The sequence below is a fragment of the Leucobacter sp. BZR 635 genome, assembly GCF_048061935.2.
Taxonomy (GTDB): Bacteria; Actinomycetota; Actinomycetes; order Actinomycetales; family Microbacteriaceae; genus Leucobacter.
The window spans coordinates 1-57,671 of the sequence record NZ_JBLUNZ020000004.1 but is presented as its reverse complement, the minus strand read 5'-3'; the positions used below and the strand labels follow the sequence as shown (position 1 = coordinate 57,671).

At 65.9% G+C, this 57,671-nt stretch carries 49 protein-coding genes, 1 tRNA gene, 1 other RNA gene and 1 riboswitch (1 of these 52 running past the window's edge); of the genes, 14 read left to right on the top strand and 37 right to left on the bottom strand.

The window, feature by feature from the left end; genetic code table 11:
• From ACI1US_RS00470 to ACI1US_RS00455, 4 genes are all read right to left on the bottom strand, one after another.
• On the bottom strand, positions 1–1,106 hold the 5' portion of the coding sequence (locus tag ACI1US_RS00470; protein WP_416549763.1) for a polyribonucleotide nucleotidyltransferase. It extends 1,156 nt beyond the left edge of the window; 1,106 of the gene's 2,262 nt are visible here — the first part of the coding sequence; the start codon lies at positions 1,104–1,106; the stop codon falls past the left edge of the window.
• Positions 1,107–1,392: 286 nt separating this feature from the next.
• Complete coding sequence (gene serA / locus ACI1US_RS00465; protein WP_416549764.1) at positions 1,393–2,982, bottom strand: phosphoglycerate dehydrogenase; 1,590 nt, start codon at positions 2,980–2,982, stop codon at positions 1,393–1,395.
• A 125-nt stretch (positions 2,983–3,107) separates the two neighbouring features.
• Positions 3,108–3,404 carry a hypothetical protein gene (locus ACI1US_RS00460; protein WP_416549765.1) on the bottom strand — a complete coding sequence of 99 codons (297 nt, stop codon included), beginning with the start codon at positions 3,402–3,404 and terminating at the stop codon, positions 3,108–3,110.
• Positions 3,401–3,901 carry a hypothetical protein gene (locus tag ACI1US_RS00455; RefSeq protein WP_461637258.1) on the bottom strand — a complete coding sequence of 167 codons (501 nt, stop codon included), beginning with the start codon at positions 3,899–3,901 and terminating at the stop codon, positions 3,401–3,403. The genes ACI1US_RS00460 and ACI1US_RS00455 overlap by 4 nt, the downstream gene beginning before the upstream one ends.
• Positions 3,902–3,983: 82 nt before the next feature.
• On the opposite strand from ACI1US_RS00455, the gene ACI1US_RS00450 reads away from it, so the two are divergent.
• The 3 genes from ACI1US_RS00450 (at position 3,984) to ACI1US_RS00440 (ending at position 10,172) form a co-directional block, all read left to right on the top strand.
• On the top strand, positions 3,984–4,922 hold the full coding sequence (locus ACI1US_RS00450; protein ID WP_461637256.1) for a hypothetical protein: 939 nt from the start codon (positions 3,984–3,986) through the stop codon (positions 4,920–4,922).
• An 85-nt stretch (positions 4,923–5,007) separates the two neighbouring features.
• The gene (hrpB, locus tag ACI1US_RS00445) at positions 5,008–7,608 is read left to right on the top strand and encodes an ATP-dependent helicase HrpB (protein WP_461637254.1); all 2,601 of its coding nucleotides are present in this window, start codon (positions 5,008–5,010) and stop codon (positions 7,606–7,608) included.
• Positions 7,609–8,012: 404 nt separating this feature from the next.
• A complete protein-coding gene (locus ACI1US_RS00440) occupies positions 8,013–10,172 on the top strand; it encodes a hypothetical protein (protein WP_461637252.1) in 2,160 nt (719 codons plus the stop codon).
• Positions 10,173–11,148: 976 nt separating this feature from the next.
• On the opposite strand, the gene ilvC is transcribed toward ACI1US_RS00440, so the two are convergent.
• From ilvC to ACI1US_RS00415, 5 genes are all read right to left on the bottom strand, one after another.
• The gene (gene ilvC / locus ACI1US_RS00435; protein ID WP_416549767.1) at positions 11,149–12,165 is read right to left on the bottom strand and encodes a ketol-acid reductoisomerase; all 1,017 of its coding nucleotides are present in this window, start codon (positions 12,163–12,165) and stop codon (positions 11,149–11,151) included.
• A gap of 87 nt (positions 12,166–12,252) precedes the next feature.
• The gene (ilvN, locus tag ACI1US_RS00430) at positions 12,253–12,762 is read right to left on the bottom strand and encodes an acetolactate synthase small subunit (protein ID WP_343958334.1); all 510 of its coding nucleotides are present in this window, start codon (positions 12,760–12,762) and stop codon (positions 12,253–12,255) included.
• Between the two features lie 2 nt (positions 12,763–12,764).
• Positions 12,765–14,504: an acetolactate synthase large subunit gene (locus ACI1US_RS00425; RefSeq protein ID WP_416549768.1), complete on the bottom strand. Its 1,740-nt coding sequence runs from the start codon at positions 14,502–14,504 to the stop codon at positions 12,765–12,767.
• Between the two features lie 134 nt (positions 14,505–14,638).
• A complete protein-coding gene (gene ilvD / locus ACI1US_RS00420; RefSeq protein WP_416549769.1) occupies positions 14,639–16,333 on the bottom strand; it encodes a dihydroxy-acid dehydratase in 1,695 nt (564 codons plus the stop codon).
• A gap of 131 nt (positions 16,334–16,464) precedes the next feature.
• Positions 16,465–16,704 carry a hypothetical protein gene (locus tag ACI1US_RS00415; RefSeq protein WP_416549766.1) on the bottom strand — a complete coding sequence of 80 codons (240 nt, stop codon included), beginning with the start codon at positions 16,702–16,704 and terminating at the stop codon, positions 16,465–16,467.
• 171 nt (positions 16,705–16,875) lie between these two features.
• On the opposite strand from ACI1US_RS00415, the gene ACI1US_RS00410 reads away from it, so the two are divergent.
• From ACI1US_RS00410 to ACI1US_RS00390, 5 genes are all read left to right on the top strand, one after another.
• The gene (locus tag ACI1US_RS00410) at positions 16,876–17,088 is read left to right on the top strand and encodes a hypothetical protein (protein WP_461637249.1); all 213 of its coding nucleotides are present in this window, start codon (positions 16,876–16,878) and stop codon (positions 17,086–17,088) included.
• Positions 17,089–17,202: 114 nt separating this feature from the next.
• The gene (nhaA, locus tag ACI1US_RS00405; protein WP_461637248.1) at positions 17,203–18,513 is read left to right on the top strand and encodes a Na+/H+ antiporter NhaA; all 1,311 of its coding nucleotides are present in this window, start codon (positions 17,203–17,205) and stop codon (positions 18,511–18,513) included.
• Between the two features lie 64 nt (positions 18,514–18,577).
• Positions 18,578–18,650 (top strand) — tRNA-Lys (locus ACI1US_RS00400).
• Between the two features lie 233 nt (positions 18,651–18,883).
• Positions 18,884–19,696 carry an inositol monophosphatase family protein gene (locus tag ACI1US_RS00395; RefSeq protein WP_461637246.1) on the top strand — a complete coding sequence of 271 codons (813 nt, stop codon included), beginning with the start codon at positions 18,884–18,886 and terminating at the stop codon, positions 19,694–19,696.
• 35 nt (positions 19,697–19,731) lie between these two features.
• Complete coding sequence (locus tag ACI1US_RS00390) at positions 19,732–20,151, top strand: DUF3054 domain-containing protein (protein ID WP_461637244.1); 420 nt, start codon at positions 19,732–19,734, stop codon at positions 20,149–20,151.
• A gap of 211 nt (positions 20,152–20,362) precedes the next feature.
• Here ACI1US_RS00390 and ACI1US_RS00385 read toward each other — a convergent pair whose 3' ends face one another.
• The 13 genes from ACI1US_RS00385 to yczR form a co-directional block, all read right to left on the bottom strand.
• Positions 20,363–21,073, bottom strand: a complete 711-nt coding sequence (locus ACI1US_RS00385; RefSeq protein WP_461637242.1) for an MgtC/SapB family protein — start codon at positions 21,071–21,073, stop codon at positions 20,363–20,365.
• A 95-nt stretch (positions 21,074–21,168) separates the two neighbouring features.
• A complete protein-coding gene (mgtA, locus tag ACI1US_RS00380; RefSeq protein WP_461637240.1) occupies positions 21,169–23,859 on the bottom strand; it encodes a magnesium-translocating P-type ATPase in 2,691 nt (896 codons plus the stop codon).
• A gap of 283 nt (positions 23,860–24,142) precedes the next feature.
• Positions 24,143–24,311, bottom strand: a riboswitch (M-box (ykoK) riboswitch).
• A gap of 140 nt (positions 24,312–24,451) precedes the next feature.
• On the bottom strand, positions 24,452–25,162 hold the full coding sequence (locus ACI1US_RS00375; protein WP_461637425.1) for a choice-of-anchor Q domain-containing protein: 711 nt from the start codon (positions 25,160–25,162) through the stop codon (positions 24,452–24,454).
• 156 nt (positions 25,163–25,318) lie between these two features.
• Positions 25,319–26,350 carry an SRPBCC family protein gene (locus ACI1US_RS00370; protein ID WP_461637238.1) on the bottom strand — a complete coding sequence of 344 codons (1,032 nt, stop codon included), beginning with the start codon at positions 26,348–26,350 and terminating at the stop codon, positions 25,319–25,321.
• Positions 26,347–26,592: a hypothetical protein gene (locus tag ACI1US_RS00365; protein WP_461637236.1), complete on the bottom strand. Its 246-nt coding sequence runs from the start codon at positions 26,590–26,592 to the stop codon at positions 26,347–26,349. The genes ACI1US_RS00370 and ACI1US_RS00365 overlap by 4 nt, the downstream gene beginning before the upstream one ends.
• Before the next feature lie 331 nt (positions 26,593–26,923).
• Positions 26,924–27,295, bottom strand: a transfer-messenger RNA (tmRNA) gene (ssrA, locus tag ACI1US_RS00360).
• A 208-nt stretch (positions 27,296–27,503) separates the two neighbouring features.
• Entirely contained in the window at positions 27,504–28,502 is a 999-nt protein-coding gene (gap, locus tag ACI1US_RS00355) for a type I glyceraldehyde-3-phosphate dehydrogenase (protein ID WP_416549770.1), read from the bottom strand.
• Between the two features lie 333 nt (positions 28,503–28,835).
• Complete coding sequence (locus ACI1US_RS00350) at positions 28,836–29,789, bottom strand: GlxA family transcriptional regulator (RefSeq protein ID WP_461637233.1); 954 nt, start codon at positions 29,787–29,789, stop codon at positions 28,836–28,838.
• Between the two features lie 8 nt (positions 29,790–29,797).
• Positions 29,798–30,274, bottom strand: a complete 477-nt coding sequence (gene smpB, locus ACI1US_RS00345; RefSeq protein WP_461637232.1) for an SsrA-binding protein SmpB — start codon at positions 30,272–30,274, stop codon at positions 29,798–29,800.
• 147 nt (positions 30,275–30,421) lie between these two features.
• Positions 30,422–31,336 (bottom strand): permease-like cell division protein FtsX, encoded by a 915-nt coding sequence (gene ftsX, locus ACI1US_RS00340; protein WP_461637230.1) that lies wholly within the window; start codon positions 31,334–31,336, stop codon positions 30,422–30,424.
• Positions 31,333–32,436 carry a cell division ATP-binding protein FtsE gene (gene ftsE, locus ACI1US_RS00335; RefSeq protein WP_461637228.1) on the bottom strand — a complete coding sequence of 368 codons (1,104 nt, stop codon included), beginning with the start codon at positions 32,434–32,436 and terminating at the stop codon, positions 31,333–31,335. Before ftsE ends, ftsX begins: the two co-directional genes overlap by 4 nt.
• 118 nt (positions 32,437–32,554) lie before the next feature.
• Positions 32,555–33,658: a peptide chain release factor 2 gene (prfB, locus tag ACI1US_RS00330; protein WP_461637226.1), complete on the bottom strand. Its 1,104-nt coding sequence runs from the start codon at positions 33,656–33,658 to the stop codon at positions 32,555–32,557.
• A gap of 58 nt (positions 33,659–33,716) precedes the next feature.
• Positions 33,717–35,150, bottom strand: coding sequence for a MocR-like transcription factor YczR (yczR, locus tag ACI1US_RS00325; RefSeq protein ID WP_461637224.1), 1,434 nt, complete (start codon positions 35,148–35,150; stop codon positions 33,717–33,719).
• Positions 35,151–35,211: 61 nt separating this feature from the next.
• On the opposite strand from yczR, the gene yczE reads away from it, so the two are divergent.
• A complete protein-coding gene (gene yczE, locus ACI1US_RS00320; RefSeq protein WP_416549772.1) occupies positions 35,212–35,844 on the top strand; it encodes a membrane protein YczE in 633 nt (210 codons plus the stop codon).
• A gap of 25 nt (positions 35,845–35,869) precedes the next feature.
• Here the strand turns inward: yczE and ACI1US_RS00315 are convergent, their stop codons facing one another.
• On the bottom strand, positions 35,870–37,294 hold the full coding sequence (locus ACI1US_RS00315) for an APC family permease (RefSeq protein WP_416549773.1): 1,425 nt from the start codon (positions 37,292–37,294) through the stop codon (positions 35,870–35,872).
• A 407-nt stretch (positions 37,295–37,701) separates the two neighbouring features.
• On the opposite strand from ACI1US_RS00315, the gene ACI1US_RS00310 reads away from it, so the two are divergent.
• Both ACI1US_RS00310 and ACI1US_RS00305 read left to right on the top strand, forming a co-directional pair.
• Entirely contained in the window at positions 37,702–38,169 is a 468-nt protein-coding gene (locus ACI1US_RS00310) for an Lrp/AsnC family transcriptional regulator (protein ID WP_416549774.1), read from the top strand.
• Between the two features lie 2 nt (positions 38,170–38,171).
• Positions 38,172–39,566 carry an aspartate aminotransferase family protein gene (locus ACI1US_RS00305; RefSeq protein WP_416549775.1) on the top strand — a complete coding sequence of 465 codons (1,395 nt, stop codon included), beginning with the start codon at positions 38,172–38,174 and terminating at the stop codon, positions 39,564–39,566.
• Positions 39,567–39,840: 274 nt separating this feature from the next.
• Here ACI1US_RS00305 and ACI1US_RS00300 read toward each other — a convergent pair whose 3' ends face one another.
• The 5 genes from ACI1US_RS00300 to rpsO form a co-directional block, all read right to left on the bottom strand.
• The gene (locus ACI1US_RS00300) at positions 39,841–40,848 is read right to left on the bottom strand and encodes a hypothetical protein (RefSeq protein WP_461637221.1); all 1,008 of its coding nucleotides are present in this window, start codon (positions 40,846–40,848) and stop codon (positions 39,841–39,843) included.
• 320 nt (positions 40,849–41,168) lie between these two features.
• A complete protein-coding gene (locus ACI1US_RS00295; RefSeq protein WP_461637219.1) occupies positions 41,169–41,843 on the bottom strand; it encodes a DUF4166 domain-containing protein in 675 nt (224 codons plus the stop codon).
• Entirely contained in the window at positions 41,840–42,550 is a 711-nt protein-coding gene (locus ACI1US_RS00290) for a DUF4166 domain-containing protein (RefSeq protein WP_461637217.1), read from the bottom strand. The genes ACI1US_RS00295 and ACI1US_RS00290 overlap by 4 nt, the downstream gene beginning before the upstream one ends.
• Complete coding sequence (locus ACI1US_RS00285; protein WP_461637215.1) at positions 42,547–43,284, bottom strand: SRPBCC family protein; 738 nt, start codon at positions 43,282–43,284, stop codon at positions 42,547–42,549. Before ACI1US_RS00285 ends, ACI1US_RS00290 begins: the two co-directional genes overlap by 4 nt.
• Before the next feature lie 313 nt (positions 43,285–43,597).
• A complete protein-coding gene (rpsO, locus tag ACI1US_RS00280) occupies positions 43,598–43,867 on the bottom strand; it encodes a 30S ribosomal protein S15 (protein ID WP_416549776.1) in 270 nt (89 codons plus the stop codon).
• Positions 43,868–44,145: 278 nt separating this feature from the next.
• Between rpsO and ACI1US_RS00275 the strand changes: the two genes are divergently transcribed.
• Complete coding sequence (locus ACI1US_RS00275) at positions 44,146–45,354, top strand: ammonium transporter (protein WP_461637212.1); 1,209 nt, start codon at positions 44,146–44,148, stop codon at positions 45,352–45,354.
• 53 nt (positions 45,355–45,407) lie between these two features.
• A complete protein-coding gene (locus ACI1US_RS00270) occupies positions 45,408–46,241 on the top strand; it encodes an inositol monophosphatase family protein (RefSeq protein WP_461637210.1) in 834 nt (277 codons plus the stop codon).
• A gap of 268 nt (positions 46,242–46,509) precedes the next feature.
• On the opposite strand, the gene ACI1US_RS00265 is transcribed toward ACI1US_RS00270, so the two are convergent.
• Together ACI1US_RS00265 and ACI1US_RS00260 are read right to left on the bottom strand one after the other, a co-directional pair.
• The gene (locus tag ACI1US_RS00265; RefSeq protein WP_416549778.1) at positions 46,510–47,967 is read right to left on the bottom strand and encodes an NCS2 family permease; all 1,458 of its coding nucleotides are present in this window, start codon (positions 47,965–47,967) and stop codon (positions 46,510–46,512) included.
• Between the two features lie 111 nt (positions 47,968–48,078).
• A complete protein-coding gene (locus tag ACI1US_RS00260) occupies positions 48,079–48,450 on the bottom strand; it encodes an FKBP-type peptidyl-prolyl cis-trans isomerase (RefSeq protein WP_416549779.1) in 372 nt (123 codons plus the stop codon).
• Between the two features lie 155 nt (positions 48,451–48,605).
• Between ACI1US_RS00260 and ACI1US_RS00255 the strand changes: the two genes are divergently transcribed.
• Entirely contained in the window at positions 48,606–49,472 is an 867-nt protein-coding gene (locus tag ACI1US_RS00255; protein ID WP_416549780.1) for a fumarylacetoacetate hydrolase family protein, read from the top strand.
• Positions 49,473–49,596: 124 nt separating this feature from the next.
• Here ACI1US_RS00255 and ACI1US_RS00250 read toward each other — a convergent pair whose 3' ends face one another.
• The 7 genes from ACI1US_RS00250 to ACI1US_RS00220 all read right to left on the bottom strand — a co-directional run.
• Positions 49,597–51,069 carry an aspartate ammonia-lyase gene (locus ACI1US_RS00250; protein WP_416549781.1) on the bottom strand — a complete coding sequence of 491 codons (1,473 nt, stop codon included), beginning with the start codon at positions 51,067–51,069 and terminating at the stop codon, positions 49,597–49,599.
• A gap of 71 nt (positions 51,070–51,140) precedes the next feature.
• The gene (locus ACI1US_RS00245) at positions 51,141–52,598 is read right to left on the bottom strand and encodes an MFS transporter (RefSeq protein ID WP_461637206.1); all 1,458 of its coding nucleotides are present in this window, start codon (positions 52,596–52,598) and stop codon (positions 51,141–51,143) included.
• A 224-nt stretch (positions 52,599–52,822) separates the two neighbouring features.
• A complete protein-coding gene (locus tag ACI1US_RS00240; protein ID WP_416549783.1) occupies positions 52,823–53,692 on the bottom strand; it encodes a M48 family metalloprotease in 870 nt (289 codons plus the stop codon).
• Between the two features lie 26 nt (positions 53,693–53,718).
• On the bottom strand, positions 53,719–54,288 hold the full coding sequence (locus ACI1US_RS00235) for a LemA family protein (protein WP_416549784.1): 570 nt from the start codon (positions 54,286–54,288) through the stop codon (positions 53,719–53,721).
• 52 nt (positions 54,289–54,340) lie between these two features.
• Complete coding sequence (locus ACI1US_RS00230) at positions 54,341–55,666, bottom strand: D-arabinono-1,4-lactone oxidase (protein WP_416549785.1); 1,326 nt, start codon at positions 55,664–55,666, stop codon at positions 54,341–54,343.
• Positions 55,663–56,913 (bottom strand): type III PLP-dependent enzyme domain-containing protein, encoded by a 1,251-nt coding sequence (locus ACI1US_RS00225; protein ID WP_461637203.1) that lies wholly within the window; start codon positions 56,911–56,913, stop codon positions 55,663–55,665. Before ACI1US_RS00225 ends, ACI1US_RS00230 begins: the two co-directional genes overlap by 4 nt.
• 49 nt (positions 56,914–56,962) lie before the next feature.
• A partial coding sequence (locus tag ACI1US_RS00220) for a hypothetical protein (RefSeq protein WP_461637201.1) occupies positions 56,963–57,671 on the bottom strand: 709 nt, incomplete at its 5' end.

Below are 57,671 nucleotides of genomic sequence, written 5' to 3'. Positions count from 1 at the left end.
ATGACCTGCACCTCTGCGTCGAGCCCGCGGATGTCGCGCAGGCCACGGCCGTCGATGCGTGCGCCCTCAGTGAGGATGCGGCCGCGAACAACCTTCTTGGTGACTGCCTTGTACGCACCGGAGACCTGGCCGTCGGCCTCAGCGGGCAGCTCGCCTGCGGCGACCTTCGCCGCAATGGCCTCCTTGACGGTTGCCTTGAGGGCGTCGTCAGCGTTCTGGCGCTCGACCTTGTCGGCGATCTGGTAGATCTTTGCGAGCTCGGTCTCGGCGAGTGCCTCGACTGCTGCGTAGACCTCATCGGCGAAGGGCAGGAATACGGGGTACTCCTGCACCTCCTTGGCCGACTGCTTCGCAAGCTCTTCCTGAGCCTTCACGAGCTGCTTGAGGAACGGCTTCGCAGCGTCGAGACCCTGCGCGACGATTGCCTCGTCGGGGCGCGTAGCGCCAGCCTTGATGAGGTTCCACGAATCCTCGGTAGCCTCAGCCTCAACCATCATGATGGCGACGTCTTCGGTTCCGTCAGCCTTCGTGACAACGCGGCCCGCGACCATGAGGTCGAAGACTGCGTCCTTGAGCTGCTCGACGGTCGGGAACGCAACCCACTGGTCGCCGATGAGTGCGAGGCGCACGCCACCGATCGGACCGGAGAAGGGCAGGCCCGAGATCTGCGTCGACATCGATGCCGCGTTGATCGCGAGCGCGTCGTAGAACTCGCCCGGTGCGATCGACAGCACGGTGACGACAATCTGTACCTCGTTGCGGAGGCCGTCAACGAACGACGGGCGCAGCGGGCGGTCGATGAGACGGCAGACGAGGATCGCCTCGGTCGAGGGGCGCCCCTCGCGGCGGAAGAACGAGCCGGGGATCTTGCCGGCTGCGTACGAACGCTCTTCTACGTCAACGGTGAGCGGGAAGAAGTCGAAGTGATCCTTCGGCTGCTTCGATGCGCTCGTGGCCGAGAGGAGCATCGTCTCCTCATCGAGGTACGCAGCGACGGCACCCTGTGCCTGCTGCGCGAGGCGGCCAGCCTCAAAACGAATGGTGCGCTTGCCGAACTTGCCGTTATCGAGCACGGCCTCGGCGAACTTGATTTCAGGACCCTCCACGGGAACTCCTTACATACGTGAGCGCGTGGGGGCAGTCCGGAAGCGCGTGTGCGCTTGCGCGGTGCGTTCCGGAGCTGATGTTCAGTAGACGACCACCCTGGTTCGAGAAGTTCAGAGGGATCCACCACCGAAGACCAGCCCACCCACCGACGGGCTCGGTTCATCTGTGATGCGGGCAAAACGCCCACAGGATCAGGATAGCATCGGCCCCCGAGAAACGCGCGGGAGCCGTCAGAACGACGGAGCGTGTTGCTCAGGGGCCGATGGGCCGCACGAGAGTTGCGGGCTATGCGTCTACGAGGATCGCGTGAATCGACTCAGCGGCGATTGCCTCTGCGAGCGAAGCCTCGAGCTCGTCGGGCAGCGGCGAATCGATCGTGAGCACCGAGAGCGCCTTGCCACGCTTCTCGTCACGGGCGATCTGCATGCTCGCGATGTTGATGCCGGCGTCGCCGAGCAGTCCGCCGAACGCCGCGACAATGCCGGGGCGGTCGGTGTAGTTGAGCACGAGCAGGTGCTTCGTGAGCGGCAGCTCGACGTCGTAGCCGTTGACCTCGATGAGCTTCTCGATCTGCTTCGGCCCCGTGAGGGTGCCGGAGACAGAGAGCTGCGTGCCGTCGGTGAGCGTGCCGCGGATCGTGATGATGTTACGGAAGCTCTCAGCGATCGCGTCTGCCGAGAAGCTCACCTCAACGTCGCGCTGCTCGGCGAGCAGCGGAGCGTTGACGTATGACACGGGATCCGAGACGATCTTCGAGAAGATACCCTTGAGCGCGGCGAGACGAAGCGCCTCTACGCGGTGCTCTGCGAGCTCGCCGTGCACCTCGATGTCGATCGACGCGAGCGGTCCGGCAGCGAGGCCGGCGAAGACCTGGCCGAGCTTCTCGGTGAGCGGCAGGCCCGGGCGAACGTACTCGTCGATGCCGGCACCGGCCACATTCACGGCGTCCGGCACCAGGTCGCCCGCGAGCGCGAGGCGAACCGACTTCGCGACCGCGACCCCGGCCTTTTCCTGCGCCTCGGCGGTCGAAGCACCGAGGTGCGGCGTCACGTTCACGTTCGGCAGGCCCGTGAGCGAGTTGTCTGCCGGGGGCTCCTGCACGAACACGTCGAGCGCGGCACCCGCGATCTCGCCAGCGGTGAGGGCGGCAGCAAGCGCCTCCTCATCGATGAGCCCACCGCGAGCGACGTTCACGACGTACGCGGTCGACTTCATGGCCTTGAGCTGCTCTGCACCGATCATGCCGAGCGTCTCGGGGGTGCGCGGCATGTGGATCGTGAGGAAGTCGGCGCGCTCGACGAGCTCCTCGAGCGTGACAAGCTGCACGCCAAGCTGCAGCGCGCGCGGCGCGGTGACGTAGGGGTCAAAAGCGATGAGCTCAACGCCGAAGGGGCGCAGCCGCTCAGCGACGAGCGCGCCGATTCGGCCGAGACCGATGATGCCGATCGTCTTCTCATAGAGCTCGGTTCCCGTGTAGGAGGAGCGCTTCCACTCCCCCGCCGACAGCGAGCCGTGGGCGCGCGGCAGGTGCCGGGCGAGCCCGAGAATGTGGGCAACGGTCAACTCGGCAGCGCTGATGATGTTCGAGGTCGGAGCGTTCACGACCATCACACCCGCCTGCGTCGCAGCCTTGATATCGACGTTGTCGAGTCCGACGCCGGCGCGCGCGATCACCTTCAGCTTCGGCGACCACGAGAGTGCCTCGCTGTCGAGCTGGGTGGCCGAGCGCACGAGCACGGCGTCGGCGGTTTCAAGCGCCGATCGGAGTGCTTCGCGGTCGGTCCCGTCGACGTTACGAACGTCGAAATCGGGGCCGAGAGCGGCGATAGTGGCGGACGAAAGTTCTTCGGCGATCAGCACGACCGGCTTTGTCACGAGTGGTTCCTTCGACGTAGAGAAGCATCACAGTTGCTGCGCACGCGGCGCAGAACCACCAGTCTACTGGCCCCTCAAGCCCCGAAATTGCATGCGGGGCCCACAAAGGTTTCGAAAAGGTCTCGTTACGAGATGAGGTGCATGATCTCGAGTTGCACCGCGGCGCTCACGCACAGGCCCGTTGAGAGCAGCAGTACCCGCACCCACGCGCTCTTGCCGCGCGCAATGATGAGCGACACGATGAGGGCGATCACGGGCACCGCGATCGCGGTCCCGAGGAGCGCCCACGGCAGCGGGCCGAGGGCCTCGCCGAGAAACTGAGACATCCCGAGGAGGTTGCCGACGCCGGCCGCAACCGCGTATGCGTAGAGTGCGAGAATCACGACGCCCGCGATCCACGCGGTGATCACCTTGAGCTTCACAGTGCGGCTCCACTCAGAAAGACCATGGGCAGGGGGAAGGTTACGACGAGGCCGAGCACGAGCGCCAGCACGAGGCTGCGGGTGCGCGTGCGCGTCAGCACGAGCGCCGAGAGGAACCAGAAGATCGGAGCGAGCGGCGCGATCCAGAACACGATCTGCTGCAGTGCGCCGCCGATCGATCCGCTCCCCGCGGCCACCGCGGCGTTGACGTCGGCGTAGTACTGCGCCCAGCTCATCCACACCCAGGCATAGAGCAGGAAGAGCCCACCGGCAAGACCGAGCAGCACGACAGTGAGGTTGCTCATCTGCGCCGGGCGGTCACTCACCGCACCGGGCTCAGACTCGTCGGCAGCAGCCGGCTCGTCGGCAGCGACTGGTTCCGGAATCACCGGTTCGACATTCGTTGGGGCCGATTCAACGGTCCACCCGCTCTGCAAGGCGCTCTCGCGCTCCTCGCCACTTCCGGTTCGCATGCTCACAATGTTATCGAGATTCATTCGGGCACTTCTGGGAACTGCGCCGACAGCGGGTTACACTTGAGGCGACTTCATAGAAATCCCTACAAAGGAATACAGAACCTTGGTTGATTCCAGCAAGAACAAGGCTGCAGGCGCAGCCGCCACCCCAGCAGCTTCAACGGCAGATGCCTCCTGGACCCCGACGGCGGCCGCGAAATCGCAGGCCACGAAGTTCCGGTGGATCGCCATGGTGCTCTGGATCGTCGCGATCGCCCTCGAAGCGGTTGCGATCTTCTGGCTGCTGCGCCAGCGCGAATTTGTCGGCGAAGACGGCCAGTTCGTGCGTAACCAAGAGTCCGGCCTGATCACGCAGCAGGACGCAACCGCGGTATTCCCGCAGTGGGCGTTTGTGACGCTCATCATCGCACTCGTCGTGATCGCGGCGCTCGCGATCACCGGCTCGTTCCTCTGGAAGAAGGCCAACCGCCTCGACCCGGCGAAGCAGGCTGACAAGTTCCGCTTCTTCGTACAGAACCAGCTCGGGGCGATCATCGCGATCATCGCGTTCCTGCCGCTGATCATCCTCATCTTCACGAACAAGGACATGGACGGCAAGCAGAAGGGCATCGCCGGCGCCATCGGTATCGTGCTCGCGCTCGCCGCAGCGGCGCTCGGCGCAGACTTCAACCCGCCGTCGGTCGAGAAGTACAACGCCGACCAGTCGACTGTCATCCAGCTGCTCGGCGCCGACGAGGTCGTCTGGGTCGCTGGCGGCAGCGTCTACCACGTCTGCGAGAACGTCTCTGACATTCAGACCGGTAGCGACAAGCTCACCGGCACCACCGCTGAGGCGATCGAGGCGAAGAAGACCCGCCTGACGCTGAAGTTCGCGAGCGAGCTCAAGGCATGTGGCCTGAACGTGCCCGAGAACGCCGACGCGATCGAGGCTGCGCTCAAGCAGATCCAGGGTGGCGCGACCGACGTCACGCTCCCCGCTCCCGAGTGGGCAAACCCGGCAGACGCGCCGATCGCCATCAAGGATGCGCCGGCGACGGCATAGTCCCACGCTGCACAACACGGGTGGTGGCCCAGAGGAATGATCCTCTGGGCCACCACCCGTTTCTGCGCCCTCGTAAGATGATCTCGTGACCACCCACCGCTTCGATCTCTCCGCCATCGGCTCCGGGCTCCCCGTCGCGGCCGCACACGAGGCGCTTGAGCAGGCGGTGCTCACGGGGGCTGCGGTCGTCACTGCCCCGCCCGGATCGGGCAAGACCACATTCGTGCCCGCCCTCGTCGCCAACGTGCTCGCCGCTGGCGACGCTGCGTCGGGCCGCCCGCCGCAGCGGACGCTCCTCTCGCAGCCGCGCCGCGTCGCAGTCCGCGCGGCCGCCAGGCGACTCGCGCAGCTCGACAGCAGCGCGCTCGGTGGCCCGGTCGGCTTCACGGTGCGGGGCGAGCGCATCGTCGGCCGCGATACGCGGATCGAGGCGCTCACCCCCGGAGTGCTGCTGCGCCGGCTGCTCAGCGACCCAGGGCTTGACGGTGTTGGCGCGGTGGTGCTCGATGAGGTGCACGAGCGGTCCGTCGACAGCGACCTGCTCCTCGGGCTGCTCGCTGAGGTGCGGGAGCTGCGGCCCGAACTTGCCGTCATCGCGATGTCTGCGACCCTCGACTCGGCCGCCACCGCCGAACTGCTCGGCGGGGTCGTCGTCGATGTGCCCGCAGCGCTCCATCCCCTCGAGATCAGCTATGCCCCGGCTCAGGCCCCTCGGCTGAGCGAGCGCGGCGTCACCCGCGAGTATCTCGCGCACGTCGCTTCCCTCGCCGCGGCAGAGCAGGCGGGAACGGGGATCGACGCGCTCGTCTTCCTGCCCGGGGCGCGGGAGGTCGACGAGGTGGTGCGGTTGACCCGCGAGACCGTCGCCGGGCGGTCTCCGTCTGACCGAGTTGATGTGCTCCCGCTGCACGGCAGACTGCCCGCGCGCGAGCAGGATCGAGCGGTGTCCGGGCGCAGCCCGGCTGATCCACCCCGGATCATCGTGAGCACCGCGCTCGCCGAGAGCTCGCTCACCGTTCCCGGAGTCCGCCTGGTGATCGATGCGGGCCTGTCGCGCGAGGTGCGGCGGGATCGCGCCCGCGACATGGCCGGCCTCGTGACCGTGAGCGCCGCCCGTGCGAGCGCCGAGCAGCGGGCAGGGCGCGCCGCACGCGAGAGCGCCGGGCGTGCGGTGCGGGCGTACTCGGAGACCGACTTCGCGCGGATGCAGCCGGCGGTGACCCCCGAGATCCTCTCGTCCGACCTCACCGACGCCGCACTGCTGCTCGCGGCCTGGGGTACCCCGGGAGCATCGGGGCTCAGGCTCCCCACAGCTCCCCCGGCCGCCGCGATCACGCAGGCGGTGGAAACGCTCGCGACGCTCGAGCTCACGGGGCCAGATGGCCTGCCGACCGCGCTCGGCACGCAGGTCGCGCAGCTTCCCGTTGGCGTGCGCGAGGCACGGGCGCTACTCGCCGGAGCGGCTGAGCTGCGTGATGCAGGCCGCGCCGCGGAGGTCGTGGCCGCCTTCAGCAACGACTTCCGGGCACCCGATGCAGACCTCGGCAGGCTACTGCGAGAGCTGCGCACGGGGCGCACGCCCGGATCAGACCGCTGGCGGCGCGAATCCGAACGGCTCGCACGCCTCGCGCGCTCCGGTGCAGGCAAGCCGTCCGCGGCGGCAAGCGAGGTGCCATCGGAAGTTGCAACCGGGCGCCTTACGGCGCTTGCCCGCCCCGAGTGGATCGCCCGACGCACCGGCGAACACACACGCAGTTACCTTCTCGCCAGCGGCACACGCGCAGCACTGCCCGAGGGCAGCACGCTCGTCTCCAGCGAGTGGATCGCGGTGCGTGAGGTGCAGCGAGCGAGCGGCCGTGCCGCCGACGGCACCGGCGCAATCATCCGGCTCGCGGCGATCCTCAGCGAGGAAGACGCGCTGCGGATCGGTCAGCCGCTGCTCACGAGCAAGCGCTCGGCATCGGTCGTCGACGGCCGCGTGCGAGTCCGCGAGGAGGAGCGGCTCGGCGCGATCCAGCTCCAGTCGCGGCCCGCGCAGCCCCGCAGCGAAGACACCGGCCCCGCCTACGCCGCACACCTGCGCGACGTAGGCCTCGATGCGCTGCGCTGGAGCGAGAACTCCGCGGCGCTGCGCAGCAGGCTCGCGCTGATCCACCGCGAGCTCGGCGAGCCGTGGCCAGCAGTCGACGACGACACGCTCCTGGCCTCGATCGAGACCTGGCTCGGCCACGATCTCGAACGCCTCCGGCCGGGGTCTTCGCTCCACCAGCTCGACCTCGGCAGCGCGCTCAGGCGGCTCCTCCCCTGGCCGGAAGCTACGAAGCTCGATACGCTCGCCCCAGAGCGGCTCGCAGTGCCTTCGGGTTCGAGCGCTGGCATCGACTACTCCGCTGTGACCGGTGCGGAGGGCCGCCCCGTCGTCGCCGTGAAGTTGCAGGAGCTGTTCGGTGTGGCCGAGACGCCGCGGCTGGTCGATGGCCGGGTGCCCGTGCTCTTCCACCTGCTCTCGCCAGCCCGCAAACCTCTCGCCGTCACCGACGACCTGGCATCGTTCTGGAACGGGCCCTATCAAGACGTGCGGCGTGAGATGCGCGGCCGCTACCCTAAGCACCCCTGGCCAGAGGATCCGTGGACGGCCGAAGCCACCGCCCGCACGAAGCGTGCGAGCGCCGCACGTCACCCGTAACGACTCCCGGCTCCCCTCTCCGAAACAATCTCGGTGACTTGAGTGCTCAAACCCCAAATTTGAGTGGAACCACTCGAAGCCACTGCCTTCCCCTCACGCGTAAGCTCTCGGGCGTTGTCACGGTTTGAGATGCTTGAAAAGCTGTTGAGGAGTAGTAGGAATTGCCTGTTCGCGGAACCCCACGCCTGTTCGTTCGCGCTCATACACAGCAGGGTCGTCGGCAGTGGCGTCGCCCGCGGCTGGCCCTCCCGCGGCAGGCTCCCGCACGCCAGGACAGCCACGGGCCCGCTCAGCGGCTGCGGAGAACCCTCGGCAGTCTCGCGCTCGGGGCGTTGCTTCTGGGCGGCATCGCCGTACCAGCCGCCGCTGCTGAGTCGCAGATTCCGCTGTACACCGAAAAGCATGTGTTTCAGCCGCAGACGACGGGCGGCGGGCCAGTCGGCACGTCCTCCGATCTGGTCGGCGACACCGTCGCTTTCGCGAGCGAACGCGGCGCAGCCCGACCCGCAGTAACCGTCGCTGTCGCGACGGGCGCAGGCGACGACAGCTGGGAGAGTTTCACCCTCACGCCGCCGGAATCGACGAACGCGCAGCGCAGCTTTGGCATCGCCGTCGCAGTGTCCCCCGACGAACAGACCGTCTACGTAGCCTCCGGGTACGAGGAACGGGTGTACGCGTTCCCGCGTGGCACGGGCGACTGGTCTGGGGATCCCGCTATCTACGACGCCCCCACTCCCCCGGAGCGCGTCAACTACGCCGCGGGCACGCGACCGTACCAGGCATCATTCGCCGAGAACATGACGGTCTCAGGAGAGTCGCTCGTGCTCGGTGTCGCAAACGCCCGCGTCGACGGCAAGGCAAACGTCGGCATGGTGTGGCGGCTCGACCTTGCGAGCGGCGACTGGCAGGCCTTCCTCCCCGCTCCCGGCGAGGCCATCGCAGAGGGCATCCTCGGCCAGGCCGTCGCCGTGGAGGGCGACCTGGTCGCCGCGGGCGCGGTGCAGGTGAGATCCGCCGCTCACTACCCGTCACGCATCGGCGGCGTCGCGCTCTGGTCGATCGACGCCCCAGAACACCCCCGGTTCGTCTCGCAGCCACCCAATGGTCCGAACGAATGCCTCCCCGATACGCAGGGCGGCGGAGAAGCATTTGGCATGGGCATCGCGATCGTCGACCGCACGCTCTACGTCGGGTCTCCGCTTGAGGGCAGGCATGATGAGGGATCGGCGTGCACGAATCTCGAAGTGTCCGAAGGCCGCGCATCGCAGGGTGCCGTCTACCGTTTCGACGACACCCTCACGCAGCTCGGCCCGAAGCTCTCGCCCCCGAACGGTCTCGTCTCGTTTGGCTACTCCCTGACCGCCGCTGGCGACGCTCTGCTCGCTCACGCAAGCACGCTTGGCACCGACGCCACCGGCCAGGTGCTCGTCTACGACACCTCCGAACTGTCCGACGGCGAGCCGGGCGGCAGCGAAATCGTACGCCCCCAGCAGACACTCATCCCCGAGAACTACACGGGCACGGGGTTCGGAATGCACATCTATGGCGGTGGGATCTCGGTCAGCGGCGAGCGCGCCCTGATCCTCGACGCCCGCGGCGACAGCTACCTGTTCGCCCCGATTACGCCGAACGTCCAAGACCCCGTCCTGGAGCTCGCCGATTCCGAGCACACATACGGCCAGAGCGGGCAGCTCCTCGCCTCGCTGCGCAACGCGAACGCGGACGCGTACGCCGAAACCGTCCGCTTCTTTGCCGAGGGGAAGCCGCTCGGCGAGGCCGAAATCGTGGACGGAATCGCAACGCTCTCGATCCTGCCCACGGCGCTGAACGCCGCGCCCGAGGGCACACAGGTGTCCGCGTTGCTGGCCTCGCGCTCGCCCGAGACCGCACCTCCCGGTCGCGAGCAGCTTTCGGCCGAGGCGACGCTCACTATCTTGCCCGCGCAGACGCGCACCGTGGTCTCTGCCGTCGAGGCGCTCCCCGACGGCACCGGTTGGCAGGTCACCGGGAAGACCGGAGCCGAGTTCGCGAGCGTGCCGACGGGGGTCGTCGTGCTCGAGGAGGAAGCGGGCGACGTCGTGGCGACACTCAGCGACGGCGAGTTCTCAGCGTTTCTCCCGGCGAACGGCGCGGGTGGTGCGGGTGATGCGGGTGATGCGGGTGATGCGGGTGATGCGGATGATGCGGATGATGCGGCCGACACGATCCTCGGCGGCGTCATCGCTCGGTACCAGACAGACGGCAACCACCTCGCTTCCGAGGCGGCCGCGGAGTTGCCGCCGCTGCCAGAGGTGACGCCTGTGCCGGATCCGGATCCGGCCCCTGGCCCTGACCCTGACCCTGACCCTGACCCTGACCCTGATTCTGATTCTGGTTCTGGCTCGGACCCGGGTTCGGACCCGGCTCTGCCCCCGGGTGAAGAGATGAGCCCTCACGCGGCGAACTCACTCAGCGAGTCCGGATCGGCCGCGGGGCCGCTGGCCTTGGGCGGCGCGCTCGGGGCGCTGCTGCTACTCGGCGGGGCCCTGGCCGTCGCCGTCGCTCACGCGCGTCGCGGTGCCTAACCGGCTACCCCCGCAACCCGGCAACCCCACAACCCCGCAACCCCCAACTGCTGGTCAGTTTGCGCCACGCGCAGCGCATGTCCCGGCCGAATCATGGCGTAAACTGACCGGGAGTCGGCGATGGGTGTCGGAGGTGGTATGGAGGCCCTCCACATTTGAGGGTGTAGCAGCTTCCGGCGTCGGTGAGCAGTTGTGAGGCACGCGCTATTACCCGACTCGCTGGAAGGCCATAACCACCAGGCCCGACGAATGGACCTGGGAGCTGCGAAAGACTCACGACCCGGGTGCCTCTGTCTTTCACGGCAGGGCGCGGAGCACCCGCGGCAGCCGCAAGGCCGAACGCTGGTACGAGAGTTCCACTTTCGTGTTGAAGCGGGGTGGCTCCGCCTGAGTGCTGCGGCGGTGCCCGCGTCCGGCACGTAGCTCACGACGCCCGATAGCTCTGAGTGATTTCCTCCGCGAATGGCTCGGCAGCGAACCCTTTTCTCGCTATGTTCACCACACTCTCAGGCGAAGCACGCCCGCCCTGAATCGCGCTCAGCAGACATGTCCTCAGCGAAGTCAGCAATGATCGGCAGCCGAAATACCCTGACCTTGCCGAAGACATGTCTTTTCGGCGCACCTCATCGCTGCGGTCGACACCTTCAACTGTGAGGAGCCTGATTAATCCAGACCGAGTCTTACTAGGGGCCAAAAAGGGTCGGACTGGATTACACGGGGGCTTCACGATTGACGTGCGGCGGTATCCCGGGTAGGCGAGGAGTACAAGGCTGTCGCGGGCGCAGGGGCCTTCGGAGAGCCTGACGCCTCCCGCCCAAGTCCTGGCCAGTTTGCACCAGCGCGCACGGCGTTTCGCCACCAACAGATGGCGCGAATTGACCAGGAGTTGGGGAGGGTGCTGGGGCGGCAGCCGGTGGCACGACGACGAGAGGCCCCCGGGAATTCCCGGGGGCCTCTCGCGTAACGTCAGTCGTGGTTAGCGCGCAGCGCTGCCGTCGACGTAGTCCGAATCGGTCTGCTGCCAAGCGAAGAGCTTGCGGAGCTCGACGCCGGTCTTCTCGATCGGGTGCTGCTCCTCCTTCGCGCGGAGTGCGTTGAACTCGGGTGCGCCAGCATCCTGGTCACCGATGAAGCGCTCAGCGAAGGCACCCGACTGGATGTCTGCGAGAACAGCCTGCATGTTCTCCTTGACCTTCGCATCGATGACGCGGGGGCCCGAGACGTAGTCGCCGTACTCAGCGGTGTCAGAGATCGACCAGCGCTGCTTGGCGATGCCGCCCTCGAACATGAGGTCGACGATGAGCTTGAGCTCGTGAAGCACCTCGAAGTACGCGATCTCGGGCTGGTAGCCAGCCTCGGTGAGCGTCTCGAAGCCTGCCTGCACGAGGTGGCTCATGCCACCGCAGAGGACTGCCTGCTCGCCGAAGAGATCGGTTTCGGTCTCCTCGGTGAAGGTCGTCTTGATGACGCCCGCGCGGGTGCCACCGATTGCCTTGGCGTACGACTTTGCGGTCTCCCACGCGGTGCCCGATGCGTCAACCTCGACAGCGATGATGTCGGGGATGCCGCGGCCTGCCTCGAACTCGCGGCGCACGGTGTGGCCGGGAGCCTTCGGAGCGACGAGGATCACGTCGACGCCCGCGGGTGCCTCAATGTAGCCGTAACGGATGTTGAAGCCGTGCGCGAAAGCAAGCGTCTTGCCCTCGGTCATGTGCTGTGCAACATGGTCGTTGTAGATGCCGCGCTGGTGCTGGTCCGGTGCGAGGAGCATGATGACGTCAGCCCACTCAGCTGCGTCAGCAACGTTCTTCACGGCGAAGCCGGCCTCTTCGGCCTTCTGGATCGACTTGGATCCTTCCTTCAGCGCAATGACGACCTCGACGCCCGAGTCGCGAAGGTTCATCGCGTGCGCGTGACCCTGCGATCCATAACCGACGACGGCAACCTTCTTGCCCTGAATGATCGACAGATCCGCATCGCTGTCGTAGTACATTTCAGCCACTGGGCGTTCTCCTTTGTTGTGTGGTTCGTAAACCTGTTGAACCCGCTGCATGCTCAGGCACCATGCCTGAAAGCGGGGTTAGACCTTAAATACTCGTTCGGAAATCGACTTCGACCCGCGGCCCATCGCAATGAGCCCGGACTGCGCGATTTCCTTGATCCCGTATGGCTCGAGGACCCGCAGGAATGCCTCGATCTTGCCGGAATCTCCCGTGACCTCGATGGTGAGGGCCTCGGGCACGACGTCGACGACGCGCGCACGGAAGAGGCTCACGGCCTCAAGTACGTGCGAACGGGTCTGGTTATCGGCGCGCACCTTGATGAGCACGTGTTCGCGCTGCACCGAGTTGCTCGAGTCGAGCTCCACAATCTTGATGACGTTCACGAGCTTGTTCAGCTGCTTGGTCACCTGCTCGAGGAGCACCTCGTCTTCATCGACGACGACGGTGATCCGTGACAGACCATCCATCTCCGTCGGCCCGACGGCGAGCGACTCGATGTTGAAGCCGCGGCGGGCGAAGAGCCCCGCGACGCGGGTCAGCAGACCCGGCTTGTCCTCGACGAGGAGGCTGAGAACGTGACGAGCCATGGTTACTCTTCCTCCCACTCGGGGGCTTGCTCAAGGACATACTGAATGTCGCTGTTCGAGGTGCCCTGGCGAACCATCGGCCAGACCATCGCGTCGGCGCTCACAACGAAGTCGATCACCACGGGGCGATCATTCGTCTCGAGCGCGAGCTTGATGGCGGCGTCGACCTCATCTTCGGTTTCAACACGGATCGAGAGGCAGCCGTAGGCGTCGCCGAGCTTCACGAAGTCGGGGATGCGCGGTGAGCCGTGGCCCGTGTTGAGCTCGGTGTTCGAGTAGCGGCCGTCGTAAATGAGGGTCTGCCACTGGCGCACCATGCCGAGCGATGAGTTGTTGATGATGGCAACCTTGATCGGAATGTTGTTCACGACACAGGTCGCGAGCTCCTGGTTGGTCATCTGGAAGCAGCCGTCGCCGTCGATCGCCCACACGGCGCGTTCGGGCTCTGCGACCTTTGCGCCCATCGCGGCGGGAACGGCGTAGCCCATCGTTCCGGCACCGCCCGAGTTCAGCCACGAGTTCGGGCGCTCGTACTTGATGAACTGCGCGGCCCACATCTGGTGCTGGCCGACGCCCGCGGCGTAGATGCCCTCGGGGCCGGTGAGCTCGCCGATGCGCTGGATCACATGCTGCGGCGACAGCAGCCCGTCGGTCGTCTCGGAGTAGCCGAGCGGGAACTTCTTCTGCAGATCGCGCAGGTGGCTCCACCATGCGCTCGTGTCAGCGAAGTCACGGCCGAGCTTCGCGGTGGAGACCGCGGCGATGAGGTCGGAAATGACCTCGGCGGCGTCTCCCACGATCGGCACATCGGCCGCGCGGATCTTGCCGATCTCAGCGGGATCGATGTCGGCGTGGATCACCTTTGCTTCAGGCGCGAAGAGCGCTGCGCGTCCGGTCACCCGGTCGTCGAAGCGCGCCCCGAGGGTGATGAGCAGATCGGCCTCCTGCAACGCGAGCACCGCGGGAACGGTGCCGTGCATGCCCGGCATGCCGAGGTGCTGCGGGTGCGAATCCGGGAATACGCCGCGAGCCATGAGCGTCGTCACCACGGGGGCACCGACAAGCTCCGCGAGCTGCAGCAGCTCCTCCGACGCCTTCGCGCGGCCGACGCCTCCGCCGACGTAGAACACGGGGCGCTCGGCCCCGGCAATGAGCTCGGCCGCGGCCTGGATCTGCTTGCTGTTCGCCTTCGTGATCGGGCGGTAGCCTGGGAGATCCACACGTGGATCCCACACGAAATCGAGCTCGCCCTCCTGCGCATCCTTCGTGATGTCCACGAGCACGGGGCCCGGGCGACCGGTCGACGCGAGGTGGTACGCAGCGGCAATCGCTCCGGGCACCTCAGCGGCGGTCTTCACGAGGAAGGAGTGCTTGGTGATCGGCATCGTGATGCCCATGATGTCGGCCTCTTGGAACGCGTCGGTTCCCATGAGGTGCGAGAACACCTGGCCGGTGATCGCGAGCAGCGGCACCGAATCCATGTAGGCGTCGGCAATCGCGGTGACGAGGTTCGTGGCACCAGGGCCCGACGTCGCAATCGCGACACCGACCTTGCCGGTCGCCGCGGCGTAGCCCTCTGCCGCGTGGCCCGCGCCCTGTTCGTGGCGGACGAGCACGTGGCGCAGATCCTGATCGCCCATGAGCGTGTCATAGAGCGGCAGCACCGCGCCGCCGGGGAGACCGAAAACATCGGTGACCCCGAGCGCGTCAAGGCTGCGGACCACAGCCATTGCGCCGGTCATGCGCTCGCCGCGCGCTGGCGGCTCGCCTGATTGACGTGGAATAGCGTTCGACTCCAAGGTCATTTTTCGCTTTCTTACGGTTAAGGATGAATCACGGATCACGGGCGGATCGAAGCTTGCGCGAGACGGAAGCATTAGCCGGTAATGGCACCCTCAGATGCCGAATGCACGAGCTTCGCATACTTCGCCAGCACACCGCGCGTGTACCGTGGGGGAAGCGGGGCCCAGTTCGCACGTCGGGCCTCAAGCTCAGCGGGATCTACCAGCAGATCGAGCGTCTGTGCCGCGATATCAACCCGTATCAGGTCACCGTCGTGCACGAGCGCTACTGGGCCTCCATCCGAGGCCTCAGGCGCAATGTGGCCGATACACAGGCCGGTTGTGCCGCCTGAGAATCTGCCGTCTGTCAATAGTAGTACATCTTTCCCGAGTCCCGCGCCCTTGATCGCGCCAGTAATCGCAAGCATCTCGCGCATGCCCGGGCCACCCTTGGGTCCTTCGTAGCGGATGACGACGATATCGCCCTTGCCGATCTTGCCCTTGGTGAGCGCGTCCATCGCTTCGCGCTCGCGCTGGAACACGCGCGCCGGGCCTTCAAAGACCTCAGCGTCGAATCCTGCCGTCTTCACGACTGCGCCCTCGGGCGCGAGGGTTCCGTGGAGGATCGTGATGCCGCCGGTCGCGTGGATCGGATCGTCGAGGTGGTGGATCACCTTGCCGTCGATGGGATCCGGGTTGAGCTCAGCGAGGTTCTCAGCCATTGTCTTACCGGTGACCGTCAGCGCGTCGCCGTGCAGCAGGCCCGCGTCGAGCAGCGCCTTCAGCACGACGGGTACGCCGCCCTGGCGGTCAATGTCGGCCATGACGTACTGGCCGAATGGCTTCATGTCGGCGAGGTGGGGCACCTTCGCACCGATGCGGTTGAAGTCTGCGAGCTCGAGATCGACCTCGGCCTCGCGAGCGATCGCGAGCAGGTGCAGCACGGCGTTCGTCGAGCCGCCGTAGGCCATGAGCAGCGTGATCGCGTTCTCGAACGCTTTCTTCGTGAGGATGTCGCGCGCAGTGATGCCCTTCGCGATCATGTTGACGACGGCCTCGCCTGAGCGGTGCGCGAAGTAGTCACGACGGCGGTCGGACGAGGGCGGCGCGGCAGAGCCGGGCAGGCTCATGCCGAGCGCTTCCGCGATCGACGCCATCGTGTTTGCGGTGTACATGCCACCGCAGGCGCCCTCGCCGGGCACGATCGCGCACTCGATGCGCTTGAGGTCCTCTTCGCTCATCGTGCCGGCCTTGCAGGCTCCGACAGCCTCGAAGGCGTCGATGATCGTGACTTCCTTCTCCGTGCCGTCGGTGAGCTTCACCCAGCCGGGCGCAACCGATCCCGCGTAGAGAAACACCGAGGCGAGATCGAGGCGCGCAGCAGCCATGAGCATGCCGGGGAGCGACTTGTCGCAGCCCGCGAGCAGCACCGAACCGTCGAGGCGCTCAGCCATCATCACGGTTTCGACCGAGTCGGCGATGACCTCTCGTGAGACGAGCGAGAAGTGCATGCCCTCGTGCCCCATCGAGATGCCGTCAGACACCGAGACGGTGCCGAACTGCAGCGGGTACCCGCCGCCCGAGTGCACGCCCTCTTTCGCGCCCTGCGCCAGCCGGTCAAGGCTGAGGTTGCACGGGGTAATCTCGTTCCACGAACTCGCGATACCGATCTGGGGCTTATCCCAATCTTCGTCGCCCATGCCGACGGCGCGGAGCATCCCGCGCGCCGCAGCTTTTTCAATGCCGTCGGTGACGTCGCGACTCCGCGGCTTCATATCGATATCTGCCATCTCTGCCATGCCCTCATCTTACGCCCTGGCGTGTGCCGTTGCCGGGACACACAGCACGGTTCGGGCCATACAACGCAACGGGCGCCCGAGTCAGAGACCCGAGCGCCCGTTGGAGGCATTCCTGTGTGCGACTACTTCCCGAGCTTGGGGAGCACCGCGAACGGCAGAACGAACCCGATAGTGGACAGCACGAGGCCACCAGCGAAGATCGCCAGCTCCTTGCTCAGTCCGAGCGCCGGGTTGAACCCGTAGGTTGCCAGCACGATGCCGCCCATTGCGAGCACGAAGGAGAAGATGAACACGACCGCAGTCACAACGCTCACCGAGCCCTGCGAGCTCTCCTCGAACAGTTCTTCGCCCTGCTTTGCCATGTCTCTAACTTCCTCCGTGGTTCAAGAGTGTGAGCGCTTCCACGCGCAGTACCCCCAGCGTAGCCTAGACCGGCTCGTAGCGCCCACCCGGGAGGAGGTACCGGTTAGGCTGGAGGTCGAGCGCCAACACGGCGCTCGCCCGTTTCGGTGCGATTGGCTCGGAGGTGCCCCATGGCTCGACAACGATTTGAGGTCGGAAAGTACCTCACGAACATCGGCGTGCTGGGTGCTGCGGCAGGCGTGGTCTCCACAGCACGTCGCACGAGCACGATGCCGCGCGACTGGCGTCGCTTCATCGTGTGGGGCGTCTGGATCGCCGGCCTCATCCTCGCGATTTCGAGCGTCGCAATGCAGGATCGCGACGAGGCGTTCGAAGAGCTCTAAACGCTGAAGAAGCTCTTGCCCGGGAATGCCGGGTGCGATAGCTTGCTTCAGTTAGGTGTGTCGGGAAGTCTGGTCGACGACTTCCTTTGACCACCCCTCACCGAGGAGCTTCCAATGACGGGCCCCACCCACACTTCACCGATCCCGCACGCGCCAGACGCGAAGAGCCAGCGGCCGCAGCGGCGGCGCCTGTTCTCCTACTACAGCAAGCGCGAAATCGCCCGGGTCAACCGGCTGCTGCGCCGTGAGTTCTTCGGCGGCCTCATCATCATGGTCGCCGCCCTCATCGGCTTCGTCGCGGCGAACTCCCCCATCGCGGACTGGTTCCTTGAGCTGCGCAACTTCGAGTTCGGACCCGAGGCGCTCGGCCTGCACATGAGCGTGGGCCACTGGGCCTCCGACGGCCTACTCGCGATCTTCTTCTTCATGGTCGGCCTCGAACTCAAGCGAGAGTTCGTGGAGGGCGACCTCAGATCCCCCCGCACCGCAATCGTGCCCGTGGCCGCCGCTGTCGGCGGAGTCCTCTTCCCCGCGGGCATCTACCTCGCGGTGAACGCGGGCACGACCACGATGCACGGCTGGGCGATCCCGACCGCGACCGATATCGCGTTCGCAGTCGCCGTCCTCGGGCTCATCGCGCCCGGCATCAACCCTGCCCTGCGCATGTTCCTCCTCACCCTCGCCGTCGTCGACGACTTCATCGCGATCGCCATCATCGCGGTGTTCTACACCGACGGGGTGAACCTCATGCCGCTGCTCATCGCGGTACTGCCCGCGCTCGTATTCGCGGCGCTCGTGCGCTGGCGCGGCGAGTGGTTCGCGCAGTCGAAGTGGGGCGCGTGGCTGATCCTCCTCCCCCTCGGCATCATCACGTGGGCGCTGTTCTACAACTCGGGGATCCACGCGACCATCGCCGGCGTCGTGCTCGCCTTCCTCGTGCCTGTCCGCGGCAAGAATGGTGGCGAGGTCGCCGAGACCCTGAACTCGCGCTTCCAGCCACTCTCGGCCTACATCGCGGTCCCAGTGTTCGCGCTCTTCGCAGCGGGCGTGCCCCTCGGCGGCGCATCACGCTTCCCGTTCGACACCGTCGCGATCGGCATCCTGCTCGGCCTCGTCATCGGCAAGCCGCTCGGCATCACGCTCACCACCTGGCTCCTCACGCGCTTCACCCGCGCAACGCTCGGCGCAAATGTGCGCTGGAGCGAGATCATTGGCGTGGGTGCACTCGCGGGCGTCGGCTTCACGGTCGCGATGCTCGTGTCCGAGCTGAGCTTCACCGACCCGAGCGATGTCGACACCGCCCGGCTCTCCGTCATGGTCGCGTCGCTGCTCGCCGTGGTCGTCGCCGCGGCCATCCTGATGCCGGGCGCCCGCCGCCGGCGCAAGGGCCTCGAGACGGCGCAACACGCCCGCGATACCGAATAATCCTGCCCTGATTTGGTGCGTGATTTTGCCCGTGGTAATGTAGTTCCGTTGCCGAGCGCAACATGCGCCTTTAGCTCAGTTGGTAGAGCAGCTGACTCTTAATCAGCGGGTCCACGGTTCGAGCCCGTGAGGGCGCACAGATTGGCCCGAGATCATCACGATCTCGGGCCTTTTTGCTTTCTCGCGTGAGCGCGTCCGGGTCGCGGCGGCCACTGCCTTGCGATCTCACCGCGCAGCCACCGCGGTGCTTCGAGGCCGCGCCCACAGCCGCCAACTCCCCCTCTGCTAACCTGATTTTGGTATTCGGCAGCCGGCGCTTCGCGCGGGCCCGCGCCACCAGCCCTGTTCGTCGAACTCTCACGGAGCAACAATGTCTGAGCAGCCCGCAGCCCCCGCGATCCCCTCCGCTGATCTCGCGTTCGCGCTTGAGCTCGCAGATCTCGCAGATTCCATTTCGTTCCCCCGCTTCCGCTCCGCGGACTTGCGGATCGACACGAAGCCCGACCGAACCTTCGTCACCGACGCCGACCAGGCCGTCGAAAACGCGCTTCGGCAGCGCATCGAAGAGCAGCGCCCCGAAGACAGCTTCTTTGGCGAGGAATCTGGGCGCGCAGACCGAGGATCGCGCCGCTGGATCCTCGACCCGATCGACGGCACATCGAACTTTCTCCGCGGCGTTCCGAACTGGGCAACGCTGATCGCCCTCGAAATCGACGGCGTGCAGACCGTCGGCGTCGTGTCGGCCCCCGCGTTCGGCGCGCGCTGGTGGGCTGAACTCGGCGGCGGCGCATGGGGACAAGACGCGGGGGAAGCCCCGCGCAAACTCGAGGTATCGGGTGTGAGCGAGCTCGAGCACGCCTCCTTGAGCTTCCAGTCGATCAACCAGTGGCGGGGTGCGGGCTACCTCGACTCGCTGCTCGCGCTCGAAGAGCAGGTCTGGCGCGACCGAGCCTACGGCGACATGTGGTCATACATGCTGCTCGCCGAGGGGCTCGTCGATATCGTCGCCGAGTTCGATGTGAAGGCCTATGACCTCGCGGCACTCGTGCCGATCGTCACCGAGGCCGGCGGACGCTTCACCGATATCGACGGCAACGAAAGCGCGTGGAACGGCAGCGCGCTCGCAACGAACGGCGCGCTGCACGACGCAGTAGTCGCGGCCGTCGCCGCTCCCCGCAGCTAGCTCCCCCTCGAGACATGAATAGAGTCGACCACACTGTGAGTTCACGATCCCCTGAGCAGCAAGCCCCCGCGCAGCACACCTCCGCCGGGATCGCCATCGGCGCGCTGCTGCTTGACGCCGCCTTCGTCATCACCTTTGCGGCGCTCGGCCGCGGCAGCCACGACCGCGAGGCGACGCTTGCCGGACTCTTTGAGACTGCCTGGCCGTTCCTTGCGGGCCTCGCGATTGCGTGGCTGGTGACGCTCGCGTGGCGGCGACCCCTCGCGGTCTTGCGAACTGGCATCCCGCTCTGGATCGGATCCGCCGGCCTCGGCCTCCTCTTCCGCGCGCTTGTCGGCCAGGGCACCGCTCTCCCCTTCGTGATCGTCGCGACGCTCACGCTCTGTGCGATGCTCGTGGGCTGGCGGCTCATCGCCGCGCTCATGCGCTTCTTGAGCGCCCGCCGCGCCCGCTAAACAGCTGCGCCGGGGCTTGCACGCATCCGCACAGCGCTGGGCTGGGCTGGGCTGAGCTGGGCCGGGCCGGGCCGGGCCGGGCTCAGCCTGCACCCAGATTCCCGCTGCCCACGCACCCGCAAGCCCCCGTTTAATCCATTCCGACCCGTTTTCGGCCTTCGCAGGAGTCGGTCTGGATTAATAGGGGCGGGGAGGATTCAGTGGGTGCCCGCTAGTCCTCGCCGCGGAGCTCCTGCGCCGTCCAGCGCACACTGGTCACCTCGGGTACAGGGATCACGTCGGCGATCGCCGCTTCGAGCGCTGCATCGTTCCGCTCGAGCGACACGACGGTGGCGGTGAACTCGACGATCCCCTCCGAGACGTCGTTTGCCTCGAGCGAGTGCACGGTGAACTCCGGGTTCTGCAGCGCCGTCACCACCTGGGCGCGAACGGCAACCTCTGCCGCCGCAGACGAGCGGACGACGAACTCATACTCGGTCGCGACGGGCTCGCGCGATGCCGCCCCGCCTGCCCTGTCAAGCAGCCGCCCGAGCGGCCGCAGCAGGATATTCGAGAGCACCACCGCTACCGTGCCCCCGACCGCGACAAGCAGCATGCCGCCGCCCGCGAGCGCGCCGACCGCGGCCGATGCCCACAGCGTCGCCGCCGTGTTGAGGCCGGAGATCGAGGCACCCTGCTTCATGATGACGCCTGCGCCGAGGAAGCCGATGCCGGAGACGATCTGGGCGGCTACGCGCGTGGGGTCGGCCCCTGACTCGGTAAAGCTAAACGCCCCCATAATGACAAACAGCGCCGCGCCGAGGCTCACGAGCGCGTTCGTGCGCACCCCGGCGGTGCGGGAGCGCAGTTGCCGCTCGAAGCCGATCGCGGCCCCGAGCGCGAGACCCGCAAAAATGCGGAGAGCAAGATCGAGAAAATCCATGGTCAATTACCTTTCACACACAATAAGATTTCGGCGTACGCAAGCGGCGGGCGCGAGTGAGACCTCGCACCCGCCGCTGGGCGGAAGCCGTAGAACTAGATCCAGCTCCCGACGCGCCGCACGTAGGCGCGCTTCGCAAGTTGCACGACCACGCAGTAGGTCGCAAGGGTGCCGATGAGCCACGGGAAGTAGCTCCAGGGCAGCGCCACAAGCCCGACAGCGGCACCGAAGCCGGTAAACGGGAGGATGAGCCCAAACAGGCACACGAGCGAGGTCGCGATGATGAGCGGCGCGCTTGCCCGCGACTGGATGAAGGGGATCTTGCGCGTGCGCAACAGGTGCACGATGAGCGTCTGGGAGATGATCGACTCGACGAACCAGCCCGATTGAAACAGCGCGGCCTGATCTGTCGAGTTCGCCGCAAACACGAACCACATGAGCGCAAACGTGGTGATGTCAAAGATCGACGAGAGCGGTCCGATGCGCAGCATGAACTGCGCGAGGGTCTTCGACTCCCACTTTCGCGGCGACCGAATCTGCTCGTTGTCGACCCTGTCCCACGGGAGCGTGAGCATCGAAAGATCGTAGGAGAGGTTCTGGATCAGCACGACGATCGGGATCATCGGCAGGAACGGCAGCAGCGCGCTTGCGACGAGCACCGAGAATACGTTGCCGAAGTTCGACGACGCGGTCATCTTGATGTATTTCATCGTGTTCACGAACGTGCGGCGTCCCTCCATCACTCCGTTCTCGAGCACCGTGAGGTCTTTGTCGAGCAGGATGATGTCTGCGGATTCCTTCGCGATGTCGACCGCCGTGTCTACGGAGATGCCGACGTCGGCGGTGCGCAGCGCTGGCGCGTCGTTGATGCCGTCGCCGAGGTACCCCACCGTGCGACCGCCCTCGCGCATCGCCTCGATGATCCTGGCCTTCTGCGCTGGGTTGGCCTTCGCGAACACCTGGGTGCGCTCGGCCAGTTCGGCAAGTTCCTTCAGCGACAGCGCGTCGGTGTCCTCTCCGAGCACGATGTTCGTGGCGTCGATCCCGACTTCGCGGCACACAGTCGCGGTGACGAGCGGGTTGTCCCCCGTGATGACCTTCACGTCGATGCCGTGCGACGCGAGTGAGCGAAGCGCGGGCTTCGCTGAGGCCTTCGGTGGGTCGAGGAAGGTGAGGATCCCCACCATCGTCATCTGCACCTCGTCTTCGACCGCGTACTCGATATCCCTGCTGCGGGGACCGGCAACTGGAACGTCACGGATCGCGAGCCCGAGCGCGCGCATGCCGAGCGCGTTGTGCTCGGCGACGACCGCCTCGATCTCGGCGCGCCGCGCCGCGGTGAGGCGGCGCTGCTCGAGGCCGACCATCTCCCATTCGGAGATCCGGAGGATTTCCTCTGCCGCCCCCTTTGTGACGATGACATGCAGGTGCTCGTCTTCAGCAACGACCACGGACATCCGCCGCCTGGCGAAGTCGAATGGCATTTCGTCGATGAGCTCGAAGCGGCTCACCGCGCGGTCGAGGTCGTCGCCGGCGGAGGTGAGCACAGCCTCGTCAAGCAGGTTGCGCAGGCCGGTCTGGAAGTGCGCGTTCACGGTCGCCCAGCCGAGCGTGCGGTCGCTCGAGTGCCCCGCGGTATCGAGGTGGCGTTCGAGTACGATCCGGTCCTCGGTGAGCGTCCCTGTCTTGTCGGTCGCGAGTACGTCCATGCCGCCGAGATCCTGGATCGCAGCCAGCCGCTTCACGATGACGCAGGAGCGCGACATCATCTGCGCGCCCTTCGCGAGGTTCGCGGTGACGATGAGGGGCAGCATCTCCGGGGTGAGACCGACCGCGGTCACCACCGCAAACATGAAGGCGCTCCCCCAGTCCTTGGTGATGCCGTTGATGATGAACACCGCGGGCACGACGACCGCCATGAACCTGATGAGTGTCCAGGTGACCTTTTGAATCCCCGTGTCGAACGCGGTGAGAGGCCGGGCACCCTGGATCGACGCCGCGAGATTCCCGAAGGCGGTGCGGTCGCCGGTCTGTAACACGAGCGCGGTCCCGGATCCTGAAACCACCGAGGTTCCCATGAAGCCGAGGTTCTCTGCCTCGAGCGGATCCTTCGTTACCGCGAGCGGAATCACCCGCTTCTCGACGGGCATCGCCTCGCCCGTGAGCATCGCCTGGTTCACCTGCAGGTCCGTGCTGCGGATGAGCCTCACGTCCGCGGGCAGCATGTCCCCCGCCGCAAGCTCGACGATGTCGCCCGGCACGATCTCCTCGTTGGGGCGCTCCCCGGTCACGGGCACCCCATCGATCTGGCGAGTGATGGCGGAGGTCGTGCGCACGAGCGCCGCGAGCCGATCGGCCGCGCGGCTCGACCTGAACTCCTGCCAGAACCGCATGACGGAGCTCACGAGTACCATCGTGCCGATCGTGATGACGCCGATCCAGTCCGCCCCCTCTTCGGGGTCGGCGAGCAGCACGTCGGTGACGAACATGATCGCGACGAGTCCGATGAGGATGAGAATGAACGGGTTGCGGAGCGTGCGCAGGTACTGCACGATCGGGGCCGGTGGTCGCTGGTGGCGCACGAGGTTCGGGCCCCAGCGGTCGAGTCGCGCCCGCGCTTCGGGCGGGGTGAGCCCATAGCGGCTGGCGTCGACAAGGTCGAGAGCCGCCTCGGGGGTCGCCGCTGTGGCCCGTTCGAGCAGCTGCGTGTCAGCGGCTGGCAGCCGGCCGCTCGGCTTACGCTTCGGTGTGGTGGTCTCTGTGGGGGTGGAGGTGGCCGAGTTCATGGCAAGCAGCCCTTCGGGTACGGGTATGCGCCGTGTCAGCGCGCAGCGGACCGCGCGGGCGTCATCAAGCGGAGAGGATCTCGAGGTGTTCTCGGTTGGCCGCGCAACGCTCTTGGCTCTTAGCTCTTAGCTCTTAGCTCAGGCGTGAGCTTCAGCTCTGACCGGCTGCTGCTCGCGCACGGAGGCCGCGCGGGGTGAATGATCGACTGTCTTCGTCCACGGCGTCACCTCCTCGGTTCGGCAGCGCCCGCCAGGACGAGCAGGCCGGAACCATGAGGTTCTCGCCACACCTCCACGTCAGAGCTTTGGCACTGTGTGACGTATCCGCTTGCCGGAATCCGCTTGGGGCCGACCCTTAAGCCGGGAGGGCCTGTCCTCAGCCTGGGCGTCTCTCGACGTCGTGGGATGAGCGGACTGTGTTCACGCAGGAGCCTCGCCGAACGAAGCGCTACTCTCTCAATTATAGATACCATTGCGCAATTGCGCAAGCTTTGCCTTCGCGCCCCCGCGACCGACGATGCGTGTACCCCCGCACGGCACCCTCATCGTCAGGGAACACAGTGCGGGGGCCAGCGACTTGCCGTCGCGACGCCTAGCGACGGGCGGCGATCCACTGCCTGGTGAGGAGGGCCGCGCCGAGCAGCACCGTCAGCAGCGTACCGCCGATCAGCCAACCGTTCAGTTCGCCGCCGGTCACCGACAGGTCGTTGTCGCCAGCGGGTGCCGTCGGCGTGGGATCTGGATCTGGATCCGGATCGGGTCCCGGCGCCTGCTCGCCCTTGTCAACGATCGTGACCGTTACCGTTTGTGGTTCGCCGAGCTCTGCGCCCTCCGACGGCACCGAGAGCGTCACCGTAAAGATGCGGTCCCCCTGCTTGCCAGCACGAGCAACGGTCGGGAACGCGAGTGTTGTCTGCTGGGCTGCGGCATCCGCGGCGGCCGGAAACTCGACTGTGCCGCTCTGCAGCGAGTAGTCGGTCTCGAACACCGCGGTCCCGTCGACCGCGGTGAGCGTCACTGAGGCCGCGCCCACCGCCTGGCCGGTACGCAGAGCGGTGATGATCGCATCTTCGGCCTCGGTCACCGTAATGTTCTTGTCGAGCGTCACGACGTCATTCTCAACGGGCGCTTCCACCTCGACCGCGCCGATGTCAGCCCTCGGCCCCTGCGGGCGGCTCACGCCGCGCTGATCCAGCGCTTCGTACACGGTGACCGTGTCGATCGCGTCGATGAGCTTCGACCCGTCACCCGGCAGCATCGTTTTCGTCGGCCCACCGTTGGCGGCGAGCGCGCCGAGATTGATCTCAGCAGCACAGGAAAAGCCCAGGGTATTCCTAGGCGCTTTCCCTGAATCCTAGTGCCGGCAGATTCGCTGAACAAGCGACGACGATACGAGCTTCGGCCCCGCCGCGCCTCCTCCGCCCCTCGCCACCACCCGGCGTGAGTCGACCCCACGCACTCAGGCCTCAGCCCCCGAGCGCAGTGCCCGACTGATCCCCGAACCGACCCGCGTTGCCTGCAGCCATACGGCGAAACTCGTTGCTGGCTTCAGCAAGAAACGCTGCACCCTCCGCACCGGCGTGACTCGCCTACGCTGCGCAGCTGGCACCCATTCGAAGGTCACGCGAAGTTGCGTGCCGCCTGCAGCCGGCTCGAGCGATATGGTGATCCGCCGCGCGTTCAAGGTGGGTTCCGCCGGGAAGGTGAGCTGCCAGGAGATCAGCCCAGGCTCGTCGAACGCCAGGAGTTCGATGCGGAGCCGTCGCCGAGCGGAGGGCTGCTTGTTCGGCTTTCCGTTAGGGAAGTGGGTCACCACCTCGGCTCCCCACGCATCACCAGACTGGAGGGCCCTCTCCCCCAGCTCATCGGGTAGGTGCACAACGCCGATGAGTTCGTCCCACTCGGGCATTCGCGCTGGATCGGCGAGCAGCGCCCACACCGACTCGATCGGGGCGGGCACAAACGAGCTGAGCGAGCGGCTGTAGGGCCCCCTCGCGGGCCTCGGAGCTTCCCCGAAGGAGGGGATTCGCTCCGCGGCAGCGAGCCGCGCAAGCAGCTCACCCGAGGTCACGCCGAGACGCTCGAGCACCGCTTCGATGAGGCCGCTCGGCTCTTCGAGAAGCGCACGAAGCACCGCCGAGGCATCGCCCGAGAGGCCGTTCTTGCTCGCCCGCTTCCATACGTCTTGCGCGCGATCCGTCCACTCGTACCCACCGGTCTCGTGAAACACGATGGGCCCGGGCTGCGGGGGCTCGTGATCCACTCCGAGCGCACGCAGTTGCTCAGCGTGCTGCTCGGCAACCGCCTCCCGTGTCACCTCAAGCGTGACGCCCGCCCCGCGCAGCACCTTCCCGGCGTCTTGCTCAGTCATCGTGAGCGCGAGCAGCAGGTGTTCGAGGTCGGCGTCACGCAGCCCTGTTCTTGAGGCCTCTTCCATTCCGGCGAGCGAGAGCGAGTACATCGTTGCCGCCGATGCGGTGAATTTACTCATGCGCGGCTCCTCGCGTTCAGGAGACGCTGATCGACGCGCTTGGCGTACTTCTTGTGCACGGCCTGTCGACTCACGCCGAGCGCGTCGGCGATTGCCTGCCAGTTCATTCCGGCAGCGAGCGCCGCCTCAACCTGTCGGAGTTCGAGCGAGTCGGCGAGCGCACGAAGCGAAACGACGGCGCGCAGGCCCGCACGCGGGTCGCTTACGTCGGTCGCCCGTTCGGAGAGTGTTGCAAGGTTCATACTGTCAACCTACGTTGCACTCAGTGCCCCTGTCAACCCAGGTTGCTAAAGTTCTCGCTAGAGGCCAGCACGCGAGCCCCGCGCTGGGGTGAACTTCGGCGGCCCGGCCCCGAGCAGGGCGACGATCCCCCACCCAGAATTGCGCTCAGAAGACATGTCCTCAGCGAAGTCAGGATCTCTCGACCGCAAAAAGTCCATGACCTCGCTGAGGACATACCTCCTCAGCGCTCGCGATCGGCCAGGGCAGGGCAGGGCAGGGCCGCCCCGCAACGCAAGAAGGCCGCCCAAACGGGCGGCCTTCTGGTGAAAACTCAGTGAGTGATGCTGATGTCCGTGGAGCCGCGGGGAATTGAACCCCGGTCCACTTCGACGATTCCATGCCTTCTACGAGCGTAGTTCGTTAAAACGTTCTACTCGGCCCCATTCTTTGCTACGAACATCTAGGATGACAGGCCCAGTCCCAGTAAAAGTCCCGATGTGCCCTGACACGCAACACACCAGCAAGCCTCCTAAATGACGCCAGGAAACCGGGGCGGAGGCACACCCGGCCTGACGGACTCGGTCTCGTGCTTAGGCAGCGAGAGCGAAGTCGGTGCGCTTTGAAGTGGCACCTATGGTTTGCGAAGGGCGTTTACGAGATAACTCCGCGTCCTCGGCCCGCTTCTCACAGTCTCAAATCGACGTGTCGAAACCGATCGGCCCCGTCTGTGCGGATCGCCAGGCGACCCGCGGACATTCGCATCACACACTATTGAGTTCTCAAGGTTCCCGGACCAGCCGGGCCCTCCAGGTTACCACGGCTTGCAGCGTGGTCACCAGGAGGGCCCGTCCGCCAGCGGCGAAGTCACAAACCGGCGAAGTCACGAAACGGCGACGCAGCAAAGCGGCAAAGCCTCGCGCCCGCCAGCCGGCTACTTGGTCAGGAAGACGAGCGTCTCGGCGACGCGGTTCGAGAAGCCCCACTCGTTGTCGTACCAGGCTGAGATCTTCACGAGCTTGCCGTCGACGCGAGCGAGCTCTGAGTCGAAGATCGAGGAGTGCGGGTCGGCGACGATGTCGCTCGACACGAGCGGATCCTCCGAGTATGCAAGCACGCCCTTCAGCGGGCCCTCGGCTGCGGCCTGGTAGGCGGCGAGCAGTTCCTCGCGGGTGATCTCGCGCGACACGATCGCAGTGAGCTCGACGATCGAACCAACGGGCACGGGCACGCGCAGTGCGTCGCCCTGCAGCTTGCCGTCGAGTTCTGGGAGCACGAGGCCGATCGCCTTTGCGGCACCGGTGGATGACGGCACAATGTTGATCGCTGCGGCGCGGGCGCGGCGCGGGTCACTGTGCGGGCCATCGACGAGGCTCTGGTCGCCCGTGTAGGCGTGCGCCGTCATCATGAAGCCCTGTTCGATACCGGCGAGATCGTTGAGGACCTTCGCTGCGGGGGCGAGGGCGTTCGTGGTGCACGAGGCGCTCGAAATGATGCGGTGGTTCTCGGGGTCGTAGGCCTCGGTGTTCACGCCGAAGGCGAGTGTCACGTCCGCTCCCTTCGAGGGGGCGCTGACGAGGACGCGCTTTGCGCCGGCTTCGAGGTGCTTGGCAGCATCCTTCGCCGCGGTGAAGCGACCGGTTGATTCCACGACAACGTCGATGCCGAGCTCGCCCCAGGGCAGCTGCGCGGGCTCGCGTTCGGCGAGGATCTTGATCTTGCGATCGCCGACGACGAGGTGGCCGTCTACGAAGCTCATGCGCTCTTTCGCGCGGCCATACACGGAGTCGAAGTTGAACAGCTGCGCGAGCGCGTTACCGTCGCCCAGATCGTTCACTGCGACGAGTTCGAGATCGCTTCCCTGTTCGAGGATCGCGCGGAGTACGCCGCGGCCGATCCTGCCAAAACCATTGATTGCGATACGAGAGGTCATTTATCCATCTTTCTCGGACTTCTAGGGGTACTCCATCCATTCTCATGGCGAAGACACACGCCCTCAAGTGGCATTAATGCCTACTCGCGAAAGGATTAGGCCACCACGCCCGAGCGGCTATTCGCCCTGCGTATTTGAAGGTGCGGCGGCATAGGCGATGAGTCGTAACGAGTGCGGCATCCCCCATTCGCTACCCGGCTCGAGTTGCTCACAAGCCACGACCTCAGCGAAGTCATGAGCAATTTACCGCAAAAACACCATGACCTCGCTGAGGTCATGGCTGTTGAGCGATCCTCACCGCCGAGGTCTACACCTTCAGTTGGGAAGAGCCAGCTATTCGCCCTGCGTAAAGGTGCGCCGATACTCGCTCGGAGTCGTGCCCAGGACACGCCGGAAGAACTGCCGCAGGTTCGCCCCCGAGCCCAGCCCGACGGTCAGCGCGATCTCGTCGATCCCGAAATCGGTGTTCTCAAGCAGCTCTCGCGCGAGATCGATGCGCGCCCGCATCACCCACTGCATCGGGGTATATCCGGTCTCCTCGCGGAACCTGCGCGAGAAGGTCCGCGGCGAGACGTTTGCGTGCCGCGAGAGCGTCTCGATCGTGAGCTGCTCATCGAGGTGGGTGAGCGCCCACTCGCGGGTCGTCGAGAACCGTTCCCCAATCGTCGGCGGCACGCTGCGGCGCACAAACTGGGCCTGCCCGCCGCTCCGGTAGGGTGCAGCGACGAGCCGCCTGGCCGCATGGTTTGCGGTCGCCATACCGAGGTCGCCACGGAGAATATGCAGGCAGAGGTCAATACCGGAAGCCGCGCCCGCGGAGGTGAGCACCGATCCCTCGTCCACGAACAGCACGCTCTCGTTCACCTGAATCTGCGGGAAGCGCTCGGCGAAGATCCGCGAGTAGTGCCAGTGGGTCGTCGCGCGTCTGCCATCGAGCAGTCCCGTCGCCGCGAGCGCGAACGCCCCGGTCGAGATCGCCGCGATCCGAGCGCCGCGCTCGTGCGCCGCAATCAGCGCCGCGACGAGGGCCGCAGGCGGCTCTTCGCGGTCAGGGTACCGGTAACCGGGGATGAAGATGAGCTCAGCGTCTTCGAGCGCCTCGAGGCCGTGCTCGACAGTGTACGAGAGCCCGTCTCCCCCGGTGACGAGGCCGGGAACGACGCCGCAGACCCGCACCTCGTAGGGCATGCTCGGCCGGGTGGTGAACACCTGCGCCGGAATTCCAACATCGAGCGGCTTCGCACCGTCAAGGATGACAACGGCGACCTGCCGCAGACGATCCGCCATAGGTGCGCCTATTCGCCCGTGAGGTTGCGCTGCCGCATGGCGCGCTCCGCCTCACGCTTGTCCTGGTGCTCGCGCAAGGTCTGCCGCTTGTCGTATTCTTTCTTGCCCTTGGCAAGCGCGATCTCGACCTTCGCCCTGCCGTCGAGGAAGTAGAGCCGGAGCGGCACGATCGTCATGCCGCCCTCGCGAGTCTTGTCGTGCAGCTTGTCGATCTGCTTGCGGTGCAGCAGCAGTTTGCGCTTGCGCCGGGGCGAGTGGTTCGTCCACGAACCGTTGAGATATTCGGGAATGTACGCGGCGTCAAGCCAGGCCTCGCCGCGCTCGATGAAGACGTATCCGTCAACGAGTGAGGCGCGCCCCATACGCAGCGACTTCACTTCGCTGCCCGTGAGCACCAGCCCGGCTTCGAACGTGTCGAAGATGAGGTAATCGTGGCGCGCCTTCTTGTTCGAAGCGATGAGCTTCTCACCGGTTTCCTTGGGCATGGTCACTTCCTCTCGCAGTCTGGCGCGGGTGCGCGCAATGATCCAGCCTAGCGGAGCGGCGCCCCGACGGGCGAACCACTCCGCGCCGGATCCACGCGCCGTTGCCGTGCGGGCACCCGTTCGACACGGGTGCCCGGCACAGCTGAGCTAGACGCGCAGGTACCTCGTGATCGCGATCTTCGCGGCAATCGCGGAGAGGATCACGCCGAGCGCGATCAATATCGGCGGCACAATCAGCGACTGCTCGACAGTGATGTAGCTCGTGAACGGCACTTCTCGTACGAGGAAGCCCTGCACAAAGAACTTCACAATCGCTACGGACGCCGCCCCCGCGAGCACCGCCCCAATGAGCGCCGCAATGATCCCCTCGAGAATAAAGGGTGTCTGAATAAATCTGTTCGACGCACCTACGAGTCGCATGATGCCGATCTCTCGTCGGCGCGAGAACGCGGAGAGGCGGATCGTCGTCGAAATCAGCAGCATGGCCGCGATGAGCATGAGGCCGGCGATTCCGATTGCGGTGTAGCTCGCGACGCCGAGGAACAGGAAGATCCGGTCGAGCAGGCTCTGCTGGTCCTTCACGCTCTGCACGCCGGGGATTCCGGTAAAGGTCTCCATGATGATCTGCGACTTCGATGCGTCCTTCAGCTTCACCCAGAATGTCTGGTTGAGCTGCTCGGCGCTCGTCACATCGAGGATCGGGTTGCCCTCGAACTGCTGCGTGAACTCTTCGTAGGCCTGGTCGTGGTCAAGGAAGAAGTAGTCGTCGACATAGGGCGCAAGAATCTCGTCGTTCAACGCCGCCTCGATCGCGGCGATCTGTTCCTCGCCCGCGTCGGTTCCGTCACAGGTGGCGCTGTTGTCGTAGGAGGTACAGAGGTAAACCGCGACCTGGGCGCGGTCGTACCAGAACGACTTCATCTGCTGCACCTGTTGCTGCATGAGAATCGCGGCACCCACGAAGGTGAGGGAGACGAAGGTCACGAGGACCACGGAGATCACAACGGAGAGGTTGCGGCGCAGGCCGCTCCACACCTCGCCAAATACGAGTCTGAATCTCATCGGGTGGGCCCCACATTCCCCTGGTCGTCGTCACTCAGACCGAGCCGTTCGGCGAATCCGCCGGACTGCGCCACCTGGATGGTGCTCTCAATGTCGGCTTCGGCCTCGGACTCGATTTCGGGTTCGAGGAAGGCGGGGATGCGTTTGCCCGGCACCGCCTCGTCCTCGGGTGGCGGAATGTTCGGGTCGCTCGCCTCCTCGAGGTGGGTAGCCAGTGGGTCTTCAATGACCTCCGGGGTCGGGTCGGCAGCGGCCGAAGGGAGCGGCTCGATGAGCGCCGCTGCTGCCGCCGCTGTGGCCGCGTCCTGCTGCTTGATGCGCTCCACGTCGGGAGCGAGCGCGGCGCGCACCACTTCTTCGGAGGTGCGCAGCACGCGGGCACCGGTGTCGGTGAGTTCTGCGATCGGGATCGAGGCTGTGTGCCCGTAGCCGCCCTCGACGTCGTCACGCACGACGACGCCCTGCGACAGCTCGACGACGCGCTGCTGCATGATGTCGACGAACGTCGCCTCGTGCGTCGCCATGACCACGGTGGTGCCCGAGGCGTTGATCGCCTTGAGCAGCTGCATGATGCCGAGGCTGGTTGCTGGGTCGAGGTTGCCGGTCGGCTCGTCTGCGAGCAGAATGGCTGGCTTGTTCACGATTGCGCGCGCGATTGCGACGCGCTGCTGCTCGCCGCCCGAGAGCTCGTGCGGGAAGCGCTTGGCCTTGCCAGTGAGTCCGACCATTTCGAGCGTGTCGGGCACGGCTTCCTGAATGAAGCCACGCGACTTGCCGATCACCTGCAGGGTGAAGGCAACGTTGTCGAACACGGTCTTGTTCGCGAGCAGGCGGAAGTCTTGGAAGACATTGCCGAGACCGCGCCGGAAATACGGCACTTTCCGCGAGGAAATCTTGCTGAGGTCTTGGCCGGCGACGTGGATCTGGCCGGAGGTCGGGCGATCCTCGCGCAGGATAAGCCGCAGGCAGCTCGACTTGCCTGAACCGGAGGCACCCACAATGAAGACGAACTCGCCGCGATCGATTTTCAGGTCGATCCCGTCGAGCGCGGGCTTTTGCGTGCCGCGGTACTTCTTGGTGACGTTTTCAAAGAGGATCATAACGCCACAGAGACTACGCGTCCTTTGGTGAATACGGGCTGAGGCGCGCGCGAGTCTCGGGCATTCTCGGCAACCTTTGTGGCAACCGAGGAGTCTCACCGGAGGGGCTTAGCGTGACCTATTTGTTGAGTGAGCGCCAGCGAATTCCAGCGGCAATGAAGCCGTCGAGGTCGCCATCGAACACCGCGTCGGGCTGGGTCGATTCGAAGCCCGTGCGCAGATCCTTCACGAGCTGCTGGCCGTAGAGGAAGTAGGAGCGAATCTGGTCGCCCCAACTCGCGGTGATGTTGCCCGCGAGTTCCTTCTTCTTCGCCGCTTCCTGCTCTTTCTGAAGCACGAGCAGGCGGGTCTGCAGCAGGCGCATCGCGGCCGCACGGTTCTGGATCTGGCTCTTCTCATTCTGCATCGAAATCACGATGCCGGTGGGAAGGTGCGTAATGCGCACGGCAGAGTCGGTGGTGTTCACCGACTGGCCGCCGGGGCCGCTCGAGCGATAGACGTCGACGCGGATGTCGTTTTCGGGGATCTCGACCTCGGTCGCCGCCGCGAGCAGCGGGATCACCTCGACAGCTGCGAAGCTCGTCTGCCGCTTATCGGCGGAACCGAATGGGCTGATGCGGGCGAGCCGGTGCGTGCCCGCCTCGACCGAGAGGGTGCCGAACGCGTAGGGCGCATCGACCTCGAAGGTCGCAGACTTGATGCCAGCCCCCTCGGCGTACGAGGTGTCAAGCACCTTCGTCGGGTACTCGTGGTCCTCTGCCCAGCGCAGGTACATGCGCAGCAGCATCTCGGCGAAGTCAGTGGCGTCGTCGCCGCCCGCGCCCGAGCGGATCGTGATGACCGCCGACTCCGAGTCGTACTCCCCCGAGAGCAGCGTCTGCACCTCGAGGTCTTGCACGTACGCCTCGATTGAGGCGAGCTCAGCGTCGGCCTCGGCCTGCGTATCGGCATCGCCGGCTTCCTCGGCGAGCTCGCCGAGGACCTCGACATCGTCGATGCGTGTCTCAACGCTGCGTACCTTGCGCACGCGCGCCTGGCGGTGCGACAGCCCGCTCGTGACCTTCTGCGCCGCCTCCGGGTCATCCCAGAGATCCGGCGCTGCAGCCTGCTCCTCGAGCTCCGCGATTTCGCGGTCGAGCTTCGGGAGGTCGGTGACCTCCGCGATATCGGCGTAGGTGGCGCGGAGCGAGCGGATCCGGGCGGAGAAGTCCTGTTCGAGCATGATGGCTTAACTTTACCTGCCCGAACGCCCTCGCGCGCACTCCTCCGACGCCCGGCGGTCAGATGACGGTTTGCGCCGCAAGCACCGAGCGGTCAGCCCCGGTGTCGGCGTCCCAGCCCGCCCTGAGGCGCAGCACGCTCTCGCGCAGGTCCTCGGCCGGGGCCGAGAACGGGAAACGAATAAAGCGTTCGAAGACTCCGGGGCTCCCGAACCGCGGCCCCGGAGCGATCCGCACCCCGTGCCGCGCGCCCGCACGCGCGAGCCTCGTCGAGTGGTGCCCGCCGAGATCCACCCACGTGCTCACCCCGCCCCGCACCCGGGGCATCGTCCACTCCGGGAAGTGCGCGGCGACCTGCTCCGCGAGGGCACGGTACTGCGCCTGGTGCTCGATTGCGCGGGCCGCAAGAATTTCGTCGTACTGTTCGAGCGCGAGTAGCGCGAGCACCTGCTCCCAGGTTCCCGTGCCGAGATCGCCAATGCGCCGTGACACCTCGAGGCGCGCGATGAGCTCTGGGGCCGCGCGGATCCATCCGATGCGCAGCCCACCCCACACCGTTTTTCCGAGCGAACCGACAGTGATAATCGCGTCCTGCTGATGCGCGTGCTCGGCTGCCGCCGCGAACGGCCGGACGAGCCCCGCCCGCCCGAGCGTGAGCTCCGCCGTCGTCTCGTCGGCGAGCACGTATGCGCCCTGGGCCGTGAGCGTGGTGATGAGCTCGGCGCGGAGCTCCTCGGGCATGCTCTGCCCCGTGGGATTGTGATGGTCTGGAATGAGGTACGCAAGGTGGGGCGAGGTGCGCCGAGCAATATCAAGAATGCTCGCGCTGTCATAGCCGTCGGAGGCCACGGGCAATTCCGCCACGAGCGCACCCGTCGCGACGAGCGCTTCTCGCGCGTTCGGGTAGCTCGGTGACTCGATGAGGCTGCGGTCGCCGCGACGCAGCAGAGTGCGCGCGACGAGATAGTTTGCGTGCTGCGCGCCGAGCGTCACCATGATCTGCTCGGGTGCCGTCGGCAGCCCGCGGGCGCTGTACCGATCTGCGATTGCCTGCCGCAGGTCGCGCCGGCCGATGGTGTCGTAGCCAAGCAGCTGGAACGCCTCCGGGTGCTCGGCGAAGGCCCGGGCGCTGAGCGCCGCGAGGCCCTGCCAGGGCGCTGGGCAGGCGGTCGTGAGGTCGATCTCGCCGTCTCCGCCGGCTTCGGTTTCGGCAGCGATCCCCCGCGGCGCTCGGATGACGGTGCCGGAGCCCTGGCGCGAATGAGCGATGCCGCGTTCGCGCAACCGCTGATAACTCGCGCTCACGGTCGTGCGGCTCACGCCGAGGGTGTCCGAGAGCGGCCGTTCGGCGGGGAGGGCGGTGCCTGCGGGGACCGTGCCATCGCGCACGAGGAGCGCGATCGACTCGCTGAGCTCGAGGTAGCTGTGCCCCGCGCCCCGCCAGTCTCCGAGGAGCTGGACGAGCCGTCGTGCCGTGAGCCGTTGCGCAATCATAAAGCCACTCTATGCAGAGTGGCCTCTTGAGCACCAGGCCAAATACGAGTGGACTGATCAGATGCTCTCTCGACTCGCGCGTCTCATCCCCGGCCTGCTGCTCTACGGGATCGCCGACGCGTTCATGATTCGCGCAGCCGTCGGCGTCGATTCATGGACGGTGTTCGCGCAGGGGGTCGCGCAGCACACCCCGCTGAGCATCGGGCTGCTCACCAACGTCATTGGGGCCGCGGTGCTGTTGCTCTGGATCCCCCTCCGACAGCGACCCGGCCTCGGCACGGTACTCAATATCCTGCTCGTCGGCCCCGGCATCGACCTCGGGCTCTGGCTGCTCCCCGCGCCCGAAGCGCTCTGGCTGCGCATCGTGTTCTTCACCACGGGCATGCTGCTGCTCGCGGTCGCGAGCGGCATCTATATTGGCGCGCACTTAGGGCCCGGCCCGCGTGACGGGCTGATGACCGGAATCCACAAGCGATTCGGCACCCCGATCTGGATCGGGCGCACCGCCGTCGAACTCACCGTGCTCGCATTCGGCTGGCTGCTCGGCGGAAACGTCGGGCTTGGCACCGTCGCCTTCGCGCTGCTCATCGGGCCGCTGTGCGGAATTACGCTGCCGCTGTTTGACCCGGTCGCGCGGCGGGCCGCCCGCGAAACACGAGAGCGGGAAGTGGCCGAAGCCACTCCCCGCCCGTAGTTCGCGCTGGAGACGTTCGTCGCGCCTAGTCGGCGTCGAGGCCCTCGGGAACCTTGTTGTACCCGGTGACGGGCTGGATCTCGTCGAACGCCGAGACTTTCTTCTTGAAGCCCTTGGTGAGGAACACGAGGTAGACGAAGCCGAGCGCTGCCCACGCGCCGCCACCGATGAGTGCGCCGAGGCTGAGGTTCGCCCAGAGCACGCCGGTGAGGATCATGCCGATGCCGGGCATCACGATGAAGTTGAAGATGTCCTTCGGCGTCTTGCGGCGACCCTGCTTGATCGCGAACCAGGCAATCACCGACACGTTTACGGCGGTGAACGCGATGAGCGCGCCGAAGTTGATGAAGGCCGAGATGATCTCGAGCGTGAAGGCCATCGCGAGCAGGCTCACGACGCCTGTGAGCACAATGTTGAAGGTGGGCGTGTGCGTCTTCGCGTTGATGTGTCCGAAGAACTTCTTCGGGAGCACGTTGTTGCGGCCCATCACGAGCAGCATGCGCGACACCGAAGCGTGCGAGGCGAGGCCCGACGCGAGCGTCGCGGCGAAGCCAGCCGCGGTGAGCACGGCCTGGAGCACGGGGCCGCCAACGAACTGGCCGATGAGCGGCAGCGTCGAGTCCTCAACGAACTGCATGTCGCCGTCCGGTGCAAAGACCTCCCAGTTCTGGAAGCGGAGCTGGGTGAAGTAGCCGGCTACGAGGAAGATCGCGCCACCGAGAACGACGGTGAGGAGGATCGCGCGCGGAACAATCTTCGGGCTCTTCGCCTCCTCGACGTACATCGTCACCGCGTCGAAGCCGATGAACGAGAAGCAGACGATTGTGGCACCGGTGAGCACTGCGCTCATCTGCACGCCCTCATGGAAGAAGGGCTGCGTCGAGGCGATCGAGCCTGCGCCCTCGCCATCACGGAGCTGCGCCCAGACCATCACGACAAATACGACCATGACGACGATCGAGAACACAAGCAGCACCATGTTGAGGTTCGAGGTACCGCGCATCGTGAAGTAGATGACTCCGGTGACGAGGATGCAGTACAGCACCACCCAGATCCAGCCGGGAGTGCCGGGGAAGACAGCCTCGAGGTAGCTGCGAATAATCAGGCAGTTCACCATCGGCAGCAGCATGTAGTCGATGAGCGAGGTCCAGCCGACCATGAAGCCGGCGTTCGGGTGGATCGACTCGCGCACGTAGGTGTATGCGGATCCTGCGCTCGGAATCGCGCCGCTCATCTTGCCGTAGCTCACCGCAGTAAACATCATCACGATGAGGGCAACGAGGTACGCGAGTGGCACCACGTTGTTCGTGTCGCGGGCGACGAGGCCGAAGGTGTCAAAGACGACGGTGGGGGTCATGTACCCGAGTCCGAGACCGACGATGGCCCAGAGCCCCAGGTTGCGCTTGAGCGATCCGCCGCGCTTGGCGGCGGGCGTAAACGTCTTTGTCATGTGCTCTCCTTTAATACGCAGGAGTCGCACAGACCTTTTCGCTCCGGTGCGACAACTGTTTCCCAAGCCAGGAAAAGGGAAGGCCCTCCCCCTGGTAGTTCAAGGAACTATTCCATACCTTCAAGCAAAGACCAAGAAAAACCACCGCGTTTCGAAACTTCGTTCACCTAACAGACATTCAAAACGGAAAATGCTGCGGATTCGTAGGCCATTTCGCTAAATCACAACGAATTCCACACCGGCGCGCCAGGACCCGGCTCGGGCGCGATCCTGCGCGGGATCCCGCGCGCAATCCCGAACCCAAAACGGGCGCTTCCGCCGAGTACGGCGGGCATATACGCAGAAAAGAAGCACCCAAACAACGGAATCCTTTGCTATTTCCGGTTCGAACTGCCAGAATCAGAAGCGTGAGCAGTAAACCAAGCATCCCTGCCCTCGACTCAACGTCGAAGGCGATCATCGAGCAACTTCAGCTCGACGGTCGCCGCTCGTACGCGGAGATCGGGAAGGCGGTCGGACTCAGCGAGGCCGCCGTCAGGCAACGGGTGCAAAAGCTCACGGATGCCGGGGTCATGCAGATTGTTGCCGTGACCGACCCGATGCGACTCGGTTTCCACCGACAAGCAATGCTCGGCATTCGCGTATCCGGCGATACCCGGGTTGTCGCCGACCGCCTCGCTGAACTGCCCGAAGTGAGCTACGTCGTTTTGAGCGCTGGCTCCTTCGACATCCTCGCCGAGGTTGTCTGTGAGGACGACGACGGGCTCATCGAGCTCCTGAACGAAAAGATCAGGGACATCGATGGCGTCTCAACCACTGAGACGTTCGTCTACCTCCAACTCAACAAACAAAAATACGACTGGGGAACAAGATAACCATGTCTTTCGATCCGACTGCTGCGGTCGACACTGCCGCGCTGCAGGCTTCGGCCAAGCGCCACATGTGGCCGCACTTCACCAACCGCAAGGTGCTCAACGACGGCATTCCCGTCATCACGCGCGCCGAGGGCCACCACATCTACGACGCCGCTGGCAAGGAATACATCGATGGCCTCGCAGGCCTCTTCGTTGTGAACGCCGGCCACGGCCGTCAGCGCATCGTCGACGCAGCTGCCAAGCAGATGAAGCAGCTCGACTTCATGCCGCTCTGGTCGTACGCTCACCCCGCAGCCATTGAGCTCTCGGAGCGTCTCTCGTCGTACGCACCCGGCGAAATGAACAAGGTCTTCTTCACCACCGGCGGTGGCGAAGCTGTTGAGTCAGCCTTCAAGCTGGCGAAGCACTTCTGGAAGATCAAGGGCAAGCCGATGAAGCACAAGGTCATCTCGCGCTCGGTCGCCTACCACGGCACCCCGCAGGGAGCTCTTGCGATCACCGGTATCCCCGACATGAAGAAGTTCTACGAGCCGCTGACCCCCGGTGGTCACCGCGTGCCGAACACGAACTTCTACCGTGCCGAGGAGATGGGCGCTCCGGCCAACGACATCGAGGCGTTCGGCCAGTGGGCAGCGAACCGCATCGAAGAGGCTATCCTCTTCGAAGGCGAAGACACCGTTGCAGCAGTCTTCCTTGAGCCCGTACAGAACTCGGGTGGCTGCTTCCCGCCTCCCCCCGGCTACTTCAAGCGCGTTCGCGAGATCTGCGACCAGTACGACGTGCTCCTCGTCTCCGATGAGGTCATCTGTGCGTACGGCCGCGTCGGCGACTTCTTCGCTTCGAAGGCACTCGGCTACGAGCCCGACATCATCACCTCGGCGAAGGGCATCACCTCGGGCTACGTCCCCCTCGGCGCCATGATCGTCTCGGACAAGGTGTCGGAGCCCTTCAACTCGGAAGAGAACACCTTCTACCACGGCTTCACCTTCGCTGGTCACCCGGCGGCAGCTGCTGCGGCTCTCGAGAACCTCGACATCTTCGAGGAAGAGGACCTCAACGGCCGCGTGCGCGAGAACAGCCCGCTGTTCCGTGCCGAGCTCGAGAAGCTGCTCGACATCGACATCGTCGGTGACGTGCGTGGCGAGGGCTACTTCTTCGGAATCGAGCTTGTCAAGGACAAGGCGACCAAGGAGACCTTCAACGAGGCAGAGTCGAACCGTCTGCTGCGCGACTACCTGTCGCCCGCGCTGTGGGACGCAGGCCTGTACTGCCGCGCCGACGACCGTGGAGACCCCGTCATCCAGCTCGCTCCGCCGCTGACCATTGGTCCGGCTGAGTTCGCTGAGATCGGCGGAATCCTCCGCAGCGTTCTGAAGGACGCTTCGTCGAAGATCTAATGATCTGACACGCTCAGCCCTGTGGCCCCCTCGCTTCGGCGAGGGGGCCACAGGCGTTTCTGGGGTGCGCTGCGGGGGTGCGCGCGGCGCTTGCGGCCCTGGAATCCTGCGCCCTGCGCCCCTGCGCCCCTGCCGCGTCCGCTCCTCCCCGATTAATCTGTTCTGACTGCAATTCGGCCCGCAAAAGGCTCACCAAGGAAAAATCGGGGCAGTTGGGACGGGCTGAGAGACGGATACGCAGCCACGCAGGCAGCGCCACCGCCAGCGCGGGCTGTCAGCCGAGCCGGACGTGGATTCCGAAGCCAGCCAATCGCCGGCCCAGATCCCGCGCACTTCGCAGATGCCCCGCGTCCCAGCGCACGACGCGCTTCCCAGTGATACCGCGCACCTCATCCTCGCGCTGCTTCTCGGCGAGAACGACCTCCGCCGCGCTCAGCCCATTTCGAAGCGCAGGGTCCAGATACTTCACTGCCCCATCCACCTCTCCAAACGCCTGCTGCCCCAGCAGCTCGAAGTCCATCCAGTACCTCAGCCGCTCCCCCGCAAACACCGGCACCTGCACCTCGTGCGGCACCCCGAGCCGCGCGAGATGCAACCGACTGACGCTTTCAAGCACTGACCCGGCTCGCCCGTCTGCAAGTCCGAGCAGCACTCGGGCAGTCCGCACACCGGGCCGCCAGCTTCCCTTGAATGAGCCAAGCGTGTCGGCCTGCCACTGCTCAAACTCGGCGACCTCCCGGCCGCGATCCATCTGAAACAGCGAACGCACGGCGGCATCGAGCGCCCCAATCGCGAGCTCGGCCTTGGCGGAGTGCGCCAAATCGAGCACCGTTCGCTCGAGACTCGTGAATCGCACGCCCGCGATCTCGACGAGCTCGTCATCGGCCAGTGTTTCGACGTGCCGCACCACGGGACGGGTGGACCTCCCTGCCGAATCCGGATTGACACTCAGGTGCACGCGCAGGCTGTCGAGCCCGAAGAGCGGCAGACCCCAGAGCGCAGCCGCTGACTCTCGGGCGAAGATCCAGCCGCGGCCGCGCCTGAGCTTGGCGTGCGCGAGTGTCACCGCGAGAAGGCGCTGATCGGGGAAGAGTTTCAACCATTCCAGGTGATCGATGTAGGCGCCCCGCGCCAGCCTCGTGAGGCGTTTGGAGAGCACTCTCGTTGCGAGCTCGCCGTCGCTGAGTTCTCCGAGGCCGACGACCTCGCGACGAAGCAGGATCGCCGCGCTCGCTCTCCGGATACGTTGTTCAATGGTTGCTGGGCTGAAGTCGATTGTCATGTCAGCAGCGTGGTGTGACTTGGGGCTCGGCGCAACGGTGGTGAGCGCTGTTGTGGAGGATGCCGGCGTGCTTCCTAGGTTTGCGCCTTTGGGGAGCACACTCGCCTATCCCAAACGCCCCCAGTTATTTATCCTGAGCCTTGTTCGGGCCGTGCAAGGGTCGGATGAGAAAAATGGGGGGGTGAAGACGACGTAAGCCGGTCCGTCGCCGCGAGCGCCTCCGGATGGGCGGGGCGCCGTTGAAGGGGCGGGGCGCCGCTGGAGGGGCGGGCGCACTTGGGGGCGTCCACGACGGGGCCTGCCAGGATGAGACTGCGCTCTCAAGCCTCCGCAGGCCGGTGCCGGAAGGATCCGCGGTACTCAAGCACCGTGCCGAGCAAGGGGCTGCGCACCCGCGCCTCAACGATGTTGCGCTGCGCCGCATCGTCATACCCGTCGACGACGTCCGCCTTTACGGACAACAGCGCGGGCAGCCGGAGACGCACGCGACCGAACCGCAGCCACGCACGCTCCGAGACGAGTCGCAGGTGCCCGGCAGCGGTCACCGAGCAGCGCAGCTCGAGTTCAACCCGGCGCGCACTCCCCAGCCTGTTTCGCAGGGTGCCCGGGGTCTCGCCCGGAAGCAACACGTCGACGAAGCGTTGATCCCCCGCACCGAAATGAAAAATGCGCTCCGCCTGCAGCCCCAGCCCCGCGCCGGCCTCCCAAGCGACGGAGTTGACCACGCGAAACGGCACCTGCCGCTCGAAAGCGGTCACGAAGAGGTGAGGCCCGACGAACGGCCGCGCCAACAGGTTCAGCCACCGCAAACGGCTCCCTGCCACTTCAAACTCACCGAGTACTTCGACGGCCCCTCCAACAAGACCCGATCCCGCGGCGTATCGCCGCACCTCGGGGTGCAGCCGCGATGCTTCGGCCCCGAGTGCCCCGAGAAACACCGATCCTCCGGGCACGGGCGCACCGGGCACGGGCGCGCTTCCTGATGCCTCGCTCACTCTCGCCGCTCCTCACGGTACGGCTTCAACGCCCCCGCGACGGCTCCCGCAGCCTCACCTGCGGCGGGGAACGAACAGGTGAACTCCCCGCGATAGCCGAAGAGCACCCCAAACCGGGAGTGCCGCACTTCGAGGTCGATCACGTAGCTCTGCTTCGCGTCGTCGAAGTACTCAGTGAGGTACGCGCGGCCGGTGAAGAATGCGGGGAAGCGGAACGCGATCCAGCCCTCGTAGAATCGCTGCTCGCCCGAGACGAGCCGCAAGCCGCCTTCGTCCGTCACCGAGAGATCGAGGTCGACCGCGAGGTGCTGATGGGTGCCGAGATAGTCGACGATTCGCCCCGCTTCCTCGCTGTAGATCATCGTCGCGTCGAAGCGTCGCCGCCTGCCGCGGCCAAGTTCCATGGTGCGAACGAACGTCACCGTTTCCCGCCCGAATCCGTCAACGTAGGGATAGTTGTCGATCTGGAACGGTAACCCCCTGCCGCTCTCAGGGAACATGATGTTGCGGGTCGCGCCCAGCAGCAGAAACGGCCGCACCCACCACGGTCCCTGCCGGATCTCGCGCATCACCCCGCGGCCAACGCAGGCGTATCCGGGGCCCGTTCCGACCCCGAAACGACGCTGCATCTGTGGATGCAGGCGATCGAACTCGCTGCCGAGGGCTCGGGCGAAGATGCTCTCAGTGAGGGGTGCTGTGCTCGTCACGGTCGTTGGTCCTCGGGCGTGCTTGGGGCGGGCAAGGGTGTGCTCGGTGTGGAGAGACTGAGCCTCGCGAGTGAGGCAGGGGCGTCGTCCATAATTGGTGGCTCGCTGCCTGTGCTGCTCTCGCCCACAGACTGCGCGCCCGCCTTTGCACGGCTCGCTGACGGGTGTGATCGGCAGCTCCCCGCCCGCGCGCGTACGCCGCCGAACCAGCCGCGCCACCAGCCGATCCGTTCAGGCTCGACGCCGTCTTCGGCCCAGATCCGCAGGCGATCGAAGCTCCACGCCGTCAGCCACCAGACGAATCTGCGGGTGAGGAGGGGATCTGCGATCCTCCCCAACCATCCCCAGCCGGGAGCGTAGTCGTAGCCGGTGATAAATCGCACGCCATCGCCCTCGGGAATGTAGCGCCAGTACCCGCGGCCGGTGCCGAGTGGCGAGAGTGGATCTTCGGTGGTGAATAACAGCGCCGAGGTGCGGGATCCTCCAGCCGCCCGCTTCTCGCCGAGCGAGACCCCGGTCCCCCGGATCGTGTGCACACCGAGCCCAAGTTCGTAGCGAAACTCCTGCGCCCCGTCTTCCCGGACCGTCGTGGGATGGATTGCGCTGAAGCGCGCGTCCCAGCGGGCGTGCTGCGTGGGATCCTGCGTCAGCTCCCATACCCGGTCGAGCGGGGCGTCGATGAAGATCTCGACATAGAGCGCGCGATCTCGGGTGCGGGGCTTCGCGCTTGCCATGTTCTCAGCGTACCCGGTGCGGGGAGGCGCTTGGTAGCGGGACGTGTGGCCGGCAGACCCTGCGCGGCCGGCCCTGCGCGGCCGGCCCTGCGCGGCCGACCCTGCGCGGTCCCTCGCTTGCCCTGTCCGCTGAGCCGGCTTCCCCGCCCCGATTAATCCTGCATGAGGCTTTTGTGGGGCGGATAAGGCTCACGAAGGATTAATCGGGGCAGGTGGGATGGTGCCGGGCACATGCAAGAAGCCCCTCTCCCAAAGGAGAGGGGCTTCCCAGAGTCAGTGGCGACCAGCGATCGCTGGCCAGCGCGGACTGAGACTAGCGGCGCAGGCCGAGACGCTCGATGAGCGTACGGTAGCGTGCAATGTCGGTCTTCTGGAGGTAAGCCAGGAGACGACGGCGCTGGCCCACGAGGAGCAGCAGGCCACGACGCGAGTGGTGGTCGTGCTTGTGCTCCTTGAGGTGCTCGGTCAGATCCTTGATACGACGCGAGAGCATAGCCACCTGAACCTCAGGGGATCCGGTATCACCGGGGGTGGTTGCGTACTCTTCGATGATCGCCTTCTTGACATCTGTAGACAGTGACATAGGTGATCCCCTTTCTCCAGTTGCGCGGCGCCTTCAGCGGGATGCTTGGGCTCTCTGTATCCGCGGCCGATCTAACGGCAACCTCACTATCTTAGCACCCTTGCGCGGCCCGGCCTTCACGCGCCCGAACCGGCATCGCCGAAACGCCCAGGAAACAGAGATGTGACGCACACGCCTCGCGAGGGAAACGGTGAGGAAACGGCCAGAACGCAGACTGTGAAGACCCGGACTCACGGTCGAGTCGGGCCGCTCCACCGGGCGGGAACGAAGGGACACACATGGAAGCAACAGCGGTTTGGACGCTCACGAGCACAGCGCTCGTACTCATCATGACTCCGGGACTGGCACTGTTCTACGGCGGCCTCGTCCGCGTTCGCTCGGTCGTCAACATGATGCTCTTCAGCGTGAGCGCAATGGGTGTGGTCGGAGTGTTGTGGATCCTCTTCGGATATTCGATGAGCGTCTTCGGAGACAACGACGGCTGGTTTGCGGGGAATCCGCTCCGCGACTTCGGTCTCACCCACACAGATCCGAGCGAGTTCATCGGCGTCGGCTTCGGCGCTGTCTTTGCAATGATCACGACCGCCCTCATCTCGGGCGCGATCGCAGACCGGGTGGGCCTCGGATCCTGGGTACTCTTCGCAGGGGTTTGGGCGTCCCTCGTGTACTTCCCGGTCGCCGCGTGGGTCTGGGGCGGGGGCTGGATCTCCAAGCTCGGCGTCTGGCTCGGCACGCCCGACGTCATTGACCTCGCCGGCGGCACCGCGATTCACATTAACGCCGGCGCTGCGGCACTTGCCCTCGCCCTGGTCGTCGGCAAGCGCCGTGACTTCGCCCCGGGGGCGCACCCGCCGCACTCGATCCCGCTCGTGACCATAGGTGCCGCACTGCTCTGGTTCGGCTGGATCGGGTTCAACGCGGGCTTGGCCACGGACGCGGGTACCGCGGGGCTGATTCTCGTCAATACGCTGGGCTCTCCCGCCGCAGCGATCATGGGATGGCTGGCCGTCGACACGCTCCGCGGCCGCAAGCCCGGCGTTGTTGGAGCCGCGTCAGGGGCTGTCGCGGGGCTCGTCGCGATCACGCCAGCGGCCGCGAACCTCTCCCCCGTGTTCGCGCTGCTCCTCGGGGCACTCGCCGGGGCCGCGTGCGCGGTCGCGATCGAGTGGAAGTTTCGCCTCGGCTTCGACGATTCGCTCGACGTAGTCGGCCTGCACCTCGTCGCTGGTGTCATCGGCACCGTCTACCTTGGGTTCTTCGCGCTCAACGACGGGCTGTTCACGGGTGGGGACTCCGGGCTGCTCCTCGTGCAGGTGATCTCGGTCGTCGGCGTCGTGCTCTACTCGTTCATCGCCTCGCTCGTCATTGCGCTGGGCGTGAAGCTCACGACGGGCCTGCGCGTGCCCCAGGCGGTGGAGGACAGCGGGATCGACGCGGCGGCACACGGCGAGGCCGCATACGCGTTCGAGGGCACGGGTCGCCCGTAGCGTGCCCGTGAGCCCCCGCGAGCCCCCGCGATCTGGCCGGTAGGCTCGGAAGCATGACTGAATCGGTTGATGCCTCCGCCCTTGCCGACATCGCGGGGACACTCGCCCGGTCCGTTGGGCAGATGATCCACGAGAAGCGCGCAGCGGGGGTGGACATCGCGGCGACGAAGTCGAGCCTCACCGATGTCGTCACGGCTGCCGATGAGGAGGCCGAACGGATCCTCACCGCGGGAATCCGCGAGCTCCGCCCGGAAGACGCCATTTTGGGCGAGGAGGGCGCGAGTGTGAAGGGCACGAGCGGGGTGACGTGGGTGGTGGATCCCATCGACGGCACCGTCAACTATCTCTACAACCTTCCTGCATACGCGGTGAGCGTTGCCGCGACCGTCGCGGACGGGGCCCCGGGCACGATGTCGGACGGCCGCCGCGCGATCGCGGGCGCTGTCTATCTCCCGGTGACCGGTGAGCTCTTCACGGCGTGGGAGGGTGGCGGCGCGTTCCTCGGGTCGGAGCGCCTGCCTGGCCCGTCGCAGACGACGCTCGCGACAACGTTGCTCGGCACCGGGTTTGGGTACACCGTGGAGCGCAGAACCGAGCAGGTCGAGGTGCTGCGGCGGGTCCTCCCCCGCGTGCGCGACATTCGCCGGATCGGGTCAGCAGCGATGGATCTGTGCCTCCTCGCCGCGGGCCGCCTCGACGCCTACTACGAGCGGGGGCTGCAGCCGTGGGATTACGCTGCTGCCGCGCTGATCGCCCGCGAATCGGGTGCTGTGGTTCGCGGCCTCGGGGACGCTCGACCGGGCGAGGAGCTGCTCATTGCCGGCACCCCTGAGATCGCCGCGGAGCTTGCTGAGGTTGTCGCTGAGGCGTACCGCGCGCTGGAGTAGCCGCGACGGGGCCCGGAGCGCCCAGTGGCCGAGCGGCTCGCCAGTCCGCCGTCCTTCAACCCCCGATTCATCTCAACCGAGCCTTCTGCAGGGCGCGCAAGGCTCGGAATAGAAAAATAGGGGCAGTTAGGGTGCGGCAGAGCGGCGCCAGGCCTCGCGCAGCGGCGCCAGCCGGAGCGCAGCGGCACCAGGCCGCGCGCGATACAACACAGGCCGGGGTGGATCAGCGTTCTGATCCACCCCGGCCTGTGCCGACGCAACTACGCGGTTACACGCCGAGCAGCGCCTCAACCGGGCCGCGCGCGAAGAAGATCACGAAGCCTGCGGAGACGATCCAAAGCAGCCAGTGCACCTGCTTCGCCCTGCCGGTAAACGCGTGCACGAGCACCCACGACACGAAGCCAGCGCCGATGCCGTTGGCAATCGAGTAGCTCAGCGGCATCACCGCGGCCGTGAGGAACACCGGCAGCAGCACGCGGAAGTCAGTGAGGTCGATGTGCGCGATCTGCGACATCATCATCGCGCCGACAATGACGAGCGCCGCAGCCGCGACCTCGGTCGGAACGATCTCAGTGAGCGGGGTGAAGAACATTGCGAGCAGGAAGACCACGCCGGTGACGACGTTCGCGAGGCCCGTTCGCGCGCCCTCGCCGATACCAGCGCCCGACTCCACGAACACGGTGGTCGAGGAAGACGAGGTGCCGCCGCCGACAACCGCACCGATGCCCTCGACGACGAGCGCCGACTTGATGCGGGGGAAGTTGCCCTTGTCGTCAGCGAGGCCCGCCTCGCGCGAGAGGCCGGTCATGGTGCCCATTGCGTCGAAGAAGTTGGTGAAGAGGAGGGTGAAGACGAGCATCACGACGGTGACGAGGCCGACCTTACCGAAATCGAAGCTCACTGCTCCGACGAGGCCGAGGTCGGGGATCGCGAACGGGTTGCCGCCGAGCACGGGCTCGGTGAGGCTCCAACCGCCGGGGTTGAGTGATCCGTCGTCACCGAACTTCGGGCCGATCTTCCAGATCGCCTCGACGATGACCGCGATGATCGTGCCGCTGATGAGGCCGATGAGGATGCCGCCCTTGACCTTCTTCGCGACGAGAATGCCGGTGAGCGCGAGGGTCACAACGAAGATGAGGGTAGGAATGGTGGTGATGAAGCCGACGCCTGCCGGGCCGAGGCCCACGGGGGGCGATGACTGGCCGGTCGCGTCAACAAAACCGGAGTTCACGAAGCCGATGAAGGCGATGAAGAAGCCGATACCCACGGTGATCGCGAGCTTGAGCTGTACGGGAACCGCGTCGAAGATCATGCGGCGCAGGCCGGTTGCGGCGAGCAGCACGATGAGCAGACCGTTGATGATGACGATTGCCATCGCCTCGGGCCAGGTGACTTCCTGGACGACCGAGAATGCGAGGAAGGCGTTGATGCCGAGTCCCGCAGCGAATGCGAACGGCAGCCGCGAGACGATACCGAAGAGGATCGTCATGACACCGGCTGCCAGCGCGGTTGCGGCGCTGACCTGACCGAAGTCGAGGATGTTGCCCGCGACGTCTTCCTTGCCCGAAAGAATAATCGGGTTGAGAATAACGATGTAAGCCATCGTCACGAAGGTGACGAGACCGCCGCGAACCTCGGTTCCGATCGTCGAACCGCGCTTGGTGATCTCGAAGTAGCGGTCAAGGAAGCCCCGCTCCTTCACCTTCTGTTGTGTGGCCTCTGACACGAGCCGCTCCTGTTCCTGGGTGTTTGCTGAACAGGAAAACGGTACCACCTTGCGCGAGGGCGTGGGTGCCCCTACGCAAAGCGATACCGTTCCAGTGACGCTTTGGAGTGTTTAGCTAACGCCCTTGAGGTCGATCATGAAGATCAGCGTCTTGCCGGAGAGCGGGTGTCCGCCACTCTCGCCGTAGGCCTGCGCGGGCGGCACGGTGAGCTTGCGGCGGCCGCCAACCTTCATGCCGGGAATGCCGAGCTGCCATCCGGGGATCAGGGCCTTCAGCGGGAAGTTCACTGACTCGCCGCGGCTCCACGAGGAGTCGAACTCTTCGCCGGAGTCGTACTCGACTCCCAGGTAGTGGACGTCAACGGTGGAGTTTGCGGCTGCTTCTGCGCCGTCACCGACGACGATATCGACGATCTCAAGTTCTGCGGGCGCGGGGCCCTCGGGTGCATCGATTTCTGGCTTCGTGAGCGGTGCATCTGTCATGGGGCCATTCTGACCGATCTGGGGCGCCGCCACCATGAGGTTCGCTGAGAGGGAAACAACGTTTCTGTCTCAGAGTCATGACGCACAGGTGAACGGGCTCAACTTAGGCGAGCCACGACAACGGCGTGGTGCCGAAAGCCCGATAGCCTAGAGTCGTGAGATTTGCGCACTTAACCCCCGACGCCTCGTCAGTCCCCGAGCTCTTTATCGAGTGGGGTGAGCGATTTGTTCCCGTGCGTGAACTCGGCGAACCGTTCGAAACCTTGCAAGACCTTATCGAGGCAGGCCCCGAGGCGCTTGAGCGCCTGAGCTCCGCGGCAGCGGCACTCCCTGCCGGAGCAGGTATCGACGCCTCCGACGCAAGCTACGCCCCGGCGGTGCTCAACCCGCCCGTCGTGCTCGCAGTCGGCCTGAACTACGACGAGCACGCGAGCGAGCTCGCGCTCGACAACGACTCGGGCCCCGTGCTCTTCACGCTCTTCCCGAACTCGCTGAACGGTCACAACGGAACCGTCGAGCTGCCCACACGCCTGAGCGAAGAGGTCGACTACGAGGGCGAGCTCGGTGTCATCATCGGGCGCGCCGCAAAGAACGTCACGCCCGAAGAGGCACTTGACTATGTCTTCGGATACACGGCGATCAACGACATCACCGCGCGCAACATTCAGTTCTCGGAGCCGCAGTGGTCGCGCTGCAAGTCGTTCGACGGCTTCACCCCCATTGGCCCGGTCGTCGTCACCGCTGATGAGATCCCCGATCCGCAGGCGCTGCACATCGCGACCGACGTAGACGGCATGCGTGTGCAGGACTCAACCACCGAGTTCATGATTCGCACCGTCGCAGAGCTCATCTCGTCGATCTCGCAGTCGCTCACGATCCTCCCCGGAACCGTCATCTCGACGGGCTCCCCCGGAGGTGCCGGCCGCTCGCGGAAGCCGCCACTGTACCTTGTTGAGGGCACTGAGGTCACCGTCACGATCGAGAAGATCGGTGCCGTGACGACGCACTGCGTCCAGATCTAGGCGCACTCGCCCGCGGTTCGCGGCTGCGTGACGATGATCATCGCGCAGCACCGAACACAGACAAGGAGCCCGGCACTGAGTGCCGGGCTCCTTGTCGTTCGCGCCCCTGCGGGCGGGATGAGCTTTACGCGTCGGTGGTGTCATCCTCAGCGACCGCGCCAGGCTGGTCGATCTTGATGACCGGGATCACGTCGGTCACGGGAGCCAGGCCCGCGAGCTTCGACGGCTGCAGAATATCGTCAAGCTGCGCCTGATCGAGCAGGCCCCGCGAGATCACGAGCTCGGAGACCTTCGCGTTGGTTGCGAGCGCCTCCTTCGCGAGCTTCGAAGCCTCTGCGTAGCCGATGACCGGAGCGAGCGCGGTGATCACAGTCACCGAGCGAGCCACCATGTCTTCGAGACGATCCTCGTTCGCGGTGATGCCGTCGACGCAGTTCACGCGCAGCGTCTGGCATGCGCGCTCAAGCCACAGGATCGACTGGAACAGCGAGTGCGCGATGATCGGCTCGAAGGCGTTGAGCTGGAGCTGGCCCGCCTCGACAGCCATCGACACGGTCACGTCGGAGCCTGCGACCGCGTACGCGACCTGCGAGACAGCCTCGGGGATGACCGGGTTGACCTTACCGGGCATGATCGACGAGCCAGCCTGGCGTGCCGGGAGGTTGATCTCGCCGAAGCCCGCCTGCGGGCCCGAGGAGAGCAGGCGGAGGTCATTCGAGATCTTCGACAGCTTCATCGCCGAGCGCTTCAGCGCGCCCGAGAAGGTGATGAAGACGCCGGTGTCACTCGTCGACTCGACGAGGTCGCCCGCGGTCTCGAGGTTCAGCTCGGTGATCTCGCGGAGGTGGCGGATCACCGACTCCTTGTAGCCCTTTGGAGCGTTGATGCCGGTGCCAATCGCGGTGGCGCCCATGTTGACCTCGCCGAGGAGCTTCACTGCGTCCTGCAGGCGCTCGATGTCCTCGCGGAGGGTGACAGCGAAGGCGTTGAACTCCTGGCCGAGGGTCATCGGCACTGCGTCCTGCAGCTGCGTGCGACCGACCTTGATGATGTGCGAGAACTCGCGGCCCTTCGCGGCGAACGAGTCAGACAGCAGCGCGATCTCTTCGAGCAGCGACTTCAGCGAGAACGCGAGCGCAACCTTGATCGCGGTCGGGTAGGTGTCGTTGGTCGACTGGCTGTGGTTCGTGTGATCGTTCGGGTTGATGAACGCGTAGTCGCCCTTTTCATGCCCAGCGAGCTCGAGCGCGCGGTTGGTGATGACCTCGTTCGCGTTCATGTTGCTCGAGGTACCCGCACCACCCTGGACAACGCCGACGACGAACTGGTCGTGCAGCATGCCGGTCTTGATCTCTTCGCACGCACGGTCGATGAGCGTTGCACGCTGCTCGTCGAGCGCACCAATCTCGAGGTTTGCTCGGGCCGCCGCCTGCTTCACGCACGCAAACGCGCGAATGAAGTCGGGGTAGACCGAGATCGGTCGGCGTGCGATCGGAAAGTTCTCATGGGCACGCGCGGTGTGCACGCCCCAGTAAGCCGATGCGGGTATTTCGACGCTGCCAAGTGAATCCGTTTCGGTACGGGTTTGGGCAGACATGAAGTCACTCACGAGTATCTCGCTCCAGTGGTTGAGGGTTCCGCGGGTTGGCCCGCACTGCGCCTCCTAGCCTACCCTCCGGGGCGCTCCGGATCCTCGTCGGCGGCGGGTTTCTCAGGCATTGGCAGCGGAATGATTCCGGTTGTCGCCGGGGCTTCCTGCGGTGCCGAATCCCAGTTCGCTTCGAGCGGGTCCCGGGTGTCTGGTTCGCGCCGCAAGACGTCGATCGGTGCGGTGAGGGTTTCGAGCTGCTCAGCGCGGCTATCAGTGATGAGCGGCCGGCCCGCGTGGGTGACTGTGAGCCCGTTGTTCCAGCGGATCCGCAGCTTGCGATCCGACACCAGCCAGGTCATCCCGACCGCGAATGCGATGAGCGCGGCGACGCCGGAGATCACAAATGTGGATCGCGCGCCGAGCGCGTCTGCCGCGGCTCCGACGAGCGGTGCCCCGATCGGCGTTCCGCCCATGAGAATCGCCATGTAGAGCGCGAGCACCCTGCCGCGCACGGCGGGATCCGAGGTCGTCTGCACAAACCCGTTCGCCGTAGTCATCATCGTCGATGTCGCGAGCCCGAAGAACACGAGCGTCGAGGCGAACAGCCAGTAGGTCGGCATCACCGCGCCGAGCAGGCTCACGATGCCAAGCCCGCCGACTGAGATGATGACGACGCGCATGCGCGCGGCCGGTCTGCGAGCTGCGAGCAGCGCGCCCGTGAGCGATCCAATCGCAAGGATCGACGACAGCAGGCCGTAGTCGGCCGCTCCCCTGCCGAACTCGACCGCCATCGTCGAGGACATCACGGGGAAGTTCATGCTGAACGCGCCGACGAGAAACACCATGATGAAGATCACGAGGATGTCGCGCCGCTGCATGACGTAGCGGAAGCCCGCGGAGAGCTGGCGCAGCTGCGACTCGCGCTTGTCGCTCTTGGGTGCCCGCGTGTGCGAGGTGGTGATCATCGACAGCGCACCGAGCATCGCCAGGAACGAGGCGGCGTTGATGATGAACACCCAGCCGGAACCGATCGCGGCGATGAGTACACCCGCGACGGCGGGGCCGACCAGGCGAGCAGAGTTGAACGAGGCGGAGTTCAGGGCGACGGCGTTCGAGAGATGGCTGTTGCCGACGAGGTCGGAGACGAAGGCCTGGCGGGAGGTCGAGTCGAAGGCGTTAACGATGCCGAGGCCGAGCGCGAAGGAGTACAGGTGCCAGATCTCGGCTTGGCCGGTGATGAGGAGCGTACCGAGGCCCACCGCGAGCAGCATAAGGAGGCTCTGCGTGAGGAGCAGCACCTTGCGGCGGTCGAATCGGTCGGCGACCGCACCGCTGAACGGGACAAGGAGCAGCTGCGGGCCAAACTGCAGCGCCATCGTGATGCCGACGGCTGAGGCGTTGTTCTCAGTCAGCTCCGTGAGCACGACCCAGTTCTGGGTCGTCGCCTGCATCCAAGCACCCACGTTCGAAACGAACGCTCCGAAGAACCAGATCCGATAATTGCGGATGGAGAGGGAGCGGAACGTGCTTGACACTAAGCTGATGACCCCCTTTGACTGCCTCTACCCTACGCCTATTACGGGGAGGTCACATCTTTGCCCCGCCCGGCGGCGTGCCGAGTTGGCAGTTGTTGTCGCTTGAGGGGCGCTCACGCGACAATAACTGCCAACTCCGGGGGTGCGGGGGCGGTGGGGTGGGGGTGGCCGGCGCGGTGGGGTGGAAGTGGCGGTGGGGTGGGGCGGGGAGGCGGGTGCCTCACCTACATTTTTCCGCCCATGTCGAGGAGCCGGCGGATGCGCTCGGGCAGCGGCGGGTGCGTCGCGAAAAGGCGCTGCATCATGCCGGGCTTCAGCGGGTCGGCGATCCACAGGTGTGCCATGCTCGACTGCTGCTTCTCCAGCGGCCTGCCGTACTCGGAGAGCTTGTGGAGCGCGCTCGCGAGCGCCTCCGGATGCCTCGTGGTGAGCGCTCCAGTCGCATCCGCAAGGTACTCACGCTGTCGGGAGACCGCGAGCTGCACCATGCTCGCAACGAGCGGGGCGACGAGCATCGCGACGAGGCCAAACACCATCACGAGCGGGTTGTTGTTATTGTTGCGGCCGAAGAAGGCCATACGCATGAGCATGTCGGCGATCATGCCGACGGCGACCGTGAGGCCGTAGACGATCATCGAGACGCGGATGTCGTAGTTGCGCACGTGCCCGAGCTCGTGCGCCATGACTCCCTCGAGCTCGGCGTCGGTCATGATGTCGAGGAGCCCGGTGGTCGCCGCGACGATCGCGTGCTCGGGGTCGCGGCCCGTTGCGAACGCATTCGGCGCTGGATCATTCACGATGTAGACCTCGGGCATCGGCATGCCTGTGGTGATCGCGAGGTTTTCTACGACGCGATAGAGCCGCGGATTGTCGGCAGGGCCGATCTTCACAGCACCGCTCATTGAGACGGCCTGCTTGCCGGCCGAGAAGTACTGGATCAGCGCGTAGATGAGCGCGAAGCCGACCACCGCGATGACGATTCCCGGCGACTGGTAGATCGCCGACGCGAGCCAACCGAGGCCGCCGACGATGCCGAGGAACAGCAGGATGATGAGGGCGCTGTTGATCTTGTTTCGGCGAATGGCGCTATACACGCGGCCTCCTCCCCCGATTCACTGCGTTAAAACTGGATGCGCGGGGGCTCTGCGATTGCCACCGCGTCGTCGACCTCGAAGAAGTCGCGCTGGCTGAAGCCGAACGGGCCCGCGAGCAGGTTGTTCGGGAAGACCTGAATCTTCGTGTTGAGCTCGCGGACGCCGCCGTTGTAGAAGCGGCGTGCGGCCTGCACCTTGTTCTCGGTGTCGACGAGCTCCGACTGCAGCTGGAGGAAGTTCTGGCTCGCCTGGAGCTGCGGGTAGGCCTCGGCGATTGCGAAGATGCTCTTCAGCGCGGACTGCATGTGGTTCTCGGCGACCGAGGCCTCCGCGGGGCTCTGCGCGGAGATCGTCTCGGCTCGCGCCTTCGTCACAGAGTCGAACACTCCCTGCTCGTGCGCGGCGTACCCCTTCACCGTCTCAACCAGGGCAGGAATGAGGTCGGCGCGGCGCTTGAGCTGCACCGTAATGTCACTCCAAGCTTCTTCCACGCGCACGCGGAGCGTCACGAGGGAGTTGTAGGTGATCCACAGGTAGCCCACGGCGACTACGAGCAGGGCTACAACGACAAGGGTGATGACCAATCCGGTTGACATAGCTGAATACTAGCGTTGCAGGTCATGAAATCGCTGTGAAGCTGTGAGCCGGCTACTCCCCCAGCACGCGGGTGAGATACGGGTTAGCGAACACACGATCGGGATCGAACCGATCCCGCACCGCCACAAAGTCATCGAACCTCGGGTACCGCTCGCGCAGTGAGTCAGCCGTCAGCGTGTGCATCTTTCCCCAGTGAGGGCGGCCCCCGTGCGCCGCTAGCACGGCCTCCGCCTCGGGGAAGTAGTCGTCGTCGCGATCCTTCCAGTAGCGGTGCACGGCGATGTAGCCGCTCTCGCGCCCGTGCGCCGTCGACAGGAAAAGGTTGTCCGCAGCCGCCGTGCGCACCTCGATCGGGAAGGACACCCTGTATTTGCGGCGCTCGATCAGCTCGCGCAGTTCTCGCAACGCTGTCGGTGCCGCCTCAAGCGGCAGGGCGTACTCCATCTCGCGGAAATGCACGCGCCGGTTGGTGACGTACACGCGGTGCGACTCGTCGATGTAGTCGCGCGCGCTCGATACTGTCTGCACGGCGCGGTTGATGCGCGGCGTCGAGGCGGGCAGCCAGCGCTGGAAGCCGACGACCGCGCCGAGCATCGTGTTGTTCATGAGCTCTTCGTCGACGTAGCGCGACACAGCTCCGAGCGGCCGCGCACCGCTGCCGGCGGCACCCAGCTCCGGATCCACCGGGATTCTGGTGTTCGTCTTCGTCCGCGCACCCTCGGTGTGCGGAAACCAGTAGAACTCGAAGTGGTCGGCGGCCCGGTTGCGCTCCTCGAAGGTGTCGAGCACTGCGTCGAGGGAGTCTGGCGTCTCGACCGCGTGCAGCAGGTAGCGCGGCACGCACTGGATCGTGACGGTCACCAGTACCCCGAGCGCTCCAAGGCCAAGAGCGACCGCGGGCAGCAACTCCGCGTTCTCGGTCTCGCTCACGGTGAGGAGCTCGCCCGTACCCGTGACGAGCGTCGCACCGACAACCGCAGTCGACAGCCCGCCGAGTCGCAGCCCCGTGCCGTGGGTGCCGGTTTGCGTTGCACCGGTGATGGTCTGCTTATCGATGTCGCCCATGTTCGCGAGCGCGAGCCCAAGCGGTTCGAGGATCGCGGGCAGCTCCCACAGGTGCGTTCCCGCCCAGAGCGTCACGCGCCCGCCGGCCGGATCAGCCGAGACGAGGCCCCGCATACGCCGGAGCTCCAGCCGGATCCCGTCGGTCGCGCCGATCGCGGTGAAGCTGTGGGAGGCCCCGATGGGCTTCACGGTGTGGCCTGTGTCGCGTGCGCGATCCACCGCGGCGATAATCTGCTCCGCCGTGCGCGGAAACACCTCGGTCGCGGGCACCGACGACTCGGTCCGGGCCCAGTTGCGCCAGCGTGCGCTCATAGGAAGCACTTCCCTTCGCCGCGGTAGGTGAGCAGCGGATCCCCCGCCACACCATCGTTCACAGGAACAACGACATTGCCGTGCTCCATCGGTTCGCCAGACTTCGTGTGGCGGAGCCAGACGCGGTCTCCCACGCGCATGTCGCGCGCTGCTGCCCCGACCACGGGGCTCTGCACCTCACCCGCGGCCTCGCGCGGCGCGTACCGCAGGCCCTCGGGCCAGACGAGCTGCGGGAGCCTGTCGGCACCCGCCGGGCCAGATGCGATCCATCCACCGCCGAGCAGCGTCGCGGTGTCAGCGTTTGGTCGGCGCACGACGTCGAGCGCGAAGCCGACCGCGGGGGCCGGGCTGAAGCCGCGGTAGTTGTCGAAGAGGTGCGGGCCAAACAGGCCACTGCCCGCAGCGACCTCGGTCATGCCGCCCTCGGCGACGGTGCGCTCGATCGATCCGGTGCCGCCACCGTTCACGAACTCGAGCTCAACAATCTCTCTGAGCGAGGCGAGCGCCTCAGCCCGGCGGTCAACGAGCTCAGCATGACTCGCGCGCTGCATCGCCCGCATCACGACACCCGCAGCGGGCTTGCCCACAGGATCATCGCCGACGCCAGCGATCTGCGCCTCGTACGACATCACACCGGCAATCGTGAAGCCCTTGCGGCCGAGAATGTGCTGCGCGAAGCTGCGCAGCCCCGCGGTCGTGTGGATCGGGCTGCGAAACACTCCGATGTGCCCGAGCGCCTTGCTCCGCCACGACGCATCGAAATCAAGGCAGAGCCTGATGCTCGGCCGCTCGTCGGGTGCGATCACCGAGTCAATGAGGTCGAGCTGCTCGGGGTTGTCCACCATCAGCGTGACGCGCTCGGCCGCCCGCGGGTCTGCGGCGAGCGCCGCGATCGCTGCCCGATCAGCCGTGGGATAGGCGACAACGATGTCGTCAATGGTTTCGCTCAGCCAGATCGCCTCTGCGAGTGAGTACCCGAGCACCCCCGAATAACCGGGAAGCGCGAGGACCGCGTCGAGTACTCCTCGCACCCGCACGGACTTCGAGGCGACACGAATCGGGAGGCCTGCCGCCCGCCGGAGCATGTCGTGGGCGTTAAAGCTCAGCGCCTCGGCACTGAGCGCGATCACGGGCGCGGAGTATTCCCGCGTCGCCCGGTCAAGGCTCTCCCAGTAACGTGCTGGATCAAGCCACGGTTGCGTATCGGCTGCCGCGCGCAGCTGCGGTGCCGCGAGATCGAGGGTCATGTCGGCAGTCTAGTAGCGACTGCCGACATGTCCACCGAGCGGGCCGTTCTTAGCGTGCGGAGCTGCGGCTCCGCACCCGTGCGAACCAGGCGAGGCTCACTCCGGCAAGGAGCAAGAAGCCTGCGGCGGCAAGCCCTGCAGCAGCGCTGTCGCCACCGGTCTCGCAGAGTGTGACCGGGCCGTCATCGGTGCACGAAGGCGGGATCGTCGGAAGGGGCTGCTCGGGCACAACGGTCTCGCCTTCGCCCTCGCCTTCACCTTCGCCCTCGCCCTCGCCCTCGCCTTCGCCTTCGCCCTCGCCTTCGCCTTCGCCCTCGCCTTCGCCCTCACCTTCGCCTTCGCCCTCGCCCTCGCCTTCGCCCTCTCCTTCGCCTTCGCCCTCATCGTCGGCGTCGATGGTGGTGAAGCTGGCCTCGCTCGGCGAGTGGTACCAGTCGTTGAGCGGGACGCTCGCGAAGATGCGGTACTCAGTCTCAGGGGTGAGCCCAGGGAACACATTGCTCTCCTGGAACTCTGGCTCCTCGGTTGCCCCTGCCGGCAGCACGGCCCAGCCGACTGGCGCGACCTCAGCGGGCACACCGTCGATCGTGAGCTCCGCCGTGATGGTAACTGGCTCCTCGGTGTTACGGGTCTGCTCTGCGACCGAGGGTGCCGGCAGCGGCATCCGGAGGTGACCCCCAGTGGACGCAACAACTGCACCGGTGTAGATTCCTGTGCCGAGCACGGTTCCCGCCGCGTCGAGCCGGTCTACCTGCAGT

Coding starts and splice junctions, on each gene's coding strand:
- ACI1US_RS00455 (WP_461637258.1), bottom strand. CDS start 3,901: ATGAATCTCGATAACATTGTGAGCATGCGAACCGGAAGTGGCGAGGAG.
- ilvC (WP_416549767.1), bottom strand. CDS start 12,165: ATGTACTACGACAGCGATGCGGATCTGTCGATCATTCAGGGCAAGAAG.
- ilvN (WP_343958334.1), bottom strand. CDS start 12,762: ATGGCTCGTCACGTTCTCAGCCTCCTCGTCGAGGACAAGCCGGGTCTG.
- ACI1US_RS00425 (WP_416549768.1), bottom strand. CDS start 14,504: ATGACCGGCGCAATGGCTGTGGTCCGCAGCCTTGACGCGCTCGGGGTC.
- ilvD (WP_416549769.1), bottom strand. CDS start 16,333: ATGGCAGATATCGATATGAAGCCGCGGAGTCGCGACGTCACCGACGGC.
- ACI1US_RS00415 (WP_416549766.1), bottom strand. CDS start 16,704: ATGGCAAAGCAGGGCGAAGAACTGTTCGAGGAGAGCTCGCAGGGCTCG.
- ACI1US_RS00410 (WP_461637249.1), top strand. CDS start 16,876: ATGGCTCGACAACGATTTGAGGTCGGAAAGTACCTCACGAACATCGGC.
- nhaA (WP_461637248.1), top strand. CDS start 17,203: ATGACGGGCCCCACCCACACTTCACCGATCCCGCACGCGCCAGACGCG.
- ACI1US_RS00395 (WP_461637246.1), top strand. CDS start 18,884: ATGTCTGAGCAGCCCGCAGCCCCCGCGATCCCCTCCGCTGATCTCGCG.
- ACI1US_RS00385 (WP_461637242.1), bottom strand. CDS start 21,073: ATGGATTTTCTCGATCTTGCTCTCCGCATTTTTGCGGGTCTCGCGCTC.
- mgtA (WP_461637240.1), bottom strand. CDS start 23,859: ATGAACTCGGCCACCTCCACCCCCACAGAGACCACCACACCGAAGCGT.
- ACI1US_RS00370 (WP_461637238.1), bottom strand. CDS start 26,350: ATGAGTAAATTCACCGCATCGGCGGCAACGATGTACTCGCTCTCGCTC.
- ACI1US_RS00365 (WP_461637236.1), bottom strand. CDS start 26,592: ATGAACCTTGCAACACTCTCCGAACGGGCGACCGACGTAAGCGACCCG.
- gap (WP_416549770.1), bottom strand. CDS start 28,502: ATGACCTCTCGTATCGCAATCAATGGTTTTGGCAGGATCGGCCGCGGC.
- ACI1US_RS00350 (WP_461637233.1), bottom strand. CDS start 29,789: ATGGCGGATCGTCTGCGGCAGGTCGCCGTTGTCATCCTTGACGGTGCG.
- smpB (WP_461637232.1), bottom strand. CDS start 30,274: ATGCCCAAGGAAACCGGTGAGAAGCTCATCGCTTCGAACAAGAAGGCG.
- ftsX (WP_461637230.1), bottom strand. CDS start 31,336: ATGAGATTCAGACTCGTATTTGGCGAGGTGTGGAGCGGCCTGCGCCGC.
- ftsE (WP_461637228.1), bottom strand. CDS start 32,436: ATGATCCTCTTTGAAAACGTCACCAAGAAGTACCGCGGCACGCAAAAG.
- prfB (WP_461637226.1), bottom strand. CDS start 33,658: ATGCTCGAACAGGACTTCTCCGCCCGGATCCGCTCGCTCCGCGCCACC.
- yczR (WP_461637224.1), bottom strand. CDS start 35,150: ATGATTGCGCAACGGCTCACGGCACGACGGCTCGTCCAGCTCCTCGGA.
- yczE (WP_416549772.1), top strand. CDS start 35,212: ATGCTCTCTCGACTCGCGCGTCTCATCCCCGGCCTGCTGCTCTACGGG.
- ACI1US_RS00315 (WP_416549773.1), bottom strand. CDS start 37,294: ATGACAAAGACGTTTACGCCCGCCGCCAAGCGCGGCGGATCGCTCAAG.
- ACI1US_RS00305 (WP_416549775.1), top strand. CDS start 38,172: ATGTCTTTCGATCCGACTGCTGCGGTCGACACTGCCGCGCTGCAGGCT.
- ACI1US_RS00300 (WP_461637221.1), bottom strand. CDS start 40,848: ATGACAATCGACTTCAGCCCAGCAACCATTGAACAACGTATCCGGAGA.
- ACI1US_RS00285 (WP_461637215.1), bottom strand. CDS start 43,284: ATGGCAAGCGCGAAGCCCCGCACCCGAGATCGCGCGCTCTATGTCGAG.
- rpsO (WP_416549776.1), bottom strand. CDS start 43,867: ATGTCACTGTCTACAGATGTCAAGAAGGCGATCATCGAAGAGTACGCA.
- ACI1US_RS00275 (WP_461637212.1), top strand. CDS start 44,146: ATGGAAGCAACAGCGGTTTGGACGCTCACGAGCACAGCGCTCGTACTC.
- ACI1US_RS00270 (WP_461637210.1), top strand. CDS start 45,408: ATGACTGAATCGGTTGATGCCTCCGCCCTTGCCGACATCGCGGGGACA.
- ACI1US_RS00260 (WP_416549779.1), bottom strand. CDS start 48,450: ATGACAGATGCACCGCTCACGAAGCCAGAAATCGATGCACCCGAGGGC.
- ACI1US_RS00250 (WP_416549781.1), bottom strand. CDS start 51,069: ATGTCTGCCCAAACCCGTACCGAAACGGATTCACTTGGCAGCGTCGAA.
- ACI1US_RS00235 (WP_416549784.1), bottom strand. CDS start 54,288: ATGTCAACCGGATTGGTCATCACCCTTGTCGTTGTAGCCCTGCTCGTA.
- ACI1US_RS00230 (WP_416549785.1), bottom strand. CDS start 55,666: ATGAGCGCACGCTGGCGCAACTGGGCCCGGACCGAGTCGTCGGTGCCC.
- ACI1US_RS00225 (WP_461637203.1), bottom strand. CDS start 56,913: ATGACCCTCGATCTCGCGGCACCGCAGCTGCGCGCGGCAGCCGATACG.